Origin of the sequence: Vibrio sp. CDRSL-10 TSBA (assembly GCA_039696685.1) — a bacterium.
In the GTDB taxonomy this organism is placed as follows: domain Bacteria; phylum Pseudomonadota; class Gammaproteobacteria; order Enterobacterales; family Vibrionaceae; genus Vibrio.
Map to the genome: position 1 here is coordinate 1,730,146 of CP155566.1, position 57,671 is coordinate 1,787,816.

The window sequence follows — 57,671 nt, forward strand, 5'->3', positions numbered from 1 at the left end:
AGCCGCTATTTGCTCAGTGACAGTCCGGCGATGTGTGTGGTGTCCGGCGAGCGTGGCATTGGCACCACGACCTTGTTACATCGGCTGCTGAATAAAGTGAAAAACGCCCGCCCGGTTTATCTCAATTGCCCGTATTCCGGGCTGGATAACCTGCTATCCCAACTGGCGGTAAAACTCGACCTGGCCGAGGATGCCAGTGAGGTGCAAATCATCGCTGCGCTGCGACAGAGTGAGGAAAGTTATCTGATTGCGATTGATAATGCTCAGCGCCTGGTTAAGCCGACCGTTGGCGGGCTGAAGGAGTTACTGCATCTGACCAACTTGCTGCGCCGCAGTAAGCAGAATCACCGAGTGGTGATGGCCATTGAAAAATCGAGCTGGCGCTTTGTCGATCGCGCACGTGGTGAACGGCTGTTATTTGACTGGGTGACCATTCTGCCGCGCTGGAATGAAGTACAACTGGGTGAATTGCTCGACAGTCGCATCAATCAGGATAAGCAGTCGCCGATATCGTTTGAGGGATTACTGGTTCCCCGCCAGTGGGGCGATGAGGAGCACAGCGATGAAGAGCGTTCACGGTTGGGGTTCTATCGTATTCTGTTGCACTACTCAGATGGCAACCCGACCGTAGCGTTGCGCTTTTTCCGCCGTTCTTTGCATCGTCACAAAGAAAATCATCAGGTTGTGGTGCGCTTGTTCCATACACCTGATGCGCATGATCTGGAATCCATGCCCAAACCTATGCTGGCTGTACTGCGCTCGATTGTGCAGCTTGAAGTCGCTTCTCCGGATGAATTATCGGAATGTACTCAACTGACCATTCCTGAGGTGATTGGCATTATGCGGTACTTTGAAAGCCGTGGATATCTGGAATGGGCGGAAGATAAAACCCGAATTTCCGACCACTGGTATCGCGCGATTACCAATGTGCTGGACAGACAACATTTGCTGGTGAAATGATGAAAATATCCCATGTCCCCATACCCGATGTGACTCTATCCCGTGTGACTATTATTGTGCTGTGCGGCCTTGCGCTGATGATAAGTGCACCTCTAGCCGCCGAAGAAGCCGTTTCAGACATACAGGACATCAAACAGATTGCCAGCCTGGTACGTTGGAGTGGTGTGTTCTTTTCGCTGCTGGTCGTCGCTGCGACCTGGCTGCTGCTCAAGTTCGTCAAATCTCTTATAAGAACGCTGGGAACTCAGTTCGTCCAGTACCGCATGTTGCTGCAGAAATTTCAGTCGTTTTTCCAGTTCTTTATGTATCTCAGCGTCGCGGCGATCGTGGTGATGCTCAGCTTCCGTATTAATGACCACATGCTGGCACTGATTGGCGGTACGCTGGCAGTCGCGGTTGGTTTTGCGTTAAAAGATCTCGCGGCGTCGTTTATTGCCGGAATCACGGTTGTGATTGACCGTCCATTCCAGGTTGGTGACCGCGTCACTTTCGAAGGCCATTATGGCGATATTATTGAAATCGGGCTGCGCTCAGTGCGGATGCGGACCTTATCCGATGACATTATCACCATCCCCAATAACAAATTTCTCAATGAAATCACCTCCAGCGGTAACTATGGTGCGCTGGATATGCAGGTGGTGATCCCCTTCTATGTCGGTTTGGATGAAGACATTGCGCTGGCTCGCGATCTGATACAAGAAGCCGCCTCAGCAAGCCGTTATATTCATCTGCCTAAACCGGTCGTGGTCCTGGTCAAACAGACTATGACCGAAAGCTATCTCGCGGTGCAGCTGACCTGTAAGGCGTATGTAGTCGATACTGCCTACGAAAAATTATTTGAAACTGATATTACGTTGCGGGTCATGAAAGAATTTAAAACCCACGGCATTAAGCCGCCAAACAGTGCGTTTCAGAATGCCTGATGCCGTGTCATAGCCACAAGCTTTTAGCACATACGCTCTGTTCGACCATGCCAGTTCAGCGCAAATAAACAGCCATGCCGGCGATGGGCATGGCTGCGAATCACGAAGAAATAACTAAGAAGAAATAATGAATAAGCGGCTCAGGATACTTTGGTAATCAGCAGATGAGCATCCGCCTTACTTGGCAGGTAGACACTGAAAGTACTGCCTTTACCATACTCGGATTTCACTCGTATCTCACCACCAGTCTGGCTGAGCAGACTCTGCGACACCGACAAGCCCAAACCGGTTCCTTCACGCTTTGTGGTATAAAACGGGTCAAACACTCGCTTAAGGTGTTCGGGTTTTATACCACAGCCCTGATCTTCGATGTGGACCACTGCGCCGAGCACTTCACCTTGCTCGCACCAGTCTTCACTCCGGATTGTCAGTTTGCCCTGTCCGTTCATGGCATGAATAGCGTTCATCTGCAGGTTCACCAGGATCTGCAATAACTGATGGCGATTCACCTCAACAGAACTTTGGGCTGCAAACCGGGTAACAAACTCCACATCGCGCTTCTTGGTGCCGGTTTTAACCAACGTAATGCTCTCTTCAATAATCGGATTGATGTGCTGCCATGTGATCTCATCCTGGACGCCGCCATGACGGCTGTATTGCAGCAGACTGCGGGTGATATTTCGAATACGATCAATCTGCAACAAAATGGCATCAATCTCTTCTTCGACCCGTTGAGCATCATCACCCAGTTCAAACTTAATAAGTTCTGTGTTACCCAGAATCACCGCCGTCGGATTATTGATTTCGTGTGCAATGCCCGCAGTAAGCTCACCAAGAGCGGCCAGCTTCTCGTGCACAATCAGTTTGTCACGGGTCTGGTTCAGCAGTTGAATATGGTGCTCAAGCTCCGCCGTTTTGTCCTGCAGACTGGCGGTCCGATCGCTGACTTTGCCTTCCAGCTCATGAGCCGCGCGCTGAATCTCTTCATTACGTTGCTGCAGCAAATCAAGCATGTTATCGAACTGCCGCGCCAACTGAGCCAGTTCATGATCATGATCCAGCCCCAATTCGCCAATACGCTGATTTTTACCCAGCTGGACCAGCTTCACGACACGGTGAATTCGCTCTATCGGCCGGAACAAATCACGCGAGCCCCGGTAAACAAAAATACCCGAAACCAGCAGCAGAGACAGAGTTGCAATGGCTATTTCGACGATATTGGTCAGGTAGCTTTTGACAAAAGGCCACAACAGATGGCCGGTATATAACATACCGATGACCTGCTGATTCGAGTCACGAATCGGTTCATAGGCGGTGATGTACCAGGCATCATATACATAAGCCCGATCGACCCATTGCAGACCCTGCTGTAAAACCTGGGTCTGCACTGCATCAGATACCCGGGTTCCGACTGCCCGTCCCTGTTGCTCTGAACTGTCGAGGGGCACGTTGGTACTGATCCGCAAAGCATCGAGAAAAATAGTGACCGTCCCCAAAGAGCGCATCTGTTCACGTCGCATCGGATAAATGAGGTCCCTGAGCTGATCGACCAAAGCGCTGCTGTTATTGAGCAACAAGCCTCCGTCGAGAAATCCAATCAGGTTGTGATGTTGATCGTTAACCGCAACAACTGTGCGGCTCACCAGGCCACGGGTTTCCATTTTATCGCTGTGATAGGCCGGGAGCTTAGCCCGCTCAGCTAACGCCGGCGAAAACTTTGCCAGTTCCTCATGACTGAGTACATCGAAAAACGAATCACGAGCGCTAAGTTCCTGATAGCGAGCCTGCCGTTGCGATAGCTTACGTTTTTCTGAGAGTTGCTCTGAATCAGAATCAAGCGGCTCAAAATTGAGGAAGTCGAGAGAGTAACGAGCCTTTTGCGCAGAGACCCATTGCCGCAACGAAAGCGGGTCCTTCAGGGTGTCAGCATTCATCTGCAATACACGGCTACGAAACGCATAAGACTCAGCAAAAGCCCGCACCTCATTGGCCTGACGCTGTTGCAGCAGGCTGACGCTGTTACGCGCGACACCAAGGCGCTCGGAGACATCTACTAACGCACTTTGCCAAGTGTAATGCAGTGACCAATAAATCGAGATCACGATCAGTGCCACCAGAGTAAATGCGATCGGAGCGGATGTCAGGATCAGCAGACGGTAGCGGACTGTGGTTTTTAAGCGGTAACGCCATTTCTGCAGCAGAGTCCGGTTAGCTAGCTTCATCACCGTCCCACTCTTTGAATTTGCGCTCCAGCGTCTTTCTCGCGACACCGAGATCGCGCGCGGCTGCAGATTTGTTGCCCTCGTAGAAATCCACCAACTGCATAATGTGCGCCTTCTCAACATCTTTCAGCGTCCAGTGGTTAGGATACCCCACTTGCTCAGCGTCTGATTCGCTTGTGGCTGATGTTTGGTGGCTGTTAACGTCATGTGACGTTGTCACTAAATCCAGCTCAGGAAGGCCATGTAACTCACGCCAATAATGCGCCGGCGGTTTACCCAGCAGAATGCAGCGTTCAATCAGGTTCTTGAGCTCACGAATGTTACCCGGCCACTCATAGGTCAGCATAGCTGACACATCCTCATGGGCCCACTTGGGAACTGGCATAGCCAGCTCAGCACAAAGGTTTTTGGTAAAAAACGGCACCAGTTCTTTTAAATCTGCACGGCGTTCACGCAGCGGGCAGACATCAATTTTGAGTACATTAAGCCGGTAGTACAAATCACGGCGGAAATTGCCCTGGTCAACTTCATCCTGCAGATTACGGTTGGTTGCCGCCACCACCCGGACATCAATCGCCACCTCTTTTTCCGAGCCAACCGGACGAATCGCTCTCTGCTCCAGAACGCGCAACAACGCCGATTGCATTGCAAGCGGCATTTCACCGATTTCATCCAGAAACAGCGTGCCGCCATTGGCTACCCGGAACAGACCTTCACGGCTCTTCTTGGCGCCGGTAAACGCACCGGATGTATGCCCGAATAGCTCACTTTCCAGCAGTTCCGGCGCAATCGCCCCACAGTTAACCGGTACAAAAGGCCCTGAACGCTCACTGGCTTCATGAATCGCGCGGGCCACCAACTCTTTGCCGGTGCCCGACTCGCCTTCAACCAATACCGAAGCGCGAGACGGCGCAAATTGCAAGATGAGCTGTTTAAGCTGCTCTGTTTGTTGTGAGTGACCAATGATTTGTGTGGCGCAGTGACGCTGGTAATCGCGTTGCAGCGCGTACTGCATCCGCTCATTGAGACGCTTGTCCATACAACGGGTGACCGCCTGCAGCATCTGCTCCAGATTGAACGGTTTAAGAATGAAATCGGAGGCGCCGAGTTTTAACGCACTGATTGCGGTATCAAGATCCGCATAGCCGGTCATAAATATCACATCGGTGCGGCGCTCTTCATCGCTGAACACCTCATTCCATTCAGTGCCCGCGCGGCCTGGTAGATTAATGTCGAGAATGATCAGATCATAATGATGTTCGCAGCGCAACACCTCTGCCTGCTCAATGCTGCCGGTGCAATCTACCTTGGAGAACCATTTGCCGAGGGATTTTTTCAAAATAGCCTGCATACCGGGTTCATCATCGACCACCAGAACAGAAAATGCCTGATATTTCAGTGCAGGTTGAGAATCTAACATTTGCGACATGTTGGCTCATTAACTCCAGTTGGGACAGAAAGACGCAATCAACCATATACTCATTACGCATATAGTGGGACATTTTGTCCAAGCTATGTGCACTAACACATATTTTTACGACAATTTTCGTCATTTACTCGTGTTTTTTGCTGAGATAATAAACAATTAACGCTGGGTACCCACCTCTGCAATCTGGCATTGCGATTGCATTATGCCGGGTGCCTTAAAGTCTGTCTGGCTAAGGCAACGTACTGTTTACTATTGATTTTGGATAAAAAGCTTGGATAACAAAAGCCTGGTTATCAAAAGTCTGTTTAATAAGAGTTTTTGATTAACAAGGTCCCGAATAAACAAGATAACGATTAATCCACTATCGCTCAGCAACGTAAGCTAATTACGCGCTTAAGCTTAATTACACGCGTAAAACAAGCAAGCGTAAGTAAATACGTTCCAGGTCAGACATTCGTTCATTTCTCAACCAATACGGAAATTATCATGAAAAAAGTGACTCTGAGTCTTGCTGCTACCTCACTTCTGCTCGTCAGCTATTCTGCCAGCAGCGCCGAAGACGCTTCACGTATCCGACTGGCCACAACAACCAGTACCTATCACTCCGGGCTGCTTGATTATTTATTGCCCCAGTTTGAAAAAGAGTCCGGTTATAAAGTGGACGTGATTGCTGCCGGTACGGGTAAAGCACTGAAAATGGGCGAAAACGGCGACGTGGATCTGGTGATGACCCATGCACCGAAAGCCGAAGCGAATTTTGTTGAACAAGGTTTCGGTATCGAACCTCACAAACTGATGTACAACGACTTTGTCATCGTCGGTCCGGAAAACGACCCTGCACACGTGGCAGAGCAAAAAGACATTGGCGCGGTATTTAAGCAAATTGCGACGCAGGACGTGACTTTCGTTTCTCGCGGTGACGATTCTGGTACGCACAAGAAAGAGATGGGTATCTGGGCACAAACCAAGATTGAACCTAACTTCGGTGGCTATCGTTTCTGTTGGCCAGGGCATGGGCCCGACGCTGAACATGGCGTCAGAAATGCAGGCTTACACCATGACCGACCGCGGTACCTGGCTGGCTTACACCAATAAACTGGATCTGAAAATCCTGTTCCAGGGAGATAAAGCGCTGTTTAACCCGTATCAGGTCATTCTGGTCAACCCGGAGCGTTACTCAACCCTCAACGTCAAAGGCGCAAAAGCGTTTCATGACTGGCTGATCAATGCCGAAGGCCAGAAGATGATCAACGAGTTTAAACTCAATGGCCAACAACTGTTTGTTGCCAACGCCAACGAGTAAGCGCTATCCATGAGTCTTTGGCAAACTACCCTGGATGCGCTGACATTACTGGTAAATTTTGACTCAGAACTGTGGGAGATCGTTGCGGTCTCCTTCAGTGTCTCACTGGCCGCATTGTGTCTGGTCATCGCCCCTGCGGTGCTGCTGGCATTTATGCTGGCTTATACCAACTTTCGTGGTAAGTGGGCTCTGCTGTCCCTGATTAATACCCTGCAGGCAGTACCGACTGTGGTTATCGGTCTGCTGCTGTATATGCTGTTGTCACGCTCCGGTCCGATGGGTGACTGGCAAATGCTGTTCACCCAAAAGGCGATGATCTTCGGCCAAATGCTGATTTGTTTCCCCATACTGGTTTCCATGATGCATGGCGCTTTGCAATCCAGTGATCGCCGCTCAGTGGAAACCGCTATGACACTCGGTGCATCAATACCGCGTATTACCGCTACAATGATATGGGAAACGCGTTTTCCTTTATGTGCGGCCACCATTACCGCTTTTTCCCGCATCGTGACGGAAGTGGGCTGCTCGATGATGGTCGGCGGCAATATTATGGGTCTGACCCGCAATATTCCGACGGCAATCGCAATGGAAAGTCATAAAGGCGCTTTTGCTCAAGGCGTGGCACTCGGTATGGTGCTACTCTGTCTGGCACTGGCGTTAAACTTTTTGCTCTCAAGTATGCGTGGTAAAGGATATTTACGTACCTGATCGTCAACAACACATAACCGCTAATAAGGTATGACTGTTAACGCAACATGGCTACCAAGATAACTATTACAAAAATCCTGATCGTGACACCACCTCTGTTTTTGTACCTCGACTGGCTTATTCAACCCCTGGGTCTCGTACAAAGGTCTGATTTGGTTTCTCAAAAAGTTAAGCTGCTGCATAAGGACGTGGAATGTCGATTAAATTAACCGCGAATCAGTTATCAATGCGCTTTAAAGATCGCGTTCTGTTTCATATTTCCGATCTGTCGATCGGGCCTAATGACGCTATCTATCTCAAGGGCGATAACGGTGTCGGTAAAACGACCTTACTCAAGATTTTGTCCGGATTGCTGTCACCCAGTATGGGCTCTGTTTCGCAGTCCCGGACATGGTGGCGCCGTCTGTGGCATGGCCGTGCTCATCGCGACGTTATTTATCTTCATCAAAGCCCTTACCTGTTCGATGATACTGTCTATCAAAATGTGGTGTACGGGATTCGTTATTCTGCCTTGTCTGCTAAAGACAAACGTGCTGAAGTAATCACTGCACTGCGCATGGTCGGTCTGGAGACCTTAGCCGACGAGCATGTCTCGGTATTATCCGGCGGCGAAAAGCAGCGTGTTGCCATGGCCAGAGCCTGGATTCTGAAACCGTCTATTTTGCTGATGGATGAGCCGAGTGCGTCATTAGATCAGGAATCCATCAACAGATTAGTTATAATGGCCAAAGACTTACTGGACAGAGGCTCCAGCCTGGTAATTACCAGTCACCAGAGCAACGCTTTGACCGCATTATGTAAGAAGCAGTGGTGGATAAAAGATCGCACCTTAATTGAGTCGCCATTACTGCATATCGTTAAAGAAGAACAAGAGAATTCCTATGTTACTTCCCTCTCAAACTAGTTGGGTTATTTTAGCCGGTGGCCAGGCCAGCCGGATGGGCGGAAACGACAAAGGTCTGATTACACTCAATAACAAACCTCTTATCCAGCATGTGCTGGAACGATTAACCCCACAAGCCGAACATATCCTGATCAACGCGAACCGTAATCAGGATTGGTATCAACAATTTGCTCCTGTGGTGAGCGATGAATTTGCTGACTTTCCCGGCCCTCTGGGCGGCATTCATGCCGGACTCAAAGCAGCGTCAACCGATTGGGTCGGATTTGTCCCTTGTGACAGCCCCATGATCGCGACCGATTTAGTACAGCGTTTTTGTGACGCCGTCACTCCGGAATGTGACATTCTGGTTGCCAGCGACGGGCAACACACTCAGCCGGTCTTTACTCTGTTCCATAAACGAGTGCTGCCTAAACTGAGCGCATTTCTTGAACGGGGCGACCGCAAAATTGTATTACTTTACAATGAATGCCACACTCGTGAAGTCGATTTCCGCGACTGTCCGGATTGCTTTTTTAACCTGAATACGCCACAAGAGCTGGCTCAGTTTCGGAGCATTACAGCCATGAATACTTCTGTTCGTCAGACGAATGACCGTCAGACTTCAGCCCCTAAACTGCCGCTGCTCGGATTTGCCGCCTACTCAGGTACCGGTAAAACAACCTTGTTGGAAGCACTGCTGCCTAAACTGACTGCAGCCGGGCTGCGGGTAGGCGTACTAAAGCATGCCCACCACAATTTCGATGTCGATAAGCCGGGCAAAGACAGTTATCGTCTGCGTAAAGCCGGCGCTTCCCAGATGTTGATTGCGTCCCGTAACCGTCATGCACTGATGACCGAAACCCCGGATGCAGAAGCCGAATTTGATTACCTTCTGACCCGTTTTGATCATCAGCAACTGGATCTGATTCTGGTTGAAGGTTGTAAAAACATTGCCTTCCCCAAAATTGAACTGCATCGCGCAGAAGTCGGTAAACCCTGGCTTTATCCGAATGACAGCAACATCATCGCTGTAGCCGCTGACGAAAAAATTGAATCCGAATTACCTCAGCTCAACATTAACGACCTGCAGGCCATCAGTCAGTTTGTGCTCGACTATACACACGAGTTTCACGCAGCGTCTAAGCCCGCTGCGCCGCAACCGGCCAGCTGCGATACCTTGTCTCCGGCGTTTTTGTCGGTCACAGAAGGCGTGGAAAAAATTCTGTCTGCAGTCCATCCGATCAGTGACGCAGAAGTGATCTCCGTCGGAGCCAGTTATGGCCGCGTACTGAGCGATGAAATCGTATCCCCTATCAATGTTCCGGCATATCGCAACTCTGCTATGGATGGTTACGCGATTCGTAGTGAAGACTTCAGCCTTGAGCAGTTTGAAGTCATGTGCGAAGTGCTGGCCGGACACGGCTATCCGCAGCCGTTACAAGCCGGACAAGCAGTAAAAATCATGACTGGCGCGCCCGTTTCCGGCGGGTGGAGATACCGTTATCATGCGCGAGCAAGCCAAACAGGATGGGCAATTTGTCTCCTTTGGCGACGCCGTGATTAAAGCGGGACAAAATGTCCGCCAGGCAGGTGAAGATCTGGCCCAAGGCCAGTCGGTATTTCTTCCTGGGCAGCGTATCCGGTCAGCTGAAATGGGAATGGTTGCCTCACTGGGCATGACGACGGTACCTGTCTATCGCCGTCTCAAGGTGGCGCTGTTTTCGACCGGAGATGAAGTTCAGGCACCTGGGACAGAGACCAACGGCCACTCCATTTATGATTCAAACCGCTACACGCTGATGGGCCTTTTGCAACAATTGGATTGCGAAGTGATCGACTTTGGCATCATCGAAGACGATGAAATCATGATGATGGATACGCTGGTGCAGGCGGCCCAGTCTGCCGACATCATTATGACCTCCGGCGGCGTATCCGTCGGTGACGCCGATTTCATTAAGTCAGCGCTGGAAAAACTGGGCCGAATTGATTTTTGGCGCATCAATATGCGTCCTGGCCGTCCGCTTGCGTTTGGAGAAGTAGATAACACCCCGTTTTTCGGGTTGCCGGGAAATCCGGTCGCGGTGATGGTGTCATTCATTAATTTTGTCGAGCCTGCGGTGCGTAGAATGCAGGGCGAACATGACTGGCAACCACTTAAAGTTCAGGCGCTGGCCAGTGAAGATTTACGCTCTCGCCAAGGGCGGACAGAATTCAGTCGTGGTATCTATCATGTCAATCATCAGGGGCAACTGGTGGTGCAAACCACGGGTAAACAAGGCTCTGGTATTCTGCGTTCGATGAGCGAAGCCAACTGTCTGATTGAGATCGGCCCGGCCATTGATACAGTAAAAGTCGGTGAAAGCGTGACAATCATCCCACTACAAGGCAGAATCTAGGCCGCTAAACAGCCTTAAAGCAGTTGGAGAGAGAATTAGCATGGCTCGTACCATTATTTATACGTACAAAAATCAGGATAAAACGCTGTCGTTTTCTTATGAAAAGCACCGCAATATTCACGAAGCGGTCGCCGAAGCAGAAGGCATCGACCTGACATCCTATCTGAAAATGGAACAACAGATTGAGGCCATTTCAGATAGTAAAGCGGTACGCAATTATCGTGATAATCACTTCAAAAAGCTGGGTTTTGGCACCATCACTCTCAAACCGAAGGAAAACTTTGGTGTGGGTAAAAAGCCAAAAGCAGAATGATAAAAAGGGCTTACCAAACGGTAGGCCCTTTTTGTATTCGTGCTTCTTGTGTTCATGCGCCACGTCGCTGACTCAGCAAACGCTCAGGTACTATTTAAAAGGAATTACTTAATATTTAAAAGGAATTACTTAATATTTAAAAGCAATTACTTAATATTTAAAAACGCCGCGCCGCGCACACCACCTGAATCGCCGTGTTTGGCCTGAATAATTTTAGGGCACTTAGCAACCGACAGCAGGTGTTTTGGAATACGTTTCGGCAGTTCCTGGTAAATCAGTTCAAAGTTAGACAAACCACCGCCCAGCACAACAACATCCGGATCGTTCGCGGTAAAAATGTTAGCAAAACAAATGGCCAGCATTTCCATAAAGCGCTCAACATGTTCCTGAGCTTTTGCTTCGCCCTGCTGATACGCATTAATAATATCGATCGCCGCTTTCTTCTCGCCAAAATAGTGCTGGTAGATCAATTCAAAGCCACGACCGGACAGATAGTTATCCAGACAACCTTTATTGCCGCAGCCACAACTCAGCAGAGGCGCTTTATCGGCACCTAAGTGGAACCAGGCATCAATCGGCATGCGCATATGGCCGACTTCACCGGCAACGTGATTACGACCGGAGAAAACCTTACCCTCAAACACAAAGCCACCGCCAAAACCTGTCCCCAGGATCAAGCCCATCACCGCCGGCTCATCTTTCAATTCGTCGTCCCAGGCTTCAGATAGTGCAAAACAGTTAGCATCGTTTTCAATCTTAACCTGACGGCCGATTTTCGCTTCCAGATCGGCGCGCAGCGGTTTGCCATTGGCTGAAGGAATATTCACCGTCAGCACAGTCGCGTCATCAGCGTCTTCCATGCCTGGTAAACCAAGGCCAATCGTACCTTGCACGCCAAATTGCTGGTCATATTTCGCCACCAGATCCGCAATCGTCTCCACCAGTAACGCGTAATCGTCTGTCGGGGTAGCAACGCGCTCGGTTGCCATGCGCTCAAGCTTATTATTGAAGGCACCAAACTCAATCTTGGTCCCGCCGACATCGAAGCCGTAGTACATGTGATTCTCTCCTAATAAACCCCGAGTCGGGGAAAAAGCCATTCCTGGCAACAATAACCGGCACAGGCGAAATACACCCACACAGGCAAAATCAAACCGCGCTATTATCCATAACCCGATTTACCCATTCCGTGACAAAACACCGGTTTATTCGGCTATGCCGACTGTTTGCGTAACATGCAACCAGTCTGAATGAGTATCAACGGGCATCAAGACCTCATCGGCAAGTCTGGTGGGTAAGATAGGCCTGCAATGCCTGTTTGGTTTCACTGCTTTTCATGCGTGATTTGGCGAGCAGATAACTTTCCCGAAACGCATCAAACCACAGACGCAAAGTATCAGCGGCGGCATGTTCGCCAAATTTGTCCAGAACCAGACTGGCTACTTCCGCGGTCGCCAGATGCTGCTCGTTATCGGACTTGCGCATCACGTAACGCGATACCGTTTCCGGCTCAATTGACACCAAAGGCAGACTCGCCAGATAGGGTGATTTACGGAAAATACGTTTGGCTTCCCGCCAGCTGCCATCAATCAGAATCAGTAAAGGTTTACGGCCGTTGATCTCGGCCGTCACATCGCCCAAAACCCGTGGTTTATCGGCTTCATCTTGCGCGGGAAAAACCAGCACCGGATAATAGTCTGGGTGAGTTAGCAGCGCTAACATTTCTGCATCCGGCTCAGTACGATGCCATTGATAAACATAGGTTTCCTTGATGGTATCGGCAATCAGGCGCCCGGTATTGCTCGGTTTAAATACTTCGTTTTCCGATACAATCAACATCACAGCCACTCCGGTTTCCACATCCGGCTGATGAGGACACAGGCAATGCGCTTCAGCGACATGGCAAAACTGACAGCGACTGATGCGTGATCCGCGCGCAATAAATGGTTTAGTTGATCGTTCTAAGCGATACTGATACAAATGATGAAAGGCGTGTGTTCTCATAACCCGGGCTGATGATAAAAATGGACAGCAGATTTTACTGTCCTACTGTGGTACATGCCAGCCCTGATTGGCCTGGCATCGGTAAAACGGCCCGGCAGACAACGCCAATCGGTCATAAGGCGGGCAAGGAAATAAGACGCGCAAAAACGGCAAGCGGATACGCAGAAAAGCGCAGTGGCGTGTGCCTGCCGGCAGATGGTCAAAAGGAAACCTGATGGTTCGGAGGCTTTGATGTTACAACATACGGATATGATTCGGTTGCTGATTTTCATTCTAGTGCTCCTTGCTTGCGCGCTGTGGGAATCTAATCAACCACGCAAACCCCTGTCATGCAGTAAATGGCAGCGTTGGCTCAACAATTTAGGCTTAGTCGGTCTCAACAGCATTATTCTGGCGTTGGTGATGCCGGTGGCAGCGTTATCGGCGGCGATGTGGTCTGAGCAAACCCGTTTCGGTGTTCTGTACTGGCTTGATGTTCCGGCTTATATAGCGGTGCCTGTTGCCATCATCGTACTCGACGTGATCATCTACACCCAACATGTTCTGTTTCACCGCATTCCCTGGTTGTGGCGGATGCACCGTATGCATCATGCCGACCAGGATATCGACGTGACAACCGGCGCGCGTTTTCATCCCCTTGAGATCATTGTGTCTATGTGGGTTAAGGTCGGTGCGATTACCCTGCTCGGTGCACCCGCGCTGGCCGTCGTCATCTTTGAAGTGTTACTCAACGCCAGTGCGATGTTTAATCACAGCAACGCCCGCTTGCCGCTCAGAGCAGACCGCTGGCTAAGAAATGTGATTGTCACGCCGGACATGCACCGGGTGCACCATTCAGTGATTGAACGGGAAATGCATTCTAACTTCGGCTTTTTTCTCTCGGTGTGGGATCGCGTGTTTGGTACTTACATAGCCCAACCTCAGCAGGGTCATGAACAGATGAAAATCGGCCTTAACCAGTTTCAACGCGGCAGAGAGCAGTGGCTGGATAAAATGCTGACCCAGCCTTTCCGTGAGCGTTAATACTGAACAGCAGTGGATAAGCATCAACAATAACCAAATTAGTAACCCAATAAGGCGCAGTTTTCACTGCGCCTTATTACTATGTTACTTTGATGCTTTGATGCTTTGATGCTTTGATGCTTTGAACGTAATCGCGAATTAGCGACTGACTGAAAAAGGCAGCGCTTAAGAGGTCAGCGTATATTTATGCAACATGGTTTGCTGGTGACCGGCGATATCCGCAACCTGCTGAGAACTTTCCAGCATCGCTTCAACTTGCTGTTTTGTGTGAGTACCCTGGTCAGATATCTGGCTGATTGACTGACTGACATCTGCCGTCGCCCTCTCCTGCTCTTCCGTGGCCACAGAAATCTGCTCAACCCGTGCGCGGATGTGTGATACCGCCTGAGCGATGTCGCTAAATGTCGTCTTCACCGCCTCACTCGAACTCAGTGCATCGACCATTTCTACCCGTGAATCTTCCACCGACTGACGCGAGCGACTCGCCGCCTGCACTAACTCAGTCATCATGGCGCGGATATTAGCCGTTTGGGTGCTGGTGTCACTGGCCAGTTTGCGTACTTCATCGGCAACCACCGCAAATCCTCGTCCCTGTTCACCGGCCCGGGCCGCCTCAATCGCCGCGTTGAGAGCCAGTAAATTGGTACTGTCGGCAATACCGCTGATCACATCAACCATTTCGCGGATTTTACTCACGTGGGTATTGAGTTCATGCATCGCTGTTTCGTTGATATTCAGGGTAGACTCGAGTGACTGCAGACGAGTCCGGTTCTGGTCCACGACCGTCACGCCGTGCGAAGCGTGCTCTGCCGCCGAAACCGCATCGGTATAGGATTCATTGGTCACTGAAGCAATTTCGCGAATCGACGCTTCAAGCTGGTTAATCGTGGTGACCATATTAATCAGTGACTGGTTCTGTGCAGCCAAGCTTTTATCTGATTCGCTGGCCGCATCATGGCTCAGCTCTGCGGTTTGATACAAGGTTTCACAGTTGCGTGTCACCGTCGCCAGTGAATCACGGGTACTGTCAATCACCTGGTTGAGTTGCCCCGCAATGTGATGGAATTCCTGCGGTCCGCTTAAACCAGCCTGATGAGAAAAATCGTGCGCGGTCATCGCGGTCAGCTGAGCACTGATGTTATTCATCCCCAGATTGACCCAGCGGCGTAAACCAAACCAAGCCAGAACAATCATCATCACCAGAAGCGCGCCGCCGATTGTCTGCGTCCAGCGCACATTCTGCATCGTCGCCTGAACTTCCTGTTTCTGATCAGCAATAAGGACGCGCGCATCATTCGACATCGCATTCAGCTGAGAAATAATTTTCTGAGCCACCACTGCCGCTTGGTTAAAGTCCTGGTTTTGCTGTTGGGAGGTGCGCAGTTTTTGCAGGATTTGGTCCAGAATACCACCCTCTTTAAACCCGTCTTGTACCATAGCGTAAGGGGCCGTCAGGCTGGCAAATTCTGTTACATCGGGATGCCACTCCTTAAAATCATCGAAGGCCAGTTCCAGACCAGCAAGACGATTTTTCAGCTCTTTATACTGGCTGTTTGCCTGAGTCAGGTCACCTTGCATCATCAGCATCAGAAACGTGCTTTCCATCGAACTGGCGGACGCAGTAAATCGGTTCGCTGCATCCATAGAGCTGGGGTTGTCCACCGCCAGAAACGAGGCAATCCGGCTCATTTCCGGGCCAATAGAGCTCATGCCATAACGAAAACCGGTTGCTTGGCCTGCTATTGTCTGCTGCTGTTGCAGCTGCTGATCCTGCGCTTGCAGTATCGCGCCGGAAAGCTGCTTGAGCTGCTCAATATTTTGTACCAAAGCCTGCTGTTTCTGCTTATCGACAAGATCATTAAACTGGGTCGCAAAACTGTCCATTTCGAGCAGGATTTTTTGCGCCTGCTGCGCTAAATCGGCAATTTGTTGCTGAGTTTTACCCAGCTCTTCGGCATTGGCTGCACGCGTGCCATAGCCCAGGTACTTTACCTGTTCGAGGATATTCTGTGTCAAAGCCGCGTTATTCATTGCCAGCGGCAATGCTTGCTGGGAAAGGTGGTTGAACTGATCGCCAACCCGGCCTATACCTTTGATACTAGTGACAGAGAGAATAATGACGAGTAAGGTGATCGTCATGAAGATGGCGGTCAGGGTCTGGATAAGTGACAGCACTTTGCCCTGTTGAGTCGGCTGAGTCATAGAAATTGAGAATCCCATTCCACAATTGAAGGTCCGCCGCCATGGTAAGAAGCAAATGTGTCAGAAATATTTCACACAGATTTCAGTTGAGTGACAAATGAAAGACGTCAAGATACTAAGTTATTCAAAATCAAGAATTCTCATTATTGCTACAGCCTTTATCCTGCTCAGTGGCTGTTCAAACACACCGACAGCAAGTGAGGAAAACCTACCAACACTCAGTCATCAAGCTGAGCCGGTACAAGTCGAGGCAGAACAAAAAGAAGAAGCGCTGTTTGAGGTATTTAATCAATGGCGCGGTGTGCCTTATCAACTGGGTGGGAAAACCAAGGATGGTATCGACTGCTCTGCTTTTGTACAGATAGCATTTCGCGATACATGGCAGCAACACCTGCCGCGCACCACTTATTCACAAAGCCGGCTTGGTGCAAAAATCGGTTACGCCCAAGCGCAATATGGCGATTTGGTATTTTTCAAGACGGCGCCACAAACCCGTCATGTCGGAGTCTATATCGGCAATAAGCGCTTTATGCACGCGTCTACTTCACAAGGCGTGATGATTTCCAGGCTGGATAATCCCTACTGGGCCTCAACATTCTGGCAATTTCGCCGGGTTGAAGCGGCCCCTCAGGTTAATTGATTATCCCCGCCCTTTAATCATATTTACTGACTGCGGAGTCAAACAGGTTTTTGACCAGGGCAATGTATTCATCAAGGAATTCGATTTGTTCGTTGGTGGCAGGTTTCGCCCACACGCCGGCCAGAACTTCACCAAGGTCCTCAACCACTGAGTCGGCCTCTTTCAGCAGTTTAAAACGTACGCTGGAGTGAAGTTCAGGGTTCTGCTCAAAAATCGCCATGATATTGCTGGCAACCATATCCGTAATGACATCTTCAACACTCTCTTTGCCTATGTCGCCATCACGTGTAAATACATCCATGTTCATGGCCAGATGTTCAATAAGGGCTAAATAACCATCGGTTTCTACAACCACTTTTCTTCTCCGCTTTAACGCTTGACCAGATATGATAATACCTGACTAATACTAAGCTATGTGCTCGTGTTTGCACAGTTCCGCCACCCGGATTATTGATAACGAGCGTGTCATCTGCTCAGAAAGCAGACACAACTCTCGCTCTGTGTTGACAGCAGAAGACCATTTATCCTGAAGTAACAGTAGACTAAGGCGACATTATGCCACCGTATACCATCACAATGACGATAACTAGCGCTGTTAGCAATCCGCTTTCTTGATAAAAGTCACATTTATATGCACTAAGAGGAATGTCTTAGTAAGTGAATGAAATTCTGCGCATTCACGCTCTGAAATATTGCTAAAAGTCGCCTAAACTGGTTACAACAGGGTAACCGTATAGGAAAGAGATTATGTGGCAAGCGATCGCTCAGCAACTCTCAGATACTTTGATGTTCCAGTACGACATAACAGAAAAAGCGCGCCTGGATGGTGGCGACATTAACGAGTGCTACATGATCTCTGACGGCAGAGAAACGTTACTTTGTTAAACTCAACCAACGGGATTACCTGCCTCAGTACGAATTAGAAGCCGAAAACCTGCGTATACTTCGAGAAAGTGACACGGTGTTTGTCCCCGAGTTAGTCATGGTCGGCACCAGTAAAACCCACGCATTTATTATTCTCAATTATCTCGCCACCAAGCCGCTCGATGACGCCGCGCACAGTTACCAGTTCGGCCAGCAACTGGCACGACTGCATCAATGGGGCGACCAAAAAGAGTATGGTTTCGATGTCGATAACTTTATCGGCAATATTGTCCAGCCCAATCAATGGACGAAAAAATGGAACCACTTTTTTGCCGAACAACGCATCGGCTGGCAGTTGCAATTGCTCAGAGAGAAAGGCATTGAACTGGTCAACATTGAGGAGTTCGTCGATCTGGTCACACAACGCTTAGCCAACCATCATCCCCGTCCCTCATTGCTGCATGGCGATTTGTGGAATGGCAATGTGGCTAACTCTGCGTTCGGCCCCATCTGTTTTGATCCTTCCTGCTATTGGGGCGACCGCGAATGTGATATTGCCATGACGGAGTTGTTTGGCGGATTCCACGATGATTTCTATCGTGGTTATTACAGTGTACTGCCACAGGAAGCAGGTTATGAGCAGCGGCGTGATATCTATAACCTCTATCACCTGCTCAATCACACCAACCATTTTGGCGGACAATTTTTGGATCAGGCCGATCAGCAGGTTAAACGTATCCTGTCATTGTGATGATTTATTGTCTTAACGCATACTTTGCACTGAAATTTCAGCGAAAGCAGATGAAATATGGCTGCGTAGCCGATAAGGGGCTTATTATTAACACATGAGCCAAGCGATTCTCGCTCAACCTTTTTGCTGAAGTGACTGGGGCGTTATCCCGGATTGACTTTACCTGTGCGAGGAACAAACCATGAAAGAGTTCACTGAAAAAACCGTCATATGTCCCCATTGCGGGCACTCGGTCCGCATCGAAACTTGATGCTTCGAATGGCAGTCAGGAGTTTTATGATGACTGCCCGGCCTGCTGTAATACCATGCACCTGAATATGATGGTGGATGATCTGCAGGATACGATTGAACTGACAGTCGATGCAGACGACGAACAGATATTCTGATCAGGCCGTGCGCCGATACAACAGGTAACGAGACTGGTTAACGGCACTAAGTCACGCCACCAGATCATGCTGTATGACAGCCACTGATGTTGCATCAGTGGCTACAGCTTCAGGCGGCTGGAATTCATTTTAATATTTCAGCTCACCTCATACTGCTCCCGGCATCAGGCGCGGGCCGCTAAAACACGCTCGACAGTATCAACAATTGCCTGAGTCTGCGGATCAAACTCTACATTAATTTTGTCCCCGACCTGACGCGTGCCGAACAGGGTACGCTGCATGGTTTCAGGAATAAGATGGACGTTGAAACGGTTATCTTTCACTTCACCAATCGTCAGTGAACATCCGTCCAGGCCAATGTACCCTTTAGCTAACACGTACTTCATATGCTGCTGTGGCAGCTCAAACCAGATGGTTTTGTTGTTTGGTGAGTCAATGATCTCAACAATGGTGCCCACTTCACTGATGTGACCAGACATATGATGACCACCGATTTCATCGCCAAATTTAGCCGCGCGTTCGATATTCACCTCAGCACCGACCTCAATAGCACCGAGATTAGTCAGGCGCAGCGTCTCCTGCATCAGGTCAAAGGAAACCTCTTCACCGTCGATTTTCGTAACCGTCAGACAACAACCATTGTGAGCGACAGAAGCACCTATCGTCAGCCCCTGTCCCAGTGCAGCAGGGAGCTGCAAAACGTGAGTCTGAAATTTCTCTTTTTTCTCGATGGTCACAACTTTTGCTGTGCCTTGCACAATACCTGTAAACATTTTGTGATTCCGACAGTTTTTCGTGGTGCTTAGTGTGACATTTCTTTATCATTCTCTCCAGCATCAAAACGTCTTTTGTTGCACCGAAAAACCACTGATCGCGTGATCATCTGACTGCGGAGAAATTTGTGCATTTACATAAACAAGAAGCCTCAACGCTGATCAAACTGGCGACGCCGGTGCTGATCGCTTCTGTCGCACAAACCGGTATGGGCTTTGTCGATACCGTGATGGCCGGCGGCGTGAGCGCGATCGATATGGCCGCAGTGTCGATCGCCGCCAGTATCTGGCTGCCTTCGATCCTGTTCGGAGTCGGCTTGTTAATGGCACTGGTTCCTGTCGTTGCTCAGTTGAATGGTTCCGGTAAACAAAGCAAGATTCCGTTTGAAATCCATCAGGGCTGTGCAATGGCACTGCTGGTTTCGGTGCCTATTATTCTGGTGCTGTTACAAACCGAAGCCATATTGGGGCTGATGGATGTCGAAACCCTGATGCAGGAAAAAACCATCGGTTATATGCATGCCGTGGTGTTTGCCGTGCCCGCTTTTCTGCTGTTCCAGGCTCTGCGCAGCTATACCGACGGCATGTCACTGACCAAACCAGCCATGGTCATCGGTTTCCTCGGCCTGCTGTTTAATATTCCGCTCAACTGGATATTTGTGTACGGTAAATTTGGCATGCCAGCAATGGGTGGTGTCGGCTGTGGTGTGGCAACCATGATTGTCTACTGGCTGATGTTTTTCATGCTGCTGTTTTATGTCATCACGTCACAGCGTCTGGCGCATATCAAACTGTTTGAGACCTTCCACAAACCGGACTGGAAAGCACAAGTGCGCTTGTTGCGTCTTGGGTTTCCCGGTGGCTGCCGCACTGTTTTTCGAAGTGACCCTGTTTGCGGTGGTGGCGCTGCTGGTTGCGCCATTGGGTTCATTAGTGGTTGCGGCTCACCAGGTTGCCCTTAACTTTTCTTCGCTGATCTTTATGCTGCCAATGAGCATTGGGGCGGCGGTATCCATTCGGGTCGGTCATACGCTGGGCGAAGAAGATTCGCAAGGCGCCGCGATTGCCTCTAACGTAGGTTTGATAGTCGGCGTCGGCACTGCGGTCATCACAGCCGCTCTGACCGTGATGTTTCGTGAACACGTGGCGCTGCTCTACACCGATAACCCGGAAGTGGTCAGCCTGGCGATGACTCTATTGCTGTTTGCTGCATTTTATCAGATGGTGGATGCGGTTCAGGTCATTGCCGCCGGAGCCCTGCGTGGTTACAAGGACATGGCAGCGATCTTTAACCGAACCTTTATTGCCTACTGGATTTTGGGCCTGCCTGCGGGCTACATCCTGGCCATGACGGATTGGATAGTCGAGCCGCTTGGAGCAAAAGGTTTCTGGATTGGCTTTATTGTCGGTCTGAGTTCTGCGGCTGTGATGCTGGGGCAACGTCTCTACTGGATGCAAAAACAGGACGAAGAGCTGCATATGCAGTTCGCATCCCGATAAATGTTAAGATCATCGCCGTTTTGCTCCAGATAAGCGCGATAAACGTACAAAGGTCAGCAAAATGCTGACCTTTTTTGTATTCTGCTCATCTACTTTTTATCTGTGGTAGCCCAAAATCAGGTTACTGACACAGAGTGAATTTAAACGGAGACGCTGTGCGCATACTGATTGTCATTCTAGGTGCGGTTATGCTGTCGGCTTGTGACCAGGCGCCAGCACTGAACGATTTCAACGAATATCTGACCCGGATTGCCAATGTTCAGGATACAGATGCTCTGCCGGCCCCTGACGAGCAGTTACAACGTCTGCCCGAGAAACGTGACGTGACTTTGCCTGTCGAATCCCTCACCATAGGTCTGCTCGACAGCTATGAACTGAGAAAATGCGATCTGTTCAACCTGATTGCTCAACGCAATTCCGTGCTGGGTAAAGTACAAGACGGGTTTCATCGTTTCGATTACGAGGTGCAACTGCTGCAGGGGCTGACCCGCTGCACAGCGAACCCGGACATATCGGCCAAACTGCAAAAGCAGCTCAGTGATATCGAAACCAGTAAACGACATGATTTGCCGCTGCATTGGTACAATTTACTCTACAGCAGTAACGCAATGCGGTCGCAATTATCCAGTCATCGCTGGCTGGACAACGGCTGGGATGTCAGTCAGATTACCCGGGCATTGGACGCAATGGCGCAGATACAACAAGCCCTGACCAGTCAACAGCTAGCCATTAATCTGCCCAGACTGACACCGTTTCAGGAAGTTCTCGACAAACAACCGCTGCTCGGCGATCTCAAGTATTCACTCGATAACGCAACACTGTGGCTGCTAACCATCCATCGCCAACTGGCTGACAACGATCAGCAGATTATCTGCGGGCCAAACAGAAACCAGACCAAGTTGACCTATCTGCGTAATGTGTTCCAGTCCTATTATGTGGAAAAGATTCAGCCCTACCTCGCCCGGCTGGACGCCCTTTACCTGCAACTTGCGCCATCATTGCATATGTTTGAGCAGCAAGAGCCTTCCCGCTACCATTTTGCGATTGAAGAAAGTCATCAGGCATTTCGTGACGCCACGCGCCAGCATATGCAGTACTGGCAGCAGTTGTTTCAGCGCTGCTCAGTGCAAGTGGGCAACAAGGTTCAATAAATCTACGCCAGAAAAATAAGCCGACGCCACAACGTAACAGATGGAAACAAAGTAACAGATGCCAACAAAGTAACAGATGTCGAATCACTCAAAGATGCCTGGTCGGTCAGTCTCACTCTTTAATCTGTGCGGCGCACACGCACAAAACGGGCAAAACGCGGCTTGCCCTGCGAGGTCAGACCGTTAAAGCGATACGTAACCACACTGCCAATTTGCGGCGGACTGTGGCGCTGCTCATCACTAAACCCGCTGCCGATAGCAAATTCAGTTCCGTCTGAGTTTCTCACCAACACTGCGCCCATCATGCCCTGATATTTGCCTTTACCGGGACGATAGCCAATGACCTGTGCTTCCGCATCCTGATGCTGCTTGAGTTTAATTAAATCATCGCTGCGCCCGGGCCGGTACAAGGCGCTGATTTTACGTAGCATAATACCTTCACCGTCAGCACCGGACAGACGTTCAAGCTGTTTCATCAGGGCGTCACGGGACTTGATCGCCTGATGTTCCACATAATCGATATGAGTGGCATCGATTTGCTCAACCAGTTCAATCAAACTTTGATAACGTTGCCGGTAATCCCCGCTGGCGCGCGGCAAATCAAACAACATAAAGCGAATTTGCTGCCAGGCCTCATCAGACGGCGTTTGGTCCAGGACTGTCTGCTGCACCAGCGCAAAATGGCCGCGTCCGGCCCATAATTCACCTTCCAGCGCATGTTCAGGCAGTACACGGGTGAACCACAACGGAGCATGAATCGGATGACCGGTTCGGGTGAGGAGCTGAGTTCCGTTCCAGACAGCACGAATTCCGTCCAGTTTTTCACTCGCCCAGTAATCTGCGAGATCTAACTCGTCATAGTAACTGTTGGCTTCGACTACGGCCACAAAGGGCTGCGGTAAGGTTTGCGCTTCCACTGAGGCCGGGACTAACAAACTTAGTGCCAGCCAGGTTGTTTTTGAGGGCATGAGGTTCACTCCTTTTTCGCGGGTTTACCTCATTATTCAAATCACCGGAAACGTCAGGCCACAGCGCGGGCAAAGCAATACGGCGCACAGCATGAGCAAAGCGCGTCACTGCTGTCGTGCTGGTGTGGCGGGCTGCGAGTCATCGCACGTTTTACTGGTTTTGAATATGTAGCCGGCCTGCGCTGACGCCCATTTCGTAGCCGCGATCGAGGAGCGGCTTTTTCATCGTCAGTCGCTTAACTGCAAATGTCTCAGGCGGCGCAATCACCTGAATACGCGCGTCTTTAGGCGGATTATGAATAAACTCCAGCGCACCATTATATTTTTCAGCGCGATGAATGATGGAATGGGCAACTTCAGGATAGCGGGCAAACAGACGTTTCATCATCCACTCGCTTTTCGGTTTACGCATCTGATAACTGAGCGGGTGTGACAGGATCACCGTGATGTCGCGCGCGCCACGACGATAGGCCTCTTTGACCGGAATCGAATCAGCAACACCGCCATCGGTATAGCAGCTGCCGGAAAAACAAGGCGTGTTGCGGTATACCAAAGGCAGCGCTGAAGTGGCTTCAATCGCTGTCACAAAGTTATCGCGTGTCACCTGATAGTAATCGGCTTTGCCGGTGCTGATATTGGTCGCGGCCGCGAAAAAGGGGATCGACGAAAACAAGCGATCTTCATCAATCGGATAAAGACGATTGGCTTCGTCAATCAGCCAGCGCACATCAACCAGGTTACCGCCCTGAAGAAAGCGGCGCGGATTGTAGAATGTTTTACTGGTCGCCAGTTGCGTGATGACCTGATAGCTGCGCAGCGGCTGGTGAGACAAATAGCCGACCAGATTCGAGGCTCCGGCCGACACCCCCATCACAAAATCGTAGGGGCGATAATCGCTGTCCATAAAGGAATCGAGCACACCGCTGGCAAAAATACCGCGCATTGCTCCGCCTTCCACCACTAAAGCCTTTTGATCTGCCATGACTTATCCTTCTCTGTTTTTTGTTATCAGATCAAGGATAAGTGGTCACAGGTTTAACGCCAAATGGGTTTTAGTTATTAATCAGATAGGTGGTTTATATACAAACCTGCGAACATCGCACGGTAGTCTATTTAATCCGCAGAATTTAGATTAATTAATCCACAGAAGTTCGTTTAATTAGTCCACATAAGTTACTTTGATTAATCGAGCTGAGTAATGTCGAGTGGCGTACAGTGTTTATTGGTGTCCAGACGCGGGCAATCGGCACACAATGCCCGCCCCTCACATTTGTAAACCAAGCAACAACTGGTACGCACCAGCTTGACCTTGCCTGATTCCTCATCCAGTTTGAGGCTGCTGAGGTGTTTATCCGGTAACCCAAACGCCTCCAGCCACAGTCTGGCTTGGGCGACGATATCCTGATTGGTGTAAGCCGGCCGGATTTGCTGCAGCCTGATCAGGCAATTAAGCAGTGAGTCAGCCAAAAGATGCTGAGTAAAGCCGGGACGAATACGGACCGTTTCGTTGAGTTCAAGCCGATACTGTTCAAACAGGTGGTTGAGTTGCGTTGCCGCCTGACGAATCAGATTGACCCGACGCCCGCTTTGCCACGCATGCGGTTCAAAGCTGAACCCGGCCACAAACAGAGGTTGCCGATACTGGGCGATACGCGTCATATCCGGTAATTTTTTCGCGCTGTAGATAGCAATGAACGATAAAAATATCGGTTGCCAGCACAGCAGCCCCCAGGTTCGGGTCAGCCAGAATGCCTGACCCGCTGCCGGTGTTGCCTGACTGATTTCGTCAAAGATCGCCGCCATCACCACACTGTTATCCTGTCCGGGCACTATCGCATCGCGCTGTGTATCCACAGCAGAGACCTCGCCATGCAGGTACGGGGTGATTTTCTGCGCATAGTGAAACAGAGCTTCAAACGCTTGCAGGTTCGCGTTTGCTTCAGGTAGTTGCTGAGAGTGAGATTGCTGTTCGGTTGCCGGGGTCACGTTGTTGTCTTTTTGATTGTTGACTCTTTTATCGTAAGGATACGTATAATCATTCGCAGTTGCAAATGATTATCATAGCGATAAGGTCAGCAAATGACAGTTAATTCCGGACGGGACAAAAGCAGATAAAAAAAGACCTCTCAGAGGAGGTCTTTTTCATCATTTTGCTATTACGATGTGCGCTGGTCTTGAATCTTGCGTAATTGAGACAAGTACTTAATCCAGCCTTCCGCTTCTTTTGACGGGTCGATGTTATTGGCCTTTTTGGCCTGAATCAACGCATCTTCAAGCTGGTTCAGCTTGTACAGGGCACGGGTTTCTGGCAAGTGCAACCTGTGACTGACGATCTTTCTCTTTCACTTTATCCAGTTCAACCAGAGCTTCACGGTACTGACCTTGCTGGTTAAGCAACTGGGCCACGTTCCAGTGATATTTCTGGTTAAAGCGCGCTGCCAGTGTCCAGGTTGAAATCGCCTGATCCCACTCTTTAGCACGTTGCCAGTAGAAAGCACGTTCAGTGATCAGCTGGATGTCACTGTCCGCATCATCGAGCATTTCCAGCACTTGTGCCGCACGCTCAGGCACGCCGTTTTGAGCATACAACTGGGCAAGCAGACGCAGATCCTGCTGGCTCAGATTAATACCCTGCAGTTTCGCCAGACCCAGACTGCTCAACGCGTCACGCTTCTGACCAGTGCGCAGCTCAAGACTGACTAACTGTAGCCACCAGTTGCTTTTTTCCGGCTCGAGTGCCAGCAAACGCTTAATGGTTGGAATCGCTGGTTTCCAGCGCTCAAGTTGCAGCTGAGCACCCAGCTTAACCGACAGCGGGGTCACTTCATCCGGACGACGGAATTTCTCATATTGCGCGATAGCGTCCAGCGACTTCTGCCACTGCTCAGACTGATAATGAATCTGGCCGATACGCAGCCACAGTTCATACGCATTCTGATCTTTTGGTACCGCTTTGACCAGTTGATAGTAATGAGGAAGCGCCTTGGCATACTGGTGATCGACCAACAGCAGATCGGCCAGCATTTTACGGGTTGTCCAGGCTTGATCATCGGCCAGCTCACCGCTGCTCACCGCTTGTTGCAGTGATTTTAGCGCAGGCTGTAACTGCTCGTTTTGCCAGTAGAACACGCCCAGCATACGAGCCAGATACGCTTTATCATACGCACGCGATACTTCCGCATCCTTGAGCGTACTGATAGCTTCACTAAGCTTGTCATTTTGTGCCAGCTGATTGGCCTTCATGGCTTTGTTGGCGGCATACTGGCTTAATTCTGCCGCGACGCTCCACGATGCCGAGCTCATCAGCAGTAAGCAGACGATTAATCGTTTCATCATTTGGCTAACTTAAACTCCAATTTTACCGTTTGGCCTGGCTGAGTCACTGCTTTCCCCCCATCAAGTTTGGGTTGATATTTCCAGTTTCTCAATGCGCGCATGGCTTCCCGCTCAAACATACGTTTTGGATTGGCTTCCACCACTTCGATATCGGTCGGACGACCGGTTTCGTCGATGGTAAAGCGCAATACCACATACCCTTCCGCACCACGTTTCAAAGCACGCGAAGGATAATTCGGTTCTACACGATACAGCGGTACAGCTTGCTGATTGACTCCGAAATCACCAAATGTCGGTGCGTTGATATTAATACCGTTAATTGCGGTATCCAATCCCAACGACGGCACACTGGTCGGTGATACTGAGTTGGTGGCGGCTGTCTGCTGCTGTGATACCGGAGCTTCCTGCGGCTTTTGTGGCGCTTTTGGTTGCTCAGGTACACTGCGCTGACGACGCTGCACATCCTGCTGCTGCTCGACCATCACCATATTAAAACTGAGTGGTTCGCCTTGCTTTGGTGCCCGCATACTATCGTTATTCACCATCCAGGCCATAAAGGCAAACAAGGCCACTGCAATTCCTGCAGCAAATGGCATGGCTAACAGTAACCGCATCATCAGCGTTGCTCCGCTGCCAATGCAATGTTCTTCACGCCCGCACCCTTCGCGGCATCCATGACTTTAACCACGGTACCGTTATAAGCATGTTCGTCCGCCTGAATAACCAGTGACGCGTCCGGCTGCTCCAGCAGCAAATGCTCCAGAGCGGCTTCAACACGCTCCACATCCACCTGACGTTTGTCGATGTAGATGTCGTTTGCAGAAGTGATCGCGACAAAAATGCCCGCATCTTTCTGTGCCACCACGTTAGATGCTGAAGGGCGATTCACTTCGACACCGGATTCACGCACGAATGAGCTGGTGACAATAAAGAAGATCAGCATGATGAAAACAATATCCAACATGGATGTGAGGTCGATTTGTGCCTCTTCTTGTTTTGACTGACGTCGGCCAAGTCTCATTGCTGGCTCCTTAGCGATTTTTCTAACTTAATTTCAAACAGGCGACAGGTTTTGGCAAGACGCGCATGCACAAACATACCGGCCAGTGCGGCAACCATACCTGCCATCGTCGGCAGAGTTGCCAGAGAGATACCTGACGCCATTAATTTCGGATTGCTGCTGCCTTGGGTCGCCATCACATCGAATACTGAAATCATACCGGTCACTGTACCCAGCAATCCCAACATCGGACAGATAGCAACCAGCACTTTGATCACATTCAGGTTCTGGGTCAGGCTGATATGAGCCTGACCAATCCAGCCTTCACGAATCGCACGGGCGTGCCAGGAATTATGATCCTGACGCGCGTGCCATTTTTCGATCCAAACCTGACGCTGTTTCGGATAGGTGAAGACCAGGAAAATAACCCGCTCCACCACCAACAGCCAACAAAGTGCCACTACTGCGGCCAGCCACCAAAGCACGGTTCCGCCCTGAGCCATAAACTCAGACAACGGCAGAAAGAGGTTGTGTATTGAAAATAACCCGTCTGCTTGGTTCATGATACTTCCTTACGCTGCGTTGCCGACCACGTGACCAGCCTTGTTCTGGCTGCATTCGCGTTCCGCTTCTTCCGCAACCAGGCCAATGCCCTGCTTCTCAAGAATATTACGGATGTTTTCTGCCTGAGTGCTCAGTACGTTGTGTGCCAGCAGCAGCGGCATCGCTGAAATCAGACCCAGTACTGTGGTCACCAGTGCCATCGAGATACCACCAGCCATGACTTTAGGATCGCCGTTACCAAACTGAGTGATTACCTGGAAGGTTTCAATCATACCGGTCACTGTACCCAACAGGCCCAGCATTGGCGCCAGTGCAGCCAGCAGTTTCAGCATCGACAGGCCTTTTTCCAGACCAGTCTGCTCATCAACAACCGCTTCCAGCAGACGCAGCTCCAGAGCTTCAACACTGCGGTTTCTGCTCTTTCTGGTAAACCGACAGAATGCGGCCCAGCGGGTTGTTACCCGGTTGAGAAGGCGTTTTCAGTTGCGCCTGAATTTTCTGACGTGCAATCGCCAGAGAAACACCACGATACAGACCGATGATCAGACCCACCGCCAGCAGTACCAGAATGATTTTACCAATCACGCCGCCAGCCGCCAGGCGATCACCCAGTGTCGGTGCGTGAGCCAGTTGCTCGAGCAAAGTACCGCGCGACGGATCCAGTACGACAGATTCTGTGTTGCCGTCTTTTACCGCCTGCAATGAATCCTGAGTCGGACCATTATCCGGTTGTTTCTGGTAAGCGATTGCATCTTTGCGGCCGTTGTTCCAGTCCACATAACCTTGTTCTGTCACCAGGCCCAGTGAACCGATACGAGTCGCAGAAACAGATTGCGTGCGCCCTTCACCATCGATGAAATTAATCGGGTTGGTGCTGATCTCGCCACTCGCCTTGATCTGTTCATCCATGGCTTGCCACAAACCAACCAGCTGCTTCATTGAAGGCAGTGATTTGGCCGCGACGATCGCATCAATCACACCTGCATATTGCTGACGGTCTACGCCGGTGACTGAGGTTTCAAGTTCCGATTGGATCTCTTTGGCGTTCTGACGAACCACACCAAAGATCTCACCTAAACTGCCGGTTTCCAGGCGCAGCTTTTCTTCCAGACGCGCCAGACTGTTTTCATTCTTGCTGAACTGATCGGACAGTTTGTCCGCTTCAGCCTGCAGCGCGTCACGTTTTTTAACTAACGCGGCTTTTTCTTCTCGCAGCTCTTGTTCGGTTTTACGAAACTCGGCTTCGCGCTGCACATTATGCGCTTGTTGAGTACGGTTTTCGGCCTGAGCTTGCTGAGTCAGTTCGCCCGCCGCGTAAGTGGAAGTCGCGGTTAACGCCAGGCTAAGCCCCATCACTGAGACAATTTTTTTTAACATCATTTATTTCGTCTCCGCTTGAGTCAGTGAAACCGGTAGATTCAGCAAGGTTGGTGCGATTTGTTGATCAGCCAGATCAAACGCGGTATCCACGTCCATCTTCACGCCGTCATCCAGTTCCTGCCAGATGTGTTGCTGTTGGTTCCAAGACCAGTATTTAGTGGCGTTAAGATTACGCGCAATCAGCGCCACGCGGCCCAGGTAAAGAATGTCCGCTTCAACGCTGTCATCCTGGGCGAGTTTAATCTTGTCCTGATAAGTACCCAGCTTCGAACCGTAATCCATTTCAATCTGGTACGCTTCAAGAATGCGACGATATTTCTCCGCATCGCTTACATCTGCACGTGGCATCAGCTCTTTCAGCTTCTCGATGCGATCTTCGCGTGCTGACAGGCGAATCGGCTTATCCTCACTCAGATTGTTTTCCAAACCATCAATCATCTTATACATCAGAGGCACGATGCCCTGACGAGTCTCGTTAATATCAACGATCTGCTCTTGCAGGCTGGTAATCTCACTTTCCTGGCTGGTTACCAGAGAGGACAAGTGGTCACGATAAACGACCAGGTTTTTCACCTCTTCGTTTAACTGTTCGATTTCTGATTGCAGTTGCAGCGCCGCAGCAGAGCTTTTATCGACTTGACGTTGACTGGCAGCAGACGCTGCGTTGGTTTTGTTCTGAATGGCTTTCGCGTCGTCCAGAGAATTGGCATAAGCTGGAAGCATGGCCGCCGCTGAAAGCAGTACTAAGCTAGGTTTTAAAAGGTTCATCATCGTAATCATTTACCGCGAGAGAATGCCCACATCTTAGTGATAACCACTCTCATTTTCAACTAGGTTTTTCCAATTGAATACGTTTTCTTTCGGACATCAATCTAACACTACAGACTGATCGCTGTTAGAATTTTTACCGTACACGTTTTGTTGCATAACTAGAAAGGACAACATAATGAAATTATTGAAGTTTGCCTGCGTACTATTGGCGACTGTTTTACTTGGAGCCTGTACCGGTATGCCGGACAAGGTTACGCCGGTCAAAGGGTTTGATCTGTCCCGTTATCTGGGCACCTGGTATGAAATCGCCCGTCTCGACCATAGTTTTGAACGTGGCTTATCGAATATCAGTGCGACCTACTCTCTTAACGACGACGGCACCGTGAAGGTCATTAACCGCGGCTGGAATGAAGAAGATCAAGCCTGGCAACAGGCGGAAGGTAAAGCGAAATTCGTCCAGTCCGATGATGTCGGTTATCTTAAAGTCTCGTTTTTCGGACCTTTTTACGGCAGTTACATTGTGTTTGATTTGCAAGATGACTATTCACTGGCGTTAGTCAGCGGGCCGGATACCGATTACTTATGGTTACTGTCGCGCACCCCGACCATTGCCGACGATGAGTTGCAACGTGCGATCGGCGTTGCCAAGAGCGCGGGATTTGATACCTCGAAGCTTATCTTTCCCAGTCAGGAAGGAAAATAGCCGCAATTGACTGAACCGGTTATATATGACCGAACAAGATAAGAGAACGGACGGGATTGCCCCGTCCGTTTGCATTTCACATTACACGTATAAACTTGGCGGCTAATAACTCAGCCCTGTGTTTTTGGCTACTTTGATCATGCTCTCACGCAGGTTATCGGCAATTGTATTGAGCGTCTGCATCTCATCGTCAGTAAACGGATGTATCAGGATTTTTTCTACTCCATTTCGGCCGATCACCGCAGGTAAACTTAATACCACATCATTTAAACCGTATTCTCCGCGCAGCAAACTACCGACCGGCAACACCGAATGCTCGTTGATGGCAATGGCCTGAATAATCCGAAACACACTGGCGGCAATGCCGTGCGTGGTGTTGTTCTTGCGTTTAAATATTTCATAGCCGGCGCGTTTGACCGATTCAAGCAGTTCATCGGCATCAATCCGCTCAACACGATTGGCATCGCAGTAATAGTCTGCGTTTCTGCCCGGCAATGCTAATCAGGCTTTTCGGAGTAAAACAGTGGCTGCCGTGCTCCCCTAACACATAACCAAACACGTTTTTCGGATCAAGATTAACGCGCTGTGCCACTATGGTCATCAGACGGGCGGTATCGACGACACAACCGGCAGAAATAACCTGCTGCGGACTATAACCCGTGTTAGCGACAATACTGTGTGTGACAATGTCACACGGGTTGGTCACTATGATAAGAATCGCTCGTGGTGCAACACGCTCTATTTTCTTGGCAATATCGACGCCAATCTTACTGTTGACTTCCGCCAGGTCCATACGTGACTGATCCTGCTGGATCTGGGCGCCGGCAGTAATCACTACAATATCTGCGCCCACCAGTTCCAGATAATCATCGGTGGGAATAATGCGGGTATTTTTCGAAAACGTCAGTGCTGCAGTATGGCGAAAGTCGAACACTTCGCCCTCAGCTCGTGAGACATCACGATCAAGCAGCACCAGTTCGCTGACACTGCCAAGCGTCAGCAGATAGTTACAAATTCCCACGCCGACGGCGCCGGCTCCAATCACACCTATTTTCATTTTGCTGTCCTTGATAAAACGAAGCGATCACGTAACTCATTTTAATTTTGTGAAGTACTTTAAGTACGTTGATTTCGCTAACTACTTTGAGAATGTTAATTGCAAGCTCCGTACCAATAATATGTCGCTAAATAAGCATTACATGGCCAATTTATCTGCACTATTGCGCCTTGATAGCTCATCACAACGAACAAATGCGCCAAACTAGTGCGCTCTTTCTTCAGCCAGATACTTCTTCAGTCAGGTACTTCTTAAGTCTGTTTTTAGTTAAACCTGTTATTAAACAAGTCCGTGATTCCTGAATCCGGTAAGGACTCATGTAGTGAGTGTAGTGCCGGCACGGGTAAGTTTCACTTTGCGCACAAGGGAATAGCGCAATATTTTTTCTTTTTCCAGCCAAAGGCTTATCAAGAATCTGTTGCAGACAAACGCGCGCAGCAGCGCTATGCTGCAAACGGCGGATTTTGGATATGAAGGAAAAAAGAGAATGCCAATCATTGTAGGCCACCGCGGCGTGGCCGGAAGTTACCCGGAAAACACCCGGGTCAGCGTACAGGCTGCCATCGACCTGAAACTGGACTGGGTCGAAATCGATGTTCAGCCGACCAAAGATAATGTGCTGGTGGTCTGTCATGACCATACCATTAACCGCTGCAGTAACGGCAAAGGCCGGATTGATGCGTACACACTGGCTGAACTGCGTCAGTTTGATTTTGGCAGCTGGTTTTCCTCCGAGTTTCCAGGGCGAACCCATCATGACGCTGGCTGAATTACTCGAACTGGCCCATACCAATCAGTTGGGGTTAAATATTGAGGTTAAGGTTGATCGCCACGACGCAAGCGAAGTCGCTGCGCAGTTAAAACAGCAACTCGATACCAGCCCGATGCCGGCAGAACAGATCTTACTGTCCAGTTTCAGTCACGAGATCATTCGCGAGTTGCATCAGCACTGCCCCGGCTACCGTCTCGGTGTGCTGACCGAAAGGCTGTCTGCCAAAGACAAAGCCCTGTTACAAGAAGTGGCGGCTTTCAGTGCTAACCTTAATTACCGCTGGGTGAATCAGGCGCACATTGATTATTTACGCCAACAGGGTTACCAGATCTGGTGTTACACCGTAAACGATGCGGATAAGTTCAGCTATCTTAACCAAGTCGATGCCATTTTTAGCGACTGGCCTGCACGTTTCTTACACCCGGCGCACTGACCTGATAAGCCCCGGCAATTGTGCAGCGGGGCTTAACTCAATGTTGCTGTCAGCGGCAGTAACCATTTTGCTGATAAAGGCAATCGCCAGGCCACAAACGGATCAACAGACGAGCGTGAGAGCCTTCGCTCAAAGGAACAATGCTTTGTCCACTTTGATGACCGCTTTGCGGATTGGCATCGGCTGATCATCGGTGGCAATCAGCGGGCGATGAGGCTGGCCGGGATAAAAGATCACAAAGTCGCCTGCTTCCACGTCCACAAAGCGCTCATTGCTTTGCTGCTTACTGAACGCAATATCCCTTTGTTCGAGACGATCGTCATCTAACCCGTCAAACAGAGTGACACCGTAACCAAAAGTCTCTTTACCTTGCAGCAGAATTTGCACGTCGAGATAACGGCGGTGGCATTCAGCGATACGCTCATCACGCATTTGGGTATGGTCATGGGTAACGAAGAAAAACGCGGCATCACCCTCAAGTTTCGTAGCGGCCGTCTTCTATCGGCGATTGCAGACGCTCAGCCACCCGTTGAATCAATTGTTTGAGCGCTGGTGACAGTGACTGGGTAAACTCAAGTTGTGACAAATGACCAATAAACACAAATCTATTCCTTTGTTTGTTGTGACTGGCTCTTATAGTACTCCTATTCCCGAACGGAAAAAGAACTTTTTAAAACACTGGTTCAAAATTACGAATAGCTAAGTCAATATTCATTCAACGCCGCTTTTACAACGAAGGTTCCTTACAGCATTTGTTTTTTACAACAACCGTTCATTACAACCAATAGCCAGCGGAGACATATCGCGCATGGAATGGATTCAAGTCAGCCATTTATGGATTTGGGCCTTGTTAGGTCTTGCCATCATTGCCGCCTTAATGAGTTTCTACTTCAGCACCTTGCGGACAGGCAGCCTGGGGCTGTTACTCATCACTTTACTGAGTGCGTTAGTGAGCGAACAAATAACCTGGCTGGCCTTGGTCTACAGTGCCGTCGGTCTGGGATGCGCTTTTCTGCTGCCCCGCTTTAACCGGGATATGAAAAAACTCGCCTGGGTATTCCTGTTGTTGTGGTGTACCGCCTTGCTGCTGCACTCGGTGCCCGGATTTAACAACATATTGGTGCTGGACAAGGTACACACCGGACCAGGCAGCCTGCCGTTCACTCTCTATCTCAATCTGGATAAACCTTTGGTGTTTTTTGCCCTCTGGCTGGCGCAGTTCGGATTACTTGGCGACCATCATCAGCGTATCAGGCCGCTTACCTGGCTGATCCTGCCCGGCCTGCTGGCTCTGCTACCGCTCGCCTGGGCGGTTGGCGCCATCCAACCGGAATGGAGTGTGCCAGACTGGCTGTGGCTGTTTGTGCTCAACAATTTACTCATCACCTGTGTGGTGGAAGAAGCCCTGTTTCGTGGCTTGTTGCAGCAATGGCTGGTGAAGATTTTCGGAGCGGTCGGGGGCATTATCCTCGCCAGCGCCCTGTTTGGCCTGGCGCATCTGGCCGGAGGGATGATGTTGGTGGTATTCGCTGCACTGGCGGGATTAGGTTACGGCCTGGCCTATTATCTCAGTCAGCGGTTATGGGTCGCGATTGGCTTTCACTGCCTGTTTAATCTGACCCATTTAGTGCTGTTCACCTACCCGGCTGCCGCCGGATAGCGGCAAAATTCAGGGCTGATGACGATCCCGCGTTGCCGCTGAGACCTCACTTTCAGTTGCTTTACGTCGTCTAATCCGGTGTCGATACAACCAGGCCAACACCCCGACCAGGGCAATTGCGCCGAAAGCCTGCAGTTCATAATGTTTGATATCGCCAAGAATCACTTCAATCGTATTGCCGAACAGGTAACCCAAGACACCGACCACACAAGCCCAAATCGCGGCGCCGATGATGTTAAATAACAGAAAACGGGTCGGTTTAACTGAACTGGCGCCTATCAGAAACGGAGTAACAGTGCGCAAACCATACAGAAAACGGAAACCCAGAATCAAAAGTACCTGATGTTTATCCAGCAGATCCAGTACCCGCTGAGATTTCACCTGCCAGTGAGGCCTTTTCATCAGCGCCTGTTTGCCTTTATAGCGGCCAATATAATAATAGAGCTGATCACCCAGCAAACTGCCGCAGAACGCACATACAATAACCCAGGGCAATTCCAGATAACTGCGGTGCGCGGCAAACCCGCCCAGCACTAGTACCGTTTCCCCTTCAAAGAAAGTCCCGACCGCAATCGCTATATAGCCGTAATCCGCAATAAGTTGTTCCAGAGACATAAAAATCACTCAACTAAACCAATATGCTTACGTTAATCCAATGACGGGTCGGCGACAATCACTAACCGGCTATTACTCTCTGACAAGCGATTATTCGCTGTCTGGTTGCTGCTCCGGTGCGGCGCGCGCGAATCCTGGAATGCGCCGCAGCCGCTCGGTAATACGCTGGATTTGCGGATAATCCTGCATCGGTACATTAAAACGCTCCGCGTTATACACTTGCGGCACCAGGCACACGTCCGCCAGTGACAAGGTATCACCAACACAATACTGGCCGCTGCGACGCAGCAATTTCTGCTCAAAGGCGCTAAACCCGACCTGAATCCAGTGCCGATACCAGGCGTCTTTCTGCTCTTCGCTGACCGCAAGATGCTGGCGCAGATACTGCAAAACACGCAGGTTGTTAAGAGGATGGATATCAGAGGCAATATCCTGCGCCAGAGACAAAACCTGATACTTATCGTGCCCCGAGGCCGGGATCATTGGCATCTGCGGATAGACATCGTCAAGGTATTCGATGATCGCCAGTGATTGTGACAGGGTCATGTCGCCGTCGGTCAGCACCGGCACCAGCTCGCTCGGATTAAGCTGATGGTAGGCATCTCTGTGCTGCTCGCCGCCGTTTCTGACCAAGTGCACCGGTGACATTTGATAGTTCAGCCCTTTCAGGTTCAGTACGATACGCACCCGATAGGCCGCCGAAGAGCGCCAGTAACCATATAAGGTGATGTTACTCATCATAGGACCCCTTCGGTATAGTTCCCTTCCGGTACATAACGCACCACTCGTTGCTCTATGGTGCCAAACAGATCGTCGCCGTTGCGGCCCTCCATCCGTATCGTGACTTTGTCGCCAAAACGCATAAATGAGGTCGCAGGCTCACCGTCCCGAATGGTTTCGATCATGCGCACTTCTGCGATGCAGGAGTAACCCACGCCTCCTTCCGCAATCGCCGTTCCGTAGTCCGTGCCCTGTTTATTGGAGACAGTGCCGGATCCGATGATCGTACCGGCGCTGAGCGGCCGGGTTTTGGCCGCATGGGCAATCAGCCGCGGAAACTCAAACGTCATATCCACTCCGGCATTGGGGCAGCCGAACGCTTCATTGTTGTATTGAGTGAGCAGCGGCAGCGTTACTTTACCGCCATCCCAGTCCGGGCCGAGTTCATCGGGTGTAATCGCGACCGGCGAAAAGGCCGACGAAGGCTTGGACTGAAAAAAGCCAAACCCTTTCCCCAGCTCTGCCGGAATAAGACCGCGCAGCGACACATCATTAACCAGCATCAGCAGACGTATCGAATCTGCAGCCTGTTGCAGCGGCGTTTCCCATCGCCACATCACCGGTAATGATGGCGACCTCGCCTTCAAAATCAATGCCCCACTCTTCGCTCGCCATGCGAATCTCGTCCCGCGGGCCTAAAAACGCATCGGAGCCGCCCTGATACATCAGCGGATCAGTCCAGAAACTGGGTGGCATTTCGGCGCCACGCGCCTTACGCACCAGTTCAACGTGATTAACATACGCAGAGCCGTCTGCCCACTGATAGGCACGCGGCAAAGGGGATTCACACCGGGTTTGATCAAACGGCATCGCGCCCGGCATTTCGCCCAGCAGCGCATTCAGCTCGACATACACGGTCTCCAGCAATGGCTGACAATGCGACCAGTTATCCAGCGCCTGTTGCAACGTTGCCGCCACCTCAGAAACAGCAACACAATGGGTCAAATCACGGCTGACCACCACCAACATGCCATCACGGGTACGATTTTTTAATGTCGCGAGTTTCATGAAGACTCCTATTCTGCTGCCTGCTTCCAACTGTAGACGTAATCCGGGTTTTCCACCTGCTGTGCCGCCTGACTAAATTGCAGAGCGTGACGGGTATCAATCATCACAGCCACTTCATCGGTAAAGGTTTTTTTGTGCTCACGCCCGGCCTGAAAGGCCTTTGGGTGCGGGCCATGAGTGAAACCGGCGGGATGAAACGTCACCATGCCGGCCTCAATATTGTCGCGGCTGAAGAAGTCTCCGGCGTGATAAAACAGCACCTCATCATAGTCATCATTATTGTGATAGAACGGCACTTTGAGCGCACCGGGATCGCTTTCAATCGGTCGCGGTACAAAGGTACACACCACAAATCCGTCACCGACAAAGGTGGTATGCGCCGATGGCGGTAAATGATAGCGATGTGACATCAGCGGCCGGATATCGCGCCAATTGAGACGCACTACCGCCAAATCACCATGCCAGCCAACTGCATCCAGCGGGTTAAACGGATAAGTGATCACACTGACCTGCTCATGTCGCTTGACCCGCACCTGCGTCGTCGTTTCGCTGTACTGAGCTTTGAACGCATCATCAATCGCCGGGACATCCAGCACCGCCGGATCAAATACCGCATGATTACCGACAATGCCTTTCTCCGGCAGTGAATAAGCCCCGTCGCTGTTTTCAATCATGAGTAAAAACAGCGGCTGAGTCGGTTCCAGACGCCAGCTGGTCGAGCGCGGGATCATCACATAATCCCCTTCACGAATGGTGAGATGGCCATAATCGCAAAACAGTTCGGCTTCGCCCTGATGGACAAACAGCAGTTCGTCTCCGTCTGCATTACGAACCAGACCCGGCATCGCCTGAGCGAGTTTCCACACCCGAATCTTCACATCATGGTTGTGCAACAGATGCGGCACCGACCAGGGACAAAGCTGAGAAGCCTGCGCAACCTGATTAAAGTTAAACGCACGCGGGCGCAACTCGCCTTGCCACTCACTCCAGCCGGTGGGTGCGTGCTGATGATGAAAATGCGCCGCCGGACCAAAGAAACCGCTGCGTCCCGCTTCACGTTCATATATCGCATCATCGGGAAAATCGGCATGAGCCTGTTTAGAACAGGTGCCTTCCCGGTGCGGAAAGGTGATCCATTTATGCATCATCCAGTACCCCGCGACGAATTTGATCTTCTTCGATCGATTCAAACAGCGCCTTGAAATTCCCTTCGCCAAAACCTTCATTGCCTTTACGTTGGATAATTTCAAAGAACACCGGCCCGATAACGGTTTGAGTAAAGATCTGCAGCAGGATGCCATCTTTCATCGGCGCGCCGTCAATCAGGATACGCAGCGCTTTAAGCTGTTCCAGATCTTCACCATGCCCGGCGACCCGCTCGTCGACTTTTTCATAATAGGTGTCCGGGGTCGGCATAAATTCCATTCCCCGTTCGCGCAAGGTGCGTACCGTATGGTAAATGTCATCCGTGCTCAGCGCGATGTGCTGAATGCCTTCACCATTGTATTCGCGGATAAACTCCTCGATCTGCGATTTGTCGTCCGAGGATTCATTAATCGGAATCCGAATTTTGCCGCACGGCGCAGTCATCGCACGACTGACCAGGCCGGTTAGCTTGCCTTCGATATCAAAATAGCGGATTTCGCGAAAGTTACCGATGCGCTCATAGAAACCAGCCCAGGTATCCATGTGACCCTGTTTGACGTTATGGGTCAGGTGATCAATCTCAAGCAGGCCGACATTGGCGTTCACCAGACGAATTTTCGTGTCCGGATAAAACTGAAAATCGACGTCATAAATGCTGTGGTCACCGTAACGGTCAACAAAATAGAGCAGGCTCTCGCCAATCCCGTAAATGGCCGGAATGCTGAGCTCCATCGGACCAATCTCGGTTTTATATTCCTTACCGCCGTTCTCCAGCGCATGTTGCAGCGCCAGCCCTGCGTCTTTGACCCGAAACGCCATTCCGCAAACCGACGGACCATGCACTTTAGCAAAGGCCGCCGCCTGACTACGCGGCTGAGCGTTGACGATAAAGTTAATGTCGCCCTGGCGGTATAACCAGGCCCGTTTCGAGCGATGCTTAGCGATTTCGGCAAAGCCAAGCGCCGAAAAAAGAGCTTTCAGCTGCTCAATCCCGACCGCATCGGCAGCGGTATACTCAACAAATTCAAACCCGTCGGTGCCGAGCGGATTTGCCAGTGAGTGATTAGCGGCCAGCGGCATGTTGTTGTGGCTATTTTTATCTGCGGCCTGACTCGTTTGCGCATGAACGTGGGCAGTCATGTTCGTCTCCTAACGTACTGTTACATCCAGTTGTTAACAATATGTTATAAAGCTGCATCATTCGCGGCGAAAAGGAAACTGTAACGCGACGGAAAGCGATTTTGTCCGCCGCTGCGTGAGGTGTAATTTTTTCGGTACAGAGCGGTAATAACACCCGCTCAGCGACCAAGAAATGTATCCAAACGAAAAAATGCCAAGCTATCTAATTGAATTGTTTTGTATATTTTTCCGGATGCAAACAGCGTGCGAATCTGTCCAGCCATTAGCGAAAAGTACAGATTTTCGTACACAGGCACAAAGTTGGGACAAGGCCGCAACCATCACGCTAAGCAGCTCAACCGTCACACTAAGCAACTCAATCGACACGCTAAGCAAATGAAAAGACAGAGAGAAATGAAACACAGACAAAGTGGAATGAAAGACAGAAAAAACCCGGTTGAATTAACCGGGTTGGAAGCGAGGTGTGGAACGCCTTAGCACAGAGCATCATGGTAAAACGGTCAGGCCACTTTCACCGCAGGCCTGGGTTTAATGGTGCGCACCATCAGACAGAAACAGTACAATCAGCAGCGGCTGATGCAGCACATCAATCACCAGTGAAAGCACACCGCTGGATGAAACAAACGTCGCGGCATAGTTCACCAGGTAATGACCGGCCAGCAAAACTACACTCATCAGCAATGCCTGACGCAAAGAAATCTCTTCCATCTTCGGCATCACCGTCATCACAATCAGAGTGATCAGCGCCAGTATCACTAACCAGGCACCGAATACCGGCATTTGCCACCAGAAGGCAACCGCGGCACTGACCGCAGTCAGTCCCAGCCAGACCCGGCGCGAGCTGAGCAGCTTGTCGACATTAATGTTCGGCTTTTCGTTGAGGCGCACGATATGCCAGGCCACCAGAGCACCTAACATCGCACCGACAATCATATCGACCATAAATGCGCGGCCGGAATAAAACAGCGAGAAGGCCAGACACAGCGCGGAAGCGCCCAGTGCAGCACTGCTTTTGTTCCAGCCCAGCTTTTCGTTATCCAACAGCCACAGAATGCCCAGGCTGACCCACACCGCAATCGGTAAGCTTGGAAAGCCATAACCAGAGCTCTCCACCAGTTGCAACGACGGCAGATAGACGTAAGGACGCGGTAACACAAATCCCTGTTGCGCAATCAGGCAGATCAGTGATGTGACGGCCACTGAGAAAAAGGCTTTAAAGCAGAATGCTTTGCCACTTTGCCAGTACAGCAGCGGAAACAGCAGCAATCCGAGCACCGGTGACGCAAATGCGCCACCGAGCAGGATAAGCCGTGACACAAACTGGCTCAAAGTATCCGGCAGCTCCGCAATCGAATATTGCAGACCGCTGATCCAGCTCAGTTCCAATTGAGAAATGGCCGGCGCCGCTTTGACCAGATCAGGCACAAAGTTTGTTGACTGATCAGTGGCGGATTCAAACATGGTTTCAATCCCCGGCCATTCTTCCGGATAACGGTAGTTAGCTGTATCGACGCGCTGCGGCTCAATCAGCATAGCGCGCGCGACTTCAATCCCGTAATGCGGTGCATACCAGACCGGCAGCTCAAATCCGCCCCACTGGTTAATGTACTGGTAAGTAATAATGTCTGAATCGCTGACGCAATCAAAAATCGCCGCTTTGCCTGCATAGCCGAGTAGCTTGCCGACCGTGACGACTAAGCCGGTTTCTTCCCAGGTTTCGCGCTGCGCAGCCTGAACTGGTGTTTCACCTGCCGTGATCGTGCCGCCCGGTAAAGAGAGTTGTTTGGTGATCAGCTCATCGATAAGTACCACCTTATCGTCAGCGCGAACCAAACATAAAGCGCCTTTCAGATCCGCGGGGGCCTGTGGAGCGGCATAAGAATACATTGATGTCATCAATGTAAGAATGAAACTGATGCCAACTAATGACAATCGTTTATACACTTTAATCAACCTGTTGTTTGCAGAGCTTAACCTTAACGGCGACGCGCTGATTTTCTTAGCCAATGGATATGGCGGGTAAACCCTACATCCTGATAAAAGAGTTGCGCTTCCTTATTAAACTCCCAGACTTCAACAAATATCTCTGCCACGCCATAGTCGATAAACGTCTGTTCAAGGCGTTTCCGTCAACCCACGCGCCACGCCTTTCTGGCGGTATTCGGGCATCACATACAGCTCATCAATACTGCCCATCTGCAATGGCTTGCTGACCGAAGAAGTCAACTCACAAAAATGGCCGGTAATAAATCCTGCCACCTCGTCGTTTATACGTGCGACATACACCAGGCAATCAGGATTATCGAGATAACGCGCGATACTTTTTTCCTGTTCGACTTCTTCTGCGGTCTTAAAATACTCAGGGCAAGCGATGTGATGTTCATGATGTAAATCGAACATCAATTGGTTGAGAATATCTAAATCGGCTGGTTTAGCTGCAGACAATGCAAGCGTGGTCATGGCTGTGACAAATATAATTGGAGTCGTTTGACAATTTTATAAGATCGGCCGCTAAAAAGCACCTTACTAACTTGTTTTTTACCGGAAAGCTTGTTGACCCGACGTTATAGACTATTCAAATCAATAGCTTGCTCAATATGCCGCGTAATCTATCGGTTTTAGGCGCTTTTTTGATGCTTTAAGCAGCAAGCGAGCCGCGAATATCTGCTTATTTCCTCTCACGTTCGCTATATTTTGACCTGTTTTCTTCAAATTTCATTACATGTTTCTTATATTTCATACAGTTGAGTTGCAGTTTCAGCCCGCTTATCACAAGCTGATATGAGTTAAACCGTAAAATTGAAAGGAATGTTCATGGACTGGTATATCGCAGTGCTTAAAAAATACGCGACTTTTAATGGTCGCGCGCGACGACAGGAATATTGGATGTTTTTCCTGTTCAACCTGCTGTTTACGCTTGCCGCAGGTTTGATTGACCGCTTTTTAGGCACCTCGTTAATTGGCGGTTTGTACAGCCTGTTTATCCTGCTGCCGAGCGTCGCAGTGTTAGTTCGCCGTTTACATGACATCGGCCGCACCGGTTGGTGGGTATTGCTCAGTTTGATCCCGGTGATTGGCGTTGTGGTTCTGCTGTTTTTTGCCGCCAGCGAAGGCATGCACGGTGACAACGAATATGGCCCGGATCCGAAAATCGGCAATCCTTCATCAGCGCAGTGGTAAACAGCGCCGAGCTAAGATGCTCTGAGCGGTAACGCGTCTGTAGTGTTCACGCATCTTTACTTTGAAACGCACCTGTATTAGCAAAGCATCGGTATTAGTAACGCATCTGCGTTACTAATCAGAGGAACCTCTGTCATGCACTGCGTTCTAATTTAAAGCGTATGTGATTGTAATAAGGAGCCGTAATGAAGCCACAACCCATTGAGAATGTCGTATTCGATGTCGGAAACGTGATTGTTCGCTGGTCGCCGCCGGAAATTGCCCGCCTCGCCTTCGGCGAAGAAAAGTTTTGTGAATCCTTAGTGCGTTCAATCTTTAAATCGCAGACCTGGATGGATCTCAATATCGGCGTCATTACCGAAACCGAGGCCAAAGAGCAGTATCAGCTCAACCTTGGTTTATCTGAACTCGAGTGCCAACGCCTGTTTTATTACGTCAAACAGACCCAGATCCTGCTATTCGGATCGGTGGATTTAATCAAGCGTGTCAAAGCGGCCGGTTATGGCGTGTATGCCCTGACCGATAACGTGCGTGAAGTGGTCGACTACCTCAAAACCACCTACGACTTCTGGCCGCTATTCGAAGGTGCCACCATCTCCGCTCAGGTCGGTTGCCTGAAGCCGCAGCCCGCCATTTACCAGGCATTACTGGCGCAAAACGGCCTGAGTGCTGAATCCACGGTGTTCATTGATGATATGCCCAATAATGTGCGCGGCGCGCAGGCCGTCGGCATCAGCGCCATTCAGTTTGAGAATGCCGCGCAGTGCGAACAGGCCTTAAAAGCACTTGGCTTAGAGTTTTAATCCCGTTGCGAATATAAGCCTGCTGCAAGCGTTTTAGTGAGCGGCTTGGTTTGAATACGTTATCTGCTCGTTTCGCTGTGTTTTCCCTCTTCGATACACAAAGAGGGAAAACCAATGAGAGGGAAATAGATGAAGAGTAAGCCGGCAAAATCAGCTACTTGATTTGCACATCCAGCCCGAGTGAAACCAAGGTGCCCACCAGAGTCGTGATCACCACAGACACTAACGAGCCGATCAAAACATATTCAGCCATGCTGCGATCAGCCGATTTATTCAGTTTCGCCAAAGCGAAATATCGACTTTGCCGCCAGTACAAAACCAACCGCGGCGTAACTGCCAAGCAGGGTAAACGTCAGGATCAGCAAACGCTCTAAATAGCCAATCAGTTCACCACCGGCAACCAACCCGCTGACATTGCCCTCTTCTTCATCCGATACCGCAATCGGATACTTGCTCAGAATCGAGCCGATCAGCACTGAGGTCGGTTTCAGGATCAGCAGATAAGCAAACAGCACCATCACACCATCCGCGAACTGTTCATGTTGCACAATCGCTTGCAGCGACGCGCTGTCAGTGAGGTAAAACGCCATCGTCGCTAACAGCACCGCATGCCACACCTGGTCGAAAACAAAGTAGCCGAACTTGTCGCGATGACGCGGGTGAAATCTAATCCAGCCAACGATCACATGACTCATCAGCACCAGCCCAGCCAGGCTCAAGACCGCCCCCCAGTCTGAACGCTGCGTCATGGCCGGAATGATCAACACTAAGCCATGCAGCGCCGCATGCAAATACAACGCGGCAGAACGGTACCCGCGAGTCATCTTGGCCTGTAGCCAGCACTCAGGCTGTAAGTAAAATTCAACCAGAATGTGCACCAGCAGAAACGGCACCAGGATAGTAAAGAACTCAGTCATGCTGATCCTCCTTTGCCTGGTAATTCTCCTTTACCGCACGGATAAAGCACTCATTGAGCTCACTGAGCAGCGCCCAACCAGATGCCTTGAGCGATTTACTCGCCGTCGCCGTGGCGATATCAAGCTGTTCGGCCAGTTCGCTCACCGTCATCCCGTCTTCGCTCATCAGCATCGGCAGCAACACTTCACACTGGCGCGCGGTTAACTCACTCAACTGACGGTCGAGATACTTAAACAGCAGCGTGAACTGATCAGTCAATGCGCTGCTGTCGGAATGAAACACCAGGCGGTCATTTTTGAGCGCTTTCAAACCGCGCCCGGACAGTACAAACGCCTGCCCCATTGACTCTGATACCGCCTCACGCAAATCTGCTTTGGCCGCAATGGCAAAACTGATGCGGCTGTCAAACGGCTTACCGAGCGCTTTAATCCCGACCCGGTACAAGATGGTATAGCGCAGCGCCTGCTCAATATCGCGCACCACACTCTGGAACTCATCACCGCGCTCAATACTGTGCGCATTATCCGCGCCACCAGCGGTGATCCATTGTTGTATCTGTTTGATTTGTTTGAGCAACTGCTCAAACTGCTCTGAACTGAGCTTGGTTGAATTGACGACATCACCGATGATCACGGCAATGGCTTGATCGGTCGACTCCACGCGAATACTCCTTTTTTCACCTGGAGTTAATTTAGCTATTTTTGGCTAAATATGCAAATTTAGCTCTTTATGGCTAACTGTGGGATTTTGGTTGTTTATGGCTAAGATCTGCTTTTGACGGGAGGGTTGGATGGATGCGCTGTCTCGTGACCTGTTACATTGGGCTACATTTGTATGTCCCGCTTTTACTTTCTCGATATCTTAAGCTTGGTGCAAGCGGGCCAGTCCCTCTTTGTTTGATTCCTCATAAACAAAAAGCGAGGAACCAGAAAAAGGGGTTCTCTTTATTTTCTTTGGCGCTGTCCGGGCCGGTTTTAGGCGTTTCCCTACGCCAAAAACCTAAAAATTCGTCCTGAGTTTTTGCCCTATGGTTGTGATCTTTTAAGCAATACCACCGACGTTAAAAAAACTCAATCACAACAACCATACCATAGCGGCTCAATGGGCCTGAGAACACCATGCGTTGGCAATCCGATTAAGCAACTTGTTATGTGCGTTCAAACAATTAATTCCATTTTTATCAAACCATTAGACTCACCAACACTTTTGAAACCAAATTTTTTATAAAGATTTAATGCCGGATTTTCGCTAAAAACTAGCAGTCTTAGACGACTTAAAGCCTGTGATTTGGCTCTGTCTAGTGCGTACTTTAAACACTGAACACCAATACCCAATTTTTGGTATTTTGAATCAATTTGAATATCTCTAACATAAAGTGCATTTTCATCACTCGAAAATCTCAGAATACCAACCCACTGTCCTTGATATTTAACATCAAAGTTCTCAAATTCTGACCAAATCTGCTCATATCTTTCTGGATCCCAAGTAATATTTCTGGATTTATAATATGGAAGCATATTCACTCTTGTAAGCTCAGCTGCCAAATCCATTGATACCGATTCTACTATCTCAACTTTCACGAAATTCCTTTTTTGACCTGAAAGCACATAACGCCTCAAGAAAGGCACGAGTAGTTTGCGCGTCCTTCTTGTTTGACTGGTTATGAGGAAACTTGAAGTGACAAAGAATAGAAATTTTCATCACGGCCAATCACACGATAACCAAGTGATTTGTAGAATCTCACTGCGGGTTCATTTCTTACAAAGCTTGATAACGTTATACTGCCTCGTCCTTGCAAACAAGCTTGATGATGAACATAGTTCATTACTTTCTCACCTAGCTTTTGGTTCTGAAATTCTGGAAATACAACAAGCAAATGCACATGAAGAGCATTGTCATATGGTTTGAAACAAAGCATACCTACACGCTGCCCCTCTTGGTAAATCCAGTTAAACCAATTGGGCTCATAATCGTCCATTAGACGCTTACTCTGAACATCATCATTCCAGCCAAAAACTGCATCAACATGTGCGTAGATAGCCTGTTTTACAACAGAGAATAAACTATCGAACTCATCTGCTTTGATTTGTACTAATTTGATATCCATATTCCTCATAACGCTGAGCACATTTGCAAAAATACATGGCGCTATATTTTGGGTACCAAAATTAGTGACAGGTATTTTTGTCAATTGCTGAGACTTGTTATGTGAAACTATCCATTTACGCCTAATTCATGGAAAATATTAGACCAATATGAAGATCTATATGCTGTTGATGGATGAGTAGTACCAATTAACTTAATTTCTCTGTCTTTAAATGGATAGATACAGCAACAATGCTCATGTGTTGAACTAAGATGATATTTACCATACCCAAAATCCGCAGGCACTGCATCCCACGCTTTATTTCCCCAACTAATGATAAATTCTGGTTGAAGTTCCTCGATAACTTCCAATAAAGCAGCTTTATGCTTAGATTCTGTATAATCATAATACTGGGTTTGTCGTGCATCCTCCCCAGCTGCGACTTGAAGATAGTTATAGAATACTACCGAGTTCCAAAGATCCACTCGAGATTGATCTGAGTTTTTGCTACCAGCGATAAAACTATTCATAAATGTAGTGAATGTACTTTTCCATCGACCAGAACTATTAAGATCTAAATAGTCGTTTAGCACATTAGTTGTGAACTCACCATATTGCTGTTTTTTTCATCAGACCCACAGCTATTGCAATATTCCGTACAATAATGAGAATCACCAAGAATAAGGATTTTGTATCGGAAAAGTGAATTTTCATTGCCATATTGATTCCCCACCCATGGTCTAAAAAATACATTTTCCATCAAAAATTTCTCCTTAATTGAAAATTAGTCAGTCTCACATAACGCTGCAAACAGTGGCGCTTTCACCAATGTCACAACAGATTTAAAACTTTAATCAACAAGTGACCACGCGTTAAGCGTCCATTGATTTGCTTTGTTAGCTGTTTGTTCACGAGTGCTAGGATGTGCTCCTTTCTTTTCTGATATTTTGTTAACCACAAAAATGTATGTACTGATGGTTTCTGGATACTTTAAACGAATTGCGAGTTCTACAGAAAGAGTCTCGCTATCACGCCAGACGTCTAAACCCAAATGTTTAGCTAACTGAAAAATTCCTCTGATATTACCTCCCAAATATGCAGTTTGAATATATGCTGATGTTATTTGGTTCTTATCAAATTCTCTTGAAATTAATATAGCTAATAGTTGCTCTGACAACTTTCTTTTTAGCGTCAAATCGTAGCGTCCTGTAATAGTCCTAACCAATTGCTGCTCGATAGTGCTAGCACCTTGTTTGGTTCCTTTGATCAAATAGACATACAAAACTCGAAAGAAAGATAGTTGATCAACACCGAAATGAACATTACTGCGGTGGTCTTCTGACAGTTGCAAATAATCCTTATATTCTGCCGGAAAGTGATGTTCTAGATCTATTATTTTATTCGTTACTTCTCGCTTTAAACACCTGAACTTAGGACTAAAAACATAAAGTAAACAAGAAGCTAACATATAAGGTAAGGACAAAAGTAAGTATAATAACTTCAAATTTTTTCCCTACACCAAGTTGTATATCCATCTTGATCGGCAACCATTGTAGAAAATACTCCTTCAAGTGTACGTGTTTCGTTGTGAACTGTAAGTTTCGTATGAGTATGTAGACTCACGGCCGAATCCATCTTCTACTACATGCAAAATGATTTTGTCCTTTGAGAAATAATTTTTCTGGATATAGCCATCAACAACACCACGACACCTATTAGTACCAATAAAGTTCCGCGCCCCGTTAACTGAGTCTTCATAAACTTTTTCAGTAGTGCCCGAAACCTTGTTTCCTTCACACCATAAAATAGCGGTATAGCCTAATGTCATTCCTTTATATGGATTATATGCACTATTCTCTGTAATGTTTTTTAGGTGCCACATACCGTTAATGTTAGGTAAAGGAAAACACTTCTCCCTTATCAAAAAAAATAAAAATGTTAGAATACAGCCACCAATAACGGTTGCTAATACATCTCCGAACACATTTTCCATATACCCATTCCTGAAGTAACAGCTAACACTTGTTAGACAGACAATGTCTGCCAGAACTTGTCTGTCTAAAATACGGTACCGAACTCATCAAAATCAACGTAACTCACTGATTATAATTGACATAAGCTAACGTTAGACATGCAGATCATTGACACTCGAATTCACAAAATACCGACAGATTCTATCTAACACACCATAGTAAACTGAATACATAATCAACTATTCGTCAGACCAAATCAACAAACACCAAAAGAAACGAGTCAACATTGTTAATCGCATTAAGTTTTTAAGCAAAAACTTACCAATAACGCTCTGAAACCACTGTCCGAAGGCAAAAAATCAGGACGATTTTTTAGGTTTTCGGCGTCGGGAAACGCCTAAAACCGGCCTGCACAGCGCCAAAGAAAACAAGCGCCTTTCTGGTTACTCTTTGGCGCAAGCAAAGAGTGACTGGCACGCTGGCACTCAGCTAAAAGAAATCACCTAAGTCAGAGCGTGACATACAACACCGCAAACTAAAACATACCCACGACCAAACTCGCGATCATCGGTACATAAATGGTCAATTGAGCCTCTTTGGTATTGAGAACTTTCTTGAAAATGGCGATAAGGATAAACATTATCCAAACCACACCCGTCGCCAAACCTAAATAGCTCTCTAAATCCTGATAGTGTTTAATCATTACCAGCTCTTTAACAACTTCAGATTCTGAAGCTGAAGACAGCTTTGTTAAGGTAATATCCATCATGTACCCGTAGTACTTCGCCCAGGCGATGAGTACCAATTGGAGTAGCAGTGTAATTATTGAAAATAACTTCATTATTTTTACTTCTAAAGAAAGCTAGTCGGCATATTCTGACAAACTTCAACACCAGAGAGTTTAGTTATCAAGGCACAGGGAATAATCAAAGCGTGACATGCAATACAACGAAACCATTCTCAACTCTACCCCAACACCTTAGTAAAAAAGTACCGCGAGTGTTCAACAGGACAGTTATCCAGTGTCATCTGACACACATAGCCATTTTTCTCATAAAACGGTTTAGCCTGAAAACTGAACGTATCTACCATTGAGGAGTGACAACCTTTCGACTTGGCGTGGCTTTCGAGCTGTTGCAGTAATTGACTGCCAACGCCTGAACTGCGCACCGATTGATCAACCCACAGATAGTTGATTTGCAACCAGTGACCAAAAATATCGGCCGTCACACCGCCGACTTTTTTCCCTTCCGACTGAGCGTACAATGCCACCTTCTCGCGGGTGATACCGTTTAAAAACGGTGAATTATGCTCAATCAAACCATTACATATTTCCGTAATGCTTTCATCGGTCGGTGCCAGATCTAACTCAAACTCCATCTTATCCCTCAATACAACTCAATAGGTCTTAAACACCATACCAAACCAGGCACATATTTTACTATCAATTTATGGATAATAATCAAACTAAGGAGCTGATTTAGAAAGACAAATGGAAGCATACAAAACAAAAGCGAGCAAACAGCTTGGGAAGCCCTGACCCGAAGGCAAAAAATCAGGACGATTTTTTAGGTTTTCGGCGTCGGGAACGCCTAAAACCGGCCTGCACAACGCCAAAGAAACCCAAGCGCCTTTCTGGTCACTCTTTGGCGCAAGCAAAGAGTGACTGGTACGCTGGCACTCAGCTAAAAGAAATCGACCAAATCAGAGCGTGACATACAACACAACGAAATCGTTTTAAATCCCACAACAAGCTCATTTGCACCAACACCAAAAAAACCACCAAAAGCCAGAGAGTGACATACAAACGACTAAAGCGAGGACTTAAACAACCACACCCAAAACATTGTGATAACCCAATCATGAAGATAAAATCCCCACGCCTTCCCCCAAGAGAAACCCAACATGCTATTTGACAACGATATCGACCAAATGCTGAGCTACCTAGAACGCTTCTGTAAACAGCCACATATCAAAGCACTGGATACGGTTTCTGACGAACAGATTAACCTGCTGCTCGATTTTTTAACCCTCGCCCACAAAATGCACAGTGATATCTACGCCACCAACAGCCTGAAAAGCTCACACTTTCTCGCTATCGGCACCTTTGCGCTGACTCAGGAGCGAGCGCCGCAAGGCAACCTGTTTATCAAGATTGAAAATGAGCGCCTGTACCTGGCTTTTGAACTCGACCATTGCGATCAAGATAACCTGCTGACGCCGATTCGGGTGATTGACGGGCTTATCTATCTGGCGGAAATTCAGGGCCACGGCCTATTACCGGAACACTATCCGCACTGATGAATGCAACCGTGAATACAGCAATGCATGGTAAATCATTAAACGTTGCTGTTGCTTGAACTGTTGAACGAATACATGCGCACTTCATCTCTCGGGAACCAGCCCAGCTTTTGATAGAACTGCTGGGCATTGAGGTTGTCGTTCAGCACAAACAGGTGCGTTTTAGGAATACCGATGTCAGCCAGCGCCTGGGTGCACTGCTCAACCAGCTGACGACCCAGATTTTGCCCGCGACACTGTGGCGCCACCGCCAGGTGCTGCAGATAACCGCGCCGGCCATCGGTGCCGACCAACACCGCGCCAACAATGTCCGCGCCACTTTGTGCGACAAAACTTAATCCCGGATTACGGGCCAGGTAGCTTGCGATACTCTCGCGAGAGTCCGCATCGCGGATACTCATCCCCTCCGTTTGTGCCCACAGGGTAATCACCTGATCATAATCGGCGATATCCATTAGACGAATACTGACCACGCCCACTCTCCTTGTTATGTATTAACGGATAACCATCAGTACGTTGCAGATATATTGTACTTTTGCATGAATGAGCTGGCGCTCAGGCTACCGATGAGACTTCCGGAGGTGATAGAAAAAGCGAGAATAAAAATAACCGCTCTTGATATATCGCCGCTAAACAGATTGCTGCCAAAGAGATACGCCATTGCAGCTAAAACAAACAACGAAATAGCGTACTTATTGGCAAGGAAAAACCATGATATTTCAAACACCCAAAGTTCGCTGTGCCCGCGGAATGTCGACAAACCACCGGCTACGTATAGCAGCGAGCCAAGGATAGCCGCTATCACCACAACGCACACATAGGGAAACAGAGGCTTATCGATCAGAAATAGGTAGCCCATACGTAACGTAAATAAGAGTGCGCCCAGCCAAAGAATCATCATTGGCCCGATTATCAATCCCATATATTCTGCCTGTGTTTAACTTCCTGTTAAGCCGCTGCAATGGGTTGATTGATACCAACAACATCGAACCGGCATATAAAATTAAACACATAATTCATTATTGAGTTCGACAGGTCAAGCCGGGTTAATCCTCATAAAAGGTCACAGCGTTACAGAGCCATAATAAAAATCGCCCGGTCAAGCCGGGCGGTTTTTATTCCAGTTACGAGTGCAAAACTTTCTCCAGCTCGCTCAAGCTGACCGGATCATCAATCGTTGACGGCACGGTATAACTTTCACCATCTGCGATTTGACGAATAATGCGGCGCAGTATTTTTCCGGAGCGGGTTTTCGGCAAACGCTCAACCACCAGGGCATGTTTGAAGCAGGCTACCGCACCAATTTGGCTGCGCACACTGGAAACCAGTTCGGATTCCAGTGCCAGGCTGTCGACTTTTACCCCATCTTTCAGCACCACCAGACCCAGTGGCAGCTGCCCTTTGAGCTCATCATGCACACCGACTACCGCACATTCGGCTACCGCCGGGTGCGCGCCGACAATCTCTTCCATTTCACCGGTCGAAAGGCGGTGCCCGGCAACGTTAATCACATCGTCAATCCGGCCCATGATAAACAGGTAACCCTCTTCATCCAGATAGCCGCCGTCACCGGAGACATAGTAACCGGGGAACTGAGACAGATAGCCGGATTCAAACCGGTCGTGATTACGCCACACGGTTGGCAGACAGCTTGGTGGCAGCGGACGCTTCAGCGCCACAAAGCCCTGCTCGTTCGGTGCCGCCACTTCGCCCAGTTCGTTTAAGATCTCGACCTGATAGCCCGGAATCGGCTTGGTGGCTGAACCCGCTTTAACCGGCATCAGCTCCAGTCCGGTCGGATTACCGGCGATGGCCCAACCGGTTTCGGTTTGCCACCAGTGGTCAATCACCGGCTTATCGGTCTGTGCCTGAACCCATTCCAGGGTCGGCGGGTCGAGCCGTTCGCCGGCCATAAAAATCGTCGTCAGACAGGATAAGTCGTAATCTTTCAGGTACTCGCCGTTCGGATCTTCTTTTTTGATTGCCCGGAACGCCGTCGGCGCCGAGAACAGAGCATTCACCTTGTACTCCTGACACACGCGCCAGAACGCGCCCGGATCCGGCGTACGTACCGGTTTACCTTCGTACAGAATCGTGGTGCACCCGTGGATCAGCGGCGCATAGACAATGTAAGAGTGACCAACCACCCAGCCCACGTCTGACGCCGCCCAGAACACGCCATCCTGCGGCACGTTGTAGATGCAGCTCATCGAGTACTTCATCGCCACCGCGTGACCGCCATTATCACGCACCACGCCTTTCGGTTTACCGGTCGTGCCTGAGGTGTAGAGGATATATAACGGATCGGTCGACAGCACAGGTACACAGGCGTGCGGCAGCGCATCCTGAATCAGGCTGTTCCATTCCAGATCGCGCTCGCTGGTCATCTCGGCGCGGCATTCGCTGCGCTGATAAACCACCACTTTCTCCGGTTTCCAGCGGCTGTCCATAATCGCCTGATCGACCATCGGCTTGTATGGAATCACCTTGTTCACTTCCACGCCGCACGATGCGGTCATGATCACTTTCGGCTCGGCATCTTCAATTCGCACCGCCAGCTCATTCGGGGCAAAGCCGCCAAATACCACCGAGTGAATTGCACCCAGGCGCGCACAAGCCAGCATCGCCATGGCCGCTTCCGGGATCATCGGCATATAGATGATCACCCGGTCGCCTTTGGTTACGCCCTGCTCGGCCAGCATGCCAGCCACCCGGGCGACACTGTCACGCAGGGCAAAATAGCTGTAGCGCTGCTTTTTGCCGGTCACGGGTGAGTCGTAAATCAGCGCGATTTGATCGCCGCGCCCCTGCTCACAGTGGTAATCCAGTGCCAGCCAGGATGTATTAAGCAGGCCGTCCGGGAACCAGCGCTCAATACCGTGATTGTCTTTTTGTAAAATGGTTTGCGGGAACTCAAACCAGTCGATGTGCCGGGCCTGAACCTTCCAGAATTCTTCCGGTTGTTGCTGTGCCCATTGATATTCCTTTAAATATGCAGACATGGTGCTTCTCCTTCAAATTCTGGCTTAGCCAAATGTGATGGTTTGCGCAGGGACGCGAACCCAGCCTTCCATCAAAATACGTGCACTGCGACTCATCACGGCTTTCTCGACCACCCAGCCTTGTTCGGTCTGAGCGGCGCTGGCGCCGACTTTGAGCGTTCCGGACGGATGACCAAAGGTCACCGACTGCTTTTCACCGCCTCCGGCCGCTAAATTGACCAGAGTCCCCGGCACACAGGCCGCGGCGGCGATTGCTACTGCTGCAGTGCCCATCATGGCGTGGTGCAATTTGCCCATCGACAAAGCGCGTACCAGCACATCAATTTCTTCGGCCTGTACTGTTTTACCACTGGAAGCATGATAGGTTTGCGGCGCCGCGACAAAGGCCACTTTCGGCGTGTGCTGGCGCGCCTTCGCCTGTTCCAGCTCGCTGATAAGCCCCATCTTGAGTGCGCCGTGCGCGCGAATGGTTTCAAACATCGCCAGTGCTTTTTCATCACTATTGATGTCATCCTGCAGCTCAGTACCGCGGTAGCCAATCGATGCAGCATCGACAAAAATGGTCGGAATACCGGCGTTGATAAGGGTCGCGTTTAAGGTGCCGATGCCGGGCACGTCAAGATCGTCCACCAGGTTACCGGTCGGGAAACATGGCGCCGTCGCTGTCGGCCGGGTCAACAAAATCAACCTGAATTTCAGCCGCCGGGAATGTCACCCCGTCGAGCTCAAACTCTCCGGTTTCCTGCACCATGCCGTTAACGATGGGTACATGCACCACGATGGTTTTGCTGATGTTGACCTGCCACACCCGCACCGCGACCACGCCATTGTGCGGAATCCGCGCCGGATCGACATAACCGGCGTGAATCGCAAACGGGCCGATCGCGGCCGACAAATTGCCGCAGTTACCGCTCCAGTCGACAAACGGCTGGTCAATCGATACCTGACCGAACAGGTAATCCACATCGTGATCCGGTTGAGTGCTGAGGCTGACAATCACACTTTTGCTGGTGCTGGACGTTGCCCCGCCCATGCCGTCAATCTGTTTGCCGTATGGATCCGGGCTGCCGATGACACGCAGCAGCAACTCATCGCGCGCCGGGCCCGGGCTTTGCGCCGCCTCTGGTAAGTCTTCTAAACGGAAGAAAACCCCTTTGCTGGTTCCGCCGCGCATATACGTCGCTGGCACTTTGATTTGTGAAGGAATGCTGACATTGCTCATTATTTTACTCCCTTAACCAGCCAGAAAATCTTGCGCGAAACGCTGCAACACGCCGCCGGCGTTGTACACGTGCACTTCATCGGCAGTATCAAGACGGCAGATGACCGGCACATCGAGTTTTTCGCCGTTTTGGCGCGTAATAACCAGTGCCAGCTCCGCGCCGGGTTTAATGTCGCCAACTACGTCATACAGTTCAGAGCCATCCAGTTCTAACGTCAGGCGGGTGACACCCGGTTTAAACTGCAGCGGCAGGACGCCCATGCCGACCAAATTGGTACGGTGAATACGCTCAAATCCTTCTGCGACAATCGCTTCTACCCCGGCCAGACGCACGCCTTTGGCGGCCCAGTCACGGGAAGAACCCTGACCGTAATCGGCACCCGCGACAATGATCAGCGGCTGTTTACGCTGCATGTAGGTTTCGATTGCTTCCCACATGCGGGTCACTTTGCCTTCCGGTTCGATACGCGCCAGTGAGCCCTGTACCACTTCGCCGTTCTCTTTGACCATTTCGTTAAACAGTTTCGGGTTGGCGAACGTCGCACGCTGCGCCGTCAGGTGGTCACCACGGTGGGTGGCGTAAGAGTTAAAGTCCTCTTCCGGCACGCCCATTTTGGTCAGGTATTCCCCGGCGGCGCTGCTGGCCATGATGGCGTTGGACGGAGACAGATGGTCCGTGGTGATGTTGTCACCGACCACGGCCAGCGGACGCATGCCCTTAAGGGTACGCTCTCCGGCCAGAGCACCTTCCCAGTATGGCGGACGGCGGATATAAGTACTCATCGGACGCCAGTCATACAACGGCGCACTGGTTTGCTGCTGATCGTCGAGTTTGAACATCTGAATATAAACCTGCTTAAACTGCTCCGGTTTAACAAATTCACCCACGACCGCGTCGATCTCTTCATCGCTTGGCCAGATGTCATTGAGATAAATCGGTTTTCCGTTGGCATCGCTGCCGAGCGCATCACGCTCAATATCGAAGCGGATGGTCCCCGCCAGCGCGTAAGCCACCACCAGCGGCGGTGAAGCAAGAAACGCTTGTTTCGCATACGGATGGATGCGGCCGTCAAAGTTACGGTTGCCGGACAAAACGGCGGTGGCGTAGAGATCACGTTCGATGATCTCCTGCTGGATATTCGGGTCCAGTGCGCCGCTCATCCCGTTACAGGTGGTGCAGGCGTACGCCACAATTCCAAATCCGAGCTTTTCCAGTTTCCGGCAGCAGGTTGGCTTCCTGCAGGTAAAGCTTGGCCACTTTCGAACCTGGTGCAAAGGAGCTTTTCACCCAGGGTTTACGCACCAGTCCCAATTGGTTCGCTTTTTTGGCCAGCAAACCGGCCGCCACTACGTTACGCGGGTTACTGGTGTTGGTGCATGAGGTGATGGCCGCGATGATGACCGCGCCATCGGGTAATTCACCCTCTTTCTGTTCCCATTGCCCGGCAATACCACGTTGCGCCAGTTGGGATGTCGGCAGGCGACGATGCGGGTTGGACGGGCCGGCCAGGTTGCGCTCGACGGAAGAGAGATCAAATTCCAGCACGCGCTCATACTCAGCATTGGCCAGATCATCGGCCCACAAGCCGGTCTGTTTGGCATACTGCTCAACCAGTTCGACCTGCTCGGCGTCACGACCGGTCAGTTTGAGGTAGTTGATGGTCTGTTCATCGATATAGAACATCCCGGCGCTGGCACCGTATTCCGGTGTCATATTGGAAATGGTCGCGCGGTCACCGATGGTAAGATCTTTCGCCCCTTCGCCAAAGAATTCCAAATAGGCCGACACCACGCGCTGCGCGCGCAAAAACTCGGTGATGGCCAGCACGATATCGGTCGCGGTAATGCCCGGTTTACGTTTACCGGTCAGCTTGACGCCGACAATATCCGGCAGTCGCATCATCGACGGACGGCCCAGCATCACGGTTTCTGCTTCCAGACCACCGACGCCGATGGCGATCACGCCCAGCGCATCGACATGCGGGGTATGGCTGTCGGTGCCGACACAGGTATCAGGAAACGCCACTCCGTCTTTGAGTTGCACCACCGGCGACATTTTCTCCAGGTTAATCTGGTGCATAATGCCGTTACCGGCCGGGATCACGCTGACGTTTTTAAACGCGGTTTTACACCATTCGATGAAGTGAAAACGGTCTTCGTTGCGGCGATCTTCAATCGCGCGGTTTTTCTCAAACGCATCGGCTTCAAAACCGGCGTGCTCAACCGCCAGTGAATGGTCAACGATCAGTTGGGTTTCCACCACCGGGTTGACTTTGGCCGGGTCACCGCCCTGATCCGCAATCGCATCGCGCAGGCCGGCTAAATCGACCAGTGCTGTCTGGCCAAGAATGTCATGACACACGACCCGGGCCGGATACCAGGGGAAATCGAGGTCGCGCTTACGCTCAATCAGCTGTTTGAG

43 protein-coding genes and 16 pseudogenes (2 of these 59 only partly in view) are annotated in these 57,671 nt (G+C 49.9%); 20 read left to right on the forward strand and 39 right to left on the reverse strand.

Annotated features, from left to right (window positions below):
- Together ABDK09_15500 and ABDK09_15505 are read left to right on the forward strand one after the other, a co-directional pair.
- Nucleotides 1-960 (forward strand): annotated as a pseudogene (locus ABDK09_15500) (ATP-binding protein) (it extends 1,411 nt beyond the left edge of the window).
- Nucleotides 961-1,037: 77 nt separating this feature from the next.
- Nucleotides 1,038-1,883, forward strand: a complete 846-nt coding sequence (locus ABDK09_15505; protein ID XAW90756.1) for a mechanosensitive ion channel domain-containing protein — start codon at nt 1,038-1,040, stop codon at nt 1,881-1,883.
- Nucleotides 1,884-2,023: 140 nt separating this feature from the next.
- On the opposite strand, the gene ABDK09_15510 is transcribed toward ABDK09_15505, so the two are convergent.
- Together ABDK09_15510 and ABDK09_15515 are read right to left on the reverse strand one after the other, a co-directional pair.
- Nucleotides 2,024-4,105, reverse strand: coding sequence for a cache domain-containing protein (locus ABDK09_15510; protein XAW90757.1), 2,082 nt, complete (start codon nt 4,103-4,105; stop codon nt 2,024-2,026).
- Entirely contained in the window at nt 4,092-5,534 is a 1,443-nt protein-coding gene (locus tag ABDK09_15515; protein ID XAW88520.1) for a sigma-54 dependent transcriptional regulator, read from the reverse strand. Before ABDK09_15515 ends, ABDK09_15510 begins: the two co-directional genes overlap by 14 nt.
- 486 nt (nt 5,535-6,020) lie before the next feature.
- On the opposite strand from ABDK09_15515, the pseudogene ABDK09_15520 reads away from it, so the two are divergent.
- From ABDK09_15520 to ABDK09_15545, 6 genes and pseudogenes are all read left to right on the forward strand, one after another.
- Nucleotides 6,021-6,837, forward strand: a pseudogene (locus ABDK09_15520) (substrate-binding domain-containing protein).
- 9 nt (nt 6,838-6,846) lie between these two features.
- A complete protein-coding gene (locus tag ABDK09_15525; protein XAW88521.1) occupies nt 6,847-7,545 on the forward strand; it encodes an ABC transporter permease in 699 nt (232 codons plus the stop codon).
- Nucleotides 7,546-7,738: 193 nt separating this feature from the next.
- Nucleotides 7,739-8,449, forward strand: a complete 711-nt coding sequence (locus ABDK09_15530) for an energy-coupling factor ABC transporter ATP-binding protein (GenBank protein ID XAW88522.1) — start codon at nt 7,739-7,741, stop codon at nt 8,447-8,449.
- Nucleotides 8,427-9,005 (forward strand): annotated as a pseudogene (gene mobA, locus ABDK09_15535) (molybdenum cofactor guanylyltransferase MobA). The gene ABDK09_15530 and the pseudogene mobA overlap by 23 nt, the downstream one beginning before the upstream one ends.
- A gap of 6 nt (nt 9,006-9,011) precedes the next feature.
- Nucleotides 9,012-10,824 (forward strand): annotated as a pseudogene (locus ABDK09_15540) (bifunctional molybdopterin-guanine dinucleotide biosynthesis adaptor protein MobB/molybdopterin molybdotransferase MoeA).
- A 40-nt stretch (nt 10,825-10,864) separates the two neighbouring features.
- Nucleotides 10,865-11,137 carry a DUF2960 domain-containing protein gene (locus ABDK09_15545; GenBank protein XAW88523.1) on the forward strand — a complete coding sequence of 91 codons (273 nt, stop codon included), beginning with the start codon at nt 10,865-10,867 and terminating at the stop codon, nt 11,135-11,137.
- Between the two features lie 146 nt (nt 11,138-11,283).
- Here ABDK09_15545 and nagK read toward each other — a convergent pair whose 3' ends face one another.
- Together nagK and ABDK09_15555 are read right to left on the reverse strand one after the other, a co-directional pair.
- Nucleotides 11,284-12,195 (reverse strand): N-acetylglucosamine kinase, encoded by a 912-nt coding sequence (gene nagK, locus ABDK09_15550; GenBank protein ID XAW88524.1) that lies wholly within the window; start codon nt 12,193-12,195, stop codon nt 11,284-11,286.
- A gap of 217 nt (nt 12,196-12,412) precedes the next feature.
- Entirely contained in the window at nt 12,413-13,141 is a 729-nt protein-coding gene (locus tag ABDK09_15555; protein ID XAW88525.1) for a tRNA-uridine aminocarboxypropyltransferase, read from the reverse strand.
- Between the two features lie 231 nt (nt 13,142-13,372).
- On the opposite strand from ABDK09_15555, the gene ABDK09_15560 reads away from it, so the two are divergent.
- Nucleotides 13,373-14,164: a sterol desaturase family protein gene (locus ABDK09_15560; GenBank protein ID XAW88526.1), complete on the forward strand. Its 792-nt coding sequence runs from the start codon at nt 13,373-13,375 to the stop codon at nt 14,162-14,164.
- A 165-nt stretch (nt 14,165-14,329) separates the two neighbouring features.
- Here the strand turns inward: ABDK09_15560 and ABDK09_15565 are convergent, their stop codons facing one another.
- Nucleotides 14,330-16,366: a methyl-accepting chemotaxis protein gene (locus ABDK09_15565; protein ID XAW88527.1), complete on the reverse strand. Its 2,037-nt coding sequence runs from the start codon at nt 16,364-16,366 to the stop codon at nt 14,330-14,332.
- Between the two features lie 97 nt (nt 16,367-16,463).
- Here ABDK09_15565 and ABDK09_15570 point away from each other — a divergent pair, with 97 nt between their 5' ends.
- Entirely contained in the window at nt 16,464-17,006 is a 543-nt protein-coding gene (locus tag ABDK09_15570; GenBank protein ID XAW88528.1) for an NlpC/P60 family protein, read from the forward strand.
- Between the two features lie 13 nt (nt 17,007-17,019).
- Here ABDK09_15570 and ABDK09_15575 read toward each other — a convergent pair whose 3' ends face one another.
- Complete coding sequence (locus ABDK09_15575; protein XAW88529.1) at nt 17,020-17,361, reverse strand: DUF3802 family protein; 342 nt, start codon at nt 17,359-17,361, stop codon at nt 17,020-17,022.
- A 392-nt stretch (nt 17,362-17,753) separates the two neighbouring features.
- Between ABDK09_15575 and ABDK09_15580 the strand changes: the two are divergent.
- Nucleotides 17,754-18,621 (forward strand): annotated as a pseudogene (locus tag ABDK09_15580) (fructosamine kinase family protein).
- A 181-nt stretch (nt 18,622-18,802) separates the two neighbouring features.
- Nucleotides 18,803-19,007 (forward strand): annotated as a pseudogene (locus ABDK09_15585) (CPXCG motif-containing cysteine-rich protein).
- 164 nt (nt 19,008-19,171) lie between these two features.
- Here the strand turns inward: ABDK09_15585 and ABDK09_15590 are convergent.
- A complete protein-coding gene (locus ABDK09_15590; GenBank protein XAW88530.1) occupies nt 19,172-19,780 on the reverse strand; it encodes a riboflavin synthase subunit alpha in 609 nt (202 codons plus the stop codon).
- A gap of 128 nt (nt 19,781-19,908) precedes the next feature.
- Here ABDK09_15590 and ABDK09_15595 point away from each other — a divergent pair.
- Both ABDK09_15595 and ABDK09_15600 read left to right on the forward strand, forming a co-directional pair.
- Nucleotides 19,909-21,280, forward strand: a pseudogene (locus tag ABDK09_15595) (MATE family efflux transporter).
- A gap of 155 nt (nt 21,281-21,435) precedes the next feature.
- The gene (locus ABDK09_15600; GenBank protein XAW88531.1) at nt 21,436-22,431 is read left to right on the forward strand and encodes a DUF3080 domain-containing protein; all 996 of its coding nucleotides are present in this window, start codon (nt 21,436-21,438) and stop codon (nt 22,429-22,431) included.
- A gap of 119 nt (nt 22,432-22,550) precedes the next feature.
- Here the strand turns inward: ABDK09_15600 and ABDK09_15605 are convergent, their stop codons facing one another.
- From ABDK09_15605 to ABDK09_15645, 9 genes and pseudogenes are all read right to left on the reverse strand, one after another.
- Nucleotides 22,551-23,399 (reverse strand): DNA ligase, encoded by an 849-nt coding sequence (locus ABDK09_15605; protein ID XAW88532.1) that lies wholly within the window; start codon nt 23,397-23,399, stop codon nt 22,551-22,553.
- Nucleotides 23,400-23,550: 151 nt separating this feature from the next.
- Nucleotides 23,551-24,381 (reverse strand): patatin family protein, encoded by an 831-nt coding sequence (locus tag ABDK09_15610; protein XAW88533.1) that lies wholly within the window; start codon nt 24,379-24,381, stop codon nt 23,551-23,553.
- A 200-nt stretch (nt 24,382-24,581) separates the two neighbouring features.
- On the reverse strand, nt 24,582-25,385 hold the full coding sequence (locus ABDK09_15615) for a siderophore ferric iron reductase (GenBank protein ID XAW88534.1): 804 nt from the start codon (nt 25,383-25,385) through the stop codon (nt 24,582-24,584).
- A 170-nt stretch (nt 25,386-25,555) separates the two neighbouring features.
- A pseudogene (locus tag ABDK09_15620) lies at nt 25,556-26,732 on the reverse strand (tetratricopeptide repeat protein).
- Complete coding sequence (locus ABDK09_15625) at nt 26,732-27,352, reverse strand: energy transducer TonB (GenBank protein ID XAW88535.1); 621 nt, start codon at nt 27,350-27,352, stop codon at nt 26,732-26,734. The pseudogene ABDK09_15620 and the gene ABDK09_15625 overlap by 1 nt, the downstream one beginning before the upstream one ends.
- Nucleotides 27,352-27,756 (reverse strand): biopolymer transporter ExbD, encoded by a 405-nt coding sequence (locus tag ABDK09_15630; GenBank protein XAW88536.1) that lies wholly within the window; start codon nt 27,754-27,756, stop codon nt 27,352-27,354. Before ABDK09_15630 ends, ABDK09_15625 begins: the two co-directional genes overlap by 1 nt.
- The gene (locus ABDK09_15635; GenBank protein ID XAW88537.1) at nt 27,753-28,298 is read right to left on the reverse strand and encodes a MotA/TolQ/ExbB proton channel family protein; all 546 of its coding nucleotides are present in this window, start codon (nt 28,296-28,298) and stop codon (nt 27,753-27,755) included. The genes ABDK09_15630 and ABDK09_15635 overlap by 4 nt, the downstream gene beginning before the upstream one ends.
- 9 nt (nt 28,299-28,307) lie before the next feature.
- Nucleotides 28,308-29,679: pseudogene (locus ABDK09_15640) on the reverse strand (MotA/TolQ/ExbB proton channel family protein).
- Nucleotides 29,680-30,447, reverse strand: coding sequence for a DUF3450 domain-containing protein (locus tag ABDK09_15645; GenBank protein XAW90758.1), 768 nt, complete (start codon nt 30,445-30,447; stop codon nt 29,680-29,682).
- 187 nt (nt 30,448-30,634) lie between these two features.
- Here ABDK09_15645 and ABDK09_15650 point away from each other — a divergent pair, with 187 nt between their 5' ends.
- Nucleotides 30,635-31,153, forward strand: a complete 519-nt coding sequence (locus ABDK09_15650) for a lipocalin family protein (GenBank protein XAW90759.1) — start codon at nt 30,635-30,637, stop codon at nt 31,151-31,153.
- A 102-nt stretch (nt 31,154-31,255) separates the two neighbouring features.
- Here the strand turns inward: ABDK09_15650 and ABDK09_15655 are convergent.
- A pseudogene (locus ABDK09_15655) lies at nt 31,256-32,210 on the reverse strand (L-lactate dehydrogenase).
- 487 nt (nt 32,211-32,697) lie between these two features.
- Here ABDK09_15655 and ABDK09_15660 point away from each other — a divergent pair.
- Nucleotides 32,698-33,415, forward strand: a pseudogene (locus tag ABDK09_15660) (glycerophosphoryl diester phosphodiesterase).
- Between the two features lie 129 nt (nt 33,416-33,544).
- Here ABDK09_15660 and ABDK09_15665 read toward each other — a convergent pair.
- A pseudogene (locus ABDK09_15665) lies at nt 33,545-34,016 on the reverse strand (YhcH/YjgK/YiaL family protein).
- 207 nt (nt 34,017-34,223) lie between these two features.
- Here ABDK09_15665 and ABDK09_15670 point away from each other — a divergent pair.
- Nucleotides 34,224-35,075 carry a CPBP family intramembrane glutamic endopeptidase gene (locus ABDK09_15670; GenBank protein ID XAW88538.1) on the forward strand — a complete coding sequence of 284 codons (852 nt, stop codon included), beginning with the start codon at nt 34,224-34,226 and terminating at the stop codon, nt 35,073-35,075.
- 9 nt (nt 35,076-35,084) lie between these two features.
- Here the strand turns inward: ABDK09_15670 and ABDK09_15675 are convergent, their stop codons facing one another.
- The 7 genes and pseudogenes from ABDK09_15675 to ABDK09_15705 all read right to left on the reverse strand — a co-directional run bounded on the left by ABDK09_15675 (nt 35,085) and on the right by ABDK09_15705 (nt 42,224).
- The gene (locus ABDK09_15675) at nt 35,085-35,690 is read right to left on the reverse strand and encodes a DedA family protein (GenBank protein XAW88539.1); all 606 of its coding nucleotides are present in this window, start codon (nt 35,688-35,690) and stop codon (nt 35,085-35,087) included.
- 90 nt (nt 35,691-35,780) lie between these two features.
- The gene (maiA, locus tag ABDK09_15680) at nt 35,781-36,428 is read right to left on the reverse strand and encodes a maleylacetoacetate isomerase (protein ID XAW90760.1); all 648 of its coding nucleotides are present in this window, start codon (nt 36,426-36,428) and stop codon (nt 35,781-35,783) included.
- Nucleotides 36,428-37,478: pseudogene (locus tag ABDK09_15685) on the reverse strand (fumarylacetoacetate hydrolase family protein). Before ABDK09_15685 ends, maiA begins: the two are co-directional and overlap by 1 nt.
- A gap of 8 nt (nt 37,479-37,486) precedes the next feature.
- Complete coding sequence (locus tag ABDK09_15690; protein XAW90761.1) at nt 37,487-38,623, reverse strand: homogentisate 1,2-dioxygenase; 1,137 nt, start codon at nt 38,621-38,623, stop codon at nt 37,487-37,489.
- A complete protein-coding gene (gene hppD, locus ABDK09_15695; GenBank protein ID XAW90762.1) occupies nt 38,616-39,704 on the reverse strand; it encodes a 4-hydroxyphenylpyruvate dioxygenase in 1,089 nt (362 codons plus the stop codon). Before hppD ends, ABDK09_15690 begins: the two co-directional genes overlap by 8 nt.
- A gap of 588 nt (nt 39,705-40,292) precedes the next feature.
- Nucleotides 40,293-41,597, reverse strand: coding sequence for an NUDIX domain-containing protein (locus tag ABDK09_15700; protein XAW88540.1), 1,305 nt, complete (start codon nt 41,595-41,597; stop codon nt 40,293-40,295).
- 143 nt (nt 41,598-41,740) lie between these two features.
- Nucleotides 41,741-42,224 (reverse strand): annotated as a pseudogene (locus tag ABDK09_15705) (GNAT family N-acetyltransferase).
- Nucleotides 42,225-42,578: 354 nt separating this feature from the next.
- Between ABDK09_15705 and ABDK09_15710 the strand changes: the two are divergent.
- Nucleotides 42,579-42,944 carry a DUF805 domain-containing protein gene (locus tag ABDK09_15710; GenBank protein XAW88541.1) on the forward strand — a complete coding sequence of 122 codons (366 nt, stop codon included), beginning with the start codon at nt 42,579-42,581 and terminating at the stop codon, nt 42,942-42,944.
- Between the two features lie 185 nt (nt 42,945-43,129).
- Nucleotides 43,130-43,747 carry an HAD family phosphatase gene (locus ABDK09_15715; GenBank protein ID XAW88542.1) on the forward strand — a complete coding sequence of 206 codons (618 nt, stop codon included), beginning with the start codon at nt 43,130-43,132 and terminating at the stop codon, nt 43,745-43,747.
- A gap of 269 nt (nt 43,748-44,016) precedes the next feature.
- Here the strand turns inward: ABDK09_15715 and ABDK09_15720 are convergent, their stop codons facing one another.
- The 9 genes from ABDK09_15720 to ABDK09_15760 form a co-directional block, all read right to left on the reverse strand.
- Complete coding sequence (locus ABDK09_15720) at nt 44,017-44,664, reverse strand: DUF3307 domain-containing protein (GenBank protein XAW88543.1); 648 nt, start codon at nt 44,662-44,664, stop codon at nt 44,017-44,019.
- Nucleotides 44,657-45,325: a hypothetical protein gene (locus ABDK09_15725; GenBank protein XAW88544.1), complete on the reverse strand. Its 669-nt coding sequence runs from the start codon at nt 45,323-45,325 to the stop codon at nt 44,657-44,659. Before ABDK09_15725 ends, ABDK09_15720 begins: the two co-directional genes overlap by 8 nt.
- A 497-nt stretch (nt 45,326-45,822) precedes the next feature.
- A complete protein-coding gene (locus tag ABDK09_15730) occupies nt 45,823-46,245 on the reverse strand; it encodes a GNAT family N-acetyltransferase (GenBank protein ID XAW88545.1) in 423 nt (140 codons plus the stop codon).
- A gap of 80 nt (nt 46,246-46,325) precedes the next feature.
- A complete protein-coding gene (locus tag ABDK09_15735; protein ID XAW90763.1) occupies nt 46,326-46,781 on the reverse strand; it encodes an N-acetyltransferase in 456 nt (151 codons plus the stop codon).
- A gap of 98 nt (nt 46,782-46,879) precedes the next feature.
- The gene (locus tag ABDK09_15740; GenBank protein XAW88546.1) at nt 46,880-47,281 is read right to left on the reverse strand and encodes a hypothetical protein; all 402 of its coding nucleotides are present in this window, start codon (nt 47,279-47,281) and stop codon (nt 46,880-46,882) included.
- Nucleotides 47,282-47,601: 320 nt separating this feature from the next.
- Nucleotides 47,602-48,255: a transglycosylase domain-containing protein gene (locus ABDK09_15745; protein XAW88547.1), complete on the reverse strand. Its 654-nt coding sequence runs from the start codon at nt 48,253-48,255 to the stop codon at nt 47,602-47,604.
- A 63-nt stretch (nt 48,256-48,318) separates the two neighbouring features.
- A complete protein-coding gene (locus tag ABDK09_15750; protein ID XAW88548.1) occupies nt 48,319-48,744 on the reverse strand; it encodes a hypothetical protein in 426 nt (141 codons plus the stop codon).
- Between the two features lie 515 nt (nt 48,745-49,259).
- Nucleotides 49,260-49,493: a hypothetical protein gene (locus ABDK09_15755; protein XAW88549.1), complete on the reverse strand. Its 234-nt coding sequence runs from the start codon at nt 49,491-49,493 to the stop codon at nt 49,260-49,262.
- Between the two features lie 197 nt (nt 49,494-49,690).
- Nucleotides 49,691-50,104 (reverse strand): GNAT family N-acetyltransferase, encoded by a 414-nt coding sequence (locus ABDK09_15760; protein XAW88550.1) that lies wholly within the window; start codon nt 50,102-50,104, stop codon nt 49,691-49,693.
- 525 nt (nt 50,105-50,629) lie between these two features.
- Between ABDK09_15760 and ABDK09_15765 the strand changes: the two genes are divergently transcribed.
- Nucleotides 50,630-51,025, forward strand: coding sequence for a hypothetical protein (locus ABDK09_15765; protein XAW88551.1), 396 nt, complete (start codon nt 50,630-50,632; stop codon nt 51,023-51,025).
- A gap of 38 nt (nt 51,026-51,063) precedes the next feature.
- Here the strand turns inward: ABDK09_15765 and ABDK09_15770 are convergent, their stop codons facing one another.
- The 5 genes and pseudogenes from ABDK09_15770 to acnD form a co-directional block, all read right to left on the reverse strand.
- On the reverse strand, nt 51,064-51,498 hold the full coding sequence (locus ABDK09_15770) for a GNAT family N-acetyltransferase (protein XAW88552.1): 435 nt from the start codon (nt 51,496-51,498) through the stop codon (nt 51,064-51,066).
- A gap of 35 nt (nt 51,499-51,533) precedes the next feature.
- Nucleotides 51,534-51,947, reverse strand: a complete 414-nt coding sequence (locus ABDK09_15775; protein ID XAW88553.1) for a hypothetical protein — start codon at nt 51,945-51,947, stop codon at nt 51,534-51,536.
- A gap of 202 nt (nt 51,948-52,149) precedes the next feature.
- Nucleotides 52,150-54,027: a propionyl-CoA synthetase gene (locus ABDK09_15780; protein XAW88554.1), complete on the reverse strand. Its 1,878-nt coding sequence runs from the start codon at nt 54,025-54,027 to the stop codon at nt 52,150-52,152.
- A 24-nt stretch (nt 54,028-54,051) separates the two neighbouring features.
- A pseudogene (gene prpF, locus ABDK09_15785) lies at nt 54,052-55,249 on the reverse strand (2-methylaconitate cis-trans isomerase PrpF).
- Between the two features lie 12 nt (nt 55,250-55,261).
- A pseudogene (acnD, locus tag ABDK09_15790) lies at nt 55,262-57,671 on the reverse strand (Fe/S-dependent 2-methylisocitrate dehydratase AcnD) (it continues 198 nt past the right edge of the window).

Coding starts and splice junctions, on each gene's coding strand:
- ABDK09_15505 (XAW90756.1), top strand. CDS start 1,038: ATGATAAGTGCACCTCTAGCCGCCGAAGAAGCCGTTTCAGACATACAG.
- ABDK09_15510 (XAW90757.1), bottom strand. CDS start 4,105: ATGAAGCTAGCTAACCGGACTCTGCTGCAGAAATGGCGTTACCGCTTA.
- ABDK09_15515 (XAW88520.1), bottom strand. CDS start 5,534: ATGTCGCAAATGTTAGATTCTCAACCTGCACTGAAATATCAGGCATTT.
- ABDK09_15525 (XAW88521.1), top strand. CDS start 6,847: ATGAGTCTTTGGCAAACTACCCTGGATGCGCTGACATTACTGGTAAAT.
- ABDK09_15530 (XAW88522.1), top strand. CDS start 7,739: ATGTCGATTAAATTAACCGCGAATCAGTTATCAATGCGCTTTAAAGAT.
- ABDK09_15545 (XAW88523.1), top strand. CDS start 10,865: ATGGCTCGTACCATTATTTATACGTACAAAAATCAGGATAAAACGCTG.
- nagK (XAW88524.1), bottom strand. CDS start 12,195: ATGTACTACGGCTTCGATGTCGGCGGGACCAAGATTGAGTTTGGTGCC.
- ABDK09_15555 (XAW88525.1), bottom strand. CDS start 13,141: ATGAGAACACACGCCTTTCATCATTTGTATCAGTATCGCTTAGAACGA.
- ABDK09_15560 (XAW88526.1), top strand. CDS start 13,373: ATGTTACAACATACGGATATGATTCGGTTGCTGATTTTCATTCTAGTG.
- ABDK09_15565 (XAW88527.1), bottom strand. CDS start 16,366: ATGACTCAGCCGACTCAACAGGGCAAAGTGCTGTCACTTATCCAGACC.
- ABDK09_15570 (XAW88528.1), top strand. CDS start 16,464: ATGAAAGACGTCAAGATACTAAGTTATTCAAAATCAAGAATTCTCATT.
- ABDK09_15590 (XAW88530.1), bottom strand. CDS start 19,780: ATGTTTACAGGTATTGTGCAAGGCACAGCAAAAGTTGTGACCATCGAG.
- ABDK09_15605 (XAW88532.1), bottom strand. CDS start 23,399: ATGCCCTCAAAAACAACCTGGCTGGCACTAAGTTTGTTAGTCCCGGCC.
- ABDK09_15610 (XAW88533.1), bottom strand. CDS start 24,381: ATGGCAGATCAAAAGGCTTTAGTGGTGGAAGGCGGAGCAATGCGCGGT.
- ABDK09_15625 (XAW88535.1), bottom strand. CDS start 27,352: ATGATGCGGTTACTGTTAGCCATGCCATTTGCTGCAGGAATTGCAGTG.
- ABDK09_15630 (XAW88536.1), bottom strand. CDS start 27,756: ATGAGACTTGGCCGACGTCAGTCAAAACAAGAAGAGGCACAAATCGAC.
- ABDK09_15635 (XAW88537.1), bottom strand. CDS start 28,298: ATGAACCAAGCAGACGGGTTATTTTCAATACACAACCTCTTTCTGCCG.
- ABDK09_15645 (XAW90758.1), bottom strand. CDS start 30,447: ATGAACCTTTTAAAACCTAGCTTAGTACTGCTTTCAGCGGCGGCCATG.
- ABDK09_15670 (XAW88538.1), top strand. CDS start 34,224: ATGGAATGGATTCAAGTCAGCCATTTATGGATTTGGGCCTTGTTAGGT.
- ABDK09_15675 (XAW88539.1), bottom strand. CDS start 35,690: ATGTCTCTGGAACAACTTATTGCGGATTACGGCTATATAGCGATTGCG.
- maiA (XAW90760.1), bottom strand. CDS start 36,428: ATGAGTAACATCACCTTATATGGTTACTGGCGCTCTTCGGCGGCCTAT.
- ABDK09_15690 (XAW90761.1), bottom strand. CDS start 38,623: ATGCATAAATGGATCACCTTTCCGCACCGGGAAGGCACCTGTTCTAAA.
- hppD (XAW90762.1), bottom strand. CDS start 39,704: ATGCCGCTGGCCGCTAATCACTCACTGGCAAATCCGCTCGGCACCGAC.
- ABDK09_15710 (XAW88541.1), top strand. CDS start 42,579: ATGGACTGGTATATCGCAGTGCTTAAAAAATACGCGACTTTTAATGGT.
- ABDK09_15715 (XAW88542.1), top strand. CDS start 43,130: ATGAAGCCACAACCCATTGAGAATGTCGTATTCGATGTCGGAAACGTG.
- ABDK09_15720 (XAW88543.1), bottom strand. CDS start 44,664: ATGACTGAGTTCTTTACTATCCTGGTGCCGTTTCTGCTGGTGCACATT.
- ABDK09_15735 (XAW90763.1), bottom strand. CDS start 46,781: ATGAGGAATATGGATATCAAATTAGTACAAATCAAAGCAGATGAGTTC.
- ABDK09_15740 (XAW88546.1), bottom strand. CDS start 47,281: ATGAATAGTTTTATCGCTGGTAGCAAAAACTCAGATCAATCTCGAGTG.
- ABDK09_15750 (XAW88548.1), bottom strand. CDS start 48,744: ATGGAAAATGTGTTCGGAGATGTATTAGCAACCGTTATTGGTGGCTGT.
- ABDK09_15755 (XAW88549.1), bottom strand. CDS start 49,493: ATGATGGATATTACCTTAACAAAGCTGTCTTCAGCTTCAGAATCTGAA.
- ABDK09_15760 (XAW88550.1), bottom strand. CDS start 50,104: ATGGAGTTTGAGTTAGATCTGGCACCGACCGATGAAAGCATTACGGAA.
- ABDK09_15765 (XAW88551.1), top strand. CDS start 50,630: ATGCTATTTGACAACGATATCGACCAAATGCTGAGCTACCTAGAACGC.
- ABDK09_15775 (XAW88553.1), bottom strand. CDS start 51,947: ATGGGATTGATAATCGGGCCAATGATGATTCTTTGGCTGGGCGCACTC.
- ABDK09_15780 (XAW88554.1), bottom strand. CDS start 54,027: ATGTCTGCATATTTAAAGGAATATCAATGGGCACAGCAACAACCGGAA.